At 49.2% G+C, this 57,671-nt stretch carries 42 protein-coding genes; 28 read left to right on the top strand and 14 right to left on the bottom strand.

The genetic code is table 11. From position 1 onward, the window contains the following. Nucleotides 1-5 precede the first annotated feature (5 nt). Nucleotides 6-560 carry a DUF366 domain-containing protein gene (locus tag COW20_14520; GenBank protein PIW46829.1) on the top strand — a complete coding sequence of 185 codons (555 nt, stop codon included), beginning with the start codon at nucleotides 6-8 and terminating at the stop codon, nucleotides 558-560. Here COW20_14520 and COW20_14515 read toward each other — a convergent pair. Beyond that, the gene (locus COW20_14515) at nucleotides 554-1,261 is read right to left on the bottom strand and encodes a lysozyme (protein PIW46828.1); all 708 of its coding nucleotides are present in this window, start codon (nucleotides 1,259-1,261) and stop codon (nucleotides 554-556) included. The two genes, COW20_14520 and COW20_14515, sit on opposite strands and share 7 nt — an antisense overlap. Before the next feature lie 199 nt (nucleotides 1,262-1,460). Between COW20_14515 and COW20_14510 the strand changes: the two genes are divergently transcribed. The 5 genes from COW20_14510 to COW20_14490 all read left to right on the top strand — a co-directional run bounded on the left by COW20_14510 (nucleotide 1,461) and on the right by COW20_14490 (nucleotide 7,689). Next, nucleotides 1,461-3,665, top strand: coding sequence for a hypothetical protein (locus COW20_14510; GenBank protein PIW46827.1), 2,205 nt, complete (start codon nucleotides 1,461-1,463; stop codon nucleotides 3,663-3,665). A 53-nt stretch (nucleotides 3,666-3,718) separates the two neighbouring features. Continuing rightward, nucleotides 3,719-5,053, top strand: coding sequence for a hypothetical protein (locus tag COW20_14505; GenBank protein PIW46826.1), 1,335 nt, complete (start codon nucleotides 3,719-3,721; stop codon nucleotides 5,051-5,053). Between the two features lie 104 nt (nucleotides 5,054-5,157). Next, complete coding sequence (locus COW20_14500) at nucleotides 5,158-5,574, top strand: hypothetical protein (protein PIW46825.1); 417 nt, start codon at nucleotides 5,158-5,160, stop codon at nucleotides 5,572-5,574. Nucleotide 5,575: 1 nt separating this feature from the next. Beyond that, entirely contained in the window at nucleotides 5,576-6,649 is a 1,074-nt protein-coding gene (locus COW20_14495; protein PIW46824.1) for a hypothetical protein, read from the top strand. Between the two features lie 65 nt (nucleotides 6,650-6,714). Next, nucleotides 6,715-7,689: a cytochrome oxidase assembly protein gene (locus tag COW20_14490; GenBank protein PIW46823.1), complete on the top strand. Its 975-nt coding sequence runs from the start codon at nucleotides 6,715-6,717 to the stop codon at nucleotides 7,687-7,689. Between the two features lie 21 nt (nucleotides 7,690-7,710). Here COW20_14490 and COW20_14485 read toward each other — a convergent pair whose 3' ends face one another. The 5 genes from COW20_14485 to COW20_14465 all read right to left on the bottom strand — a co-directional run bounded on the left by COW20_14485 (nucleotide 7,711) and on the right by COW20_14465 (nucleotide 14,846). Further along, nucleotides 7,711-7,902 carry a hypothetical protein gene (locus COW20_14485; protein PIW46822.1) on the bottom strand — a complete coding sequence of 64 codons (192 nt, stop codon included), beginning with the start codon at nucleotides 7,900-7,902 and terminating at the stop codon, nucleotides 7,711-7,713. 133 nt (nucleotides 7,903-8,035) lie between these two features. Beyond that, entirely contained in the window at nucleotides 8,036-8,638 is a 603-nt protein-coding gene (locus tag COW20_14480; protein PIW46882.1) for a YdcF family protein, read from the bottom strand. Nucleotides 8,639-8,658: 20 nt separating this feature from the next. Continuing rightward, entirely contained in the window at nucleotides 8,659-9,657 is a 999-nt protein-coding gene (locus tag COW20_14475) for a 2-nitropropane dioxygenase (protein PIW46821.1), read from the bottom strand. A gap of 35 nt (nucleotides 9,658-9,692) precedes the next feature. Continuing rightward, nucleotides 9,693-11,924, bottom strand: coding sequence for a hypothetical protein (locus COW20_14470; GenBank protein ID PIW46820.1), 2,232 nt, complete (start codon nucleotides 11,922-11,924; stop codon nucleotides 9,693-9,695). A gap of 42 nt (nucleotides 11,925-11,966) precedes the next feature. After that, on the bottom strand, nucleotides 11,967-14,846 hold the full coding sequence (locus COW20_14465; protein ID PIW46819.1) for an excinuclease ABC subunit UvrA: 2,880 nt from the start codon (nucleotides 14,844-14,846) through the stop codon (nucleotides 11,967-11,969). Between the two features lie 261 nt (nucleotides 14,847-15,107). On the opposite strand from COW20_14465, the gene COW20_14460 reads away from it, so the two are divergent. The 9 genes from COW20_14460 to COW20_14420 all read left to right on the top strand — a co-directional run bounded on the left by COW20_14460 (nucleotide 15,108) and on the right by COW20_14420 (nucleotide 29,093). Beyond that, nucleotides 15,108-15,593, top strand: coding sequence for a hypothetical protein (locus COW20_14460; protein PIW46818.1), 486 nt, complete (start codon nucleotides 15,108-15,110; stop codon nucleotides 15,591-15,593). Between the two features lie 21 nt (nucleotides 15,594-15,614). Next, the gene (locus tag COW20_14455) at nucleotides 15,615-16,250 is read left to right on the top strand and encodes a hypothetical protein (GenBank protein PIW46817.1); all 636 of its coding nucleotides are present in this window, start codon (nucleotides 15,615-15,617) and stop codon (nucleotides 16,248-16,250) included. Between the two features lie 46 nt (nucleotides 16,251-16,296). Next, entirely contained in the window at nucleotides 16,297-17,277 is a 981-nt protein-coding gene (locus COW20_14450) for a hypothetical protein (protein PIW46816.1), read from the top strand. A 32-nt stretch (nucleotides 17,278-17,309) separates the two neighbouring features. Continuing rightward, nucleotides 17,310-18,497, top strand: coding sequence for a hypothetical protein (locus tag COW20_14445; protein ID PIW46815.1), 1,188 nt, complete (start codon nucleotides 17,310-17,312; stop codon nucleotides 18,495-18,497). Nucleotides 18,498-18,529: 32 nt separating this feature from the next. Beyond that, nucleotides 18,530-23,221, top strand: a complete 4,692-nt coding sequence (locus tag COW20_14440; GenBank protein PIW46814.1) for a hypothetical protein — start codon at nucleotides 18,530-18,532, stop codon at nucleotides 23,219-23,221. Between the two features lie 100 nt (nucleotides 23,222-23,321). Next, complete coding sequence (gene trpS, locus COW20_14435; protein ID PIW46813.1) at nucleotides 23,322-24,368, top strand: tryptophan--tRNA ligase; 1,047 nt, start codon at nucleotides 23,322-23,324, stop codon at nucleotides 24,366-24,368. A gap of 210 nt (nucleotides 24,369-24,578) precedes the next feature. Continuing rightward, entirely contained in the window at nucleotides 24,579-27,656 is a 3,078-nt protein-coding gene (locus COW20_14430) for a hypothetical protein (GenBank protein PIW46812.1), read from the top strand. A gap of 10 nt (nucleotides 27,657-27,666) precedes the next feature. Beyond that, nucleotides 27,667-28,182 (top strand): hypothetical protein, encoded by a 516-nt coding sequence (locus COW20_14425; protein ID PIW46811.1) that lies wholly within the window; start codon nucleotides 27,667-27,669, stop codon nucleotides 28,180-28,182. Between the two features lie 11 nt (nucleotides 28,183-28,193). Continuing rightward, complete coding sequence (locus COW20_14420) at nucleotides 28,194-29,093, top strand: hypothetical protein (GenBank protein ID PIW46810.1); 900 nt, start codon at nucleotides 28,194-28,196, stop codon at nucleotides 29,091-29,093. 7 nt (nucleotides 29,094-29,100) lie between these two features. Here the strand turns inward: COW20_14420 and COW20_14415 are convergent, their stop codons facing one another. Both COW20_14415 and COW20_14410 read right to left on the bottom strand, forming a co-directional pair. Then, on the bottom strand, nucleotides 29,101-29,529 hold the full coding sequence (locus COW20_14415) for a hypothetical protein (protein PIW46809.1): 429 nt from the start codon (nucleotides 29,527-29,529) through the stop codon (nucleotides 29,101-29,103). A 60-nt stretch (nucleotides 29,530-29,589) separates the two neighbouring features. After that, the gene (locus COW20_14410; GenBank protein ID PIW46881.1) at nucleotides 29,590-30,465 is read right to left on the bottom strand and encodes a succinate--CoA ligase subunit alpha; all 876 of its coding nucleotides are present in this window, start codon (nucleotides 30,463-30,465) and stop codon (nucleotides 29,590-29,592) included. 122 nt (nucleotides 30,466-30,587) lie between these two features. Between COW20_14410 and COW20_14405 the strand changes: the two genes are divergently transcribed. The 10 genes from COW20_14405 (at nucleotide 30,588) to COW20_14360 (ending at nucleotide 41,470) form a co-directional block, all read left to right on the top strand. Beyond that, nucleotides 30,588-31,889, top strand: a complete 1,302-nt coding sequence (locus COW20_14405) for a methyltransferase (protein PIW46808.1) — start codon at nucleotides 30,588-30,590, stop codon at nucleotides 31,887-31,889. A gap of 119 nt (nucleotides 31,890-32,008) precedes the next feature. Next, nucleotides 32,009-32,983 carry a hypothetical protein gene (locus tag COW20_14400; GenBank protein PIW46807.1) on the top strand — a complete coding sequence of 325 codons (975 nt, stop codon included), beginning with the start codon at nucleotides 32,009-32,011 and terminating at the stop codon, nucleotides 32,981-32,983. A 34-nt stretch (nucleotides 32,984-33,017) separates the two neighbouring features. Continuing rightward, nucleotides 33,018-34,172, top strand: a complete 1,155-nt coding sequence (locus COW20_14395) for a hypothetical protein (GenBank protein ID PIW46806.1) — start codon at nucleotides 33,018-33,020, stop codon at nucleotides 34,170-34,172. Continuing rightward, a complete protein-coding gene (locus tag COW20_14390) occupies nucleotides 34,169-34,717 on the top strand; it encodes a hypothetical protein (protein ID PIW46805.1) in 549 nt (182 codons plus the stop codon). The genes COW20_14395 and COW20_14390 overlap by 4 nt, the downstream gene beginning before the upstream one ends. Nucleotides 34,718-34,720: 3 nt before the next feature. Then, on the top strand, nucleotides 34,721-35,371 hold the full coding sequence (locus COW20_14385; protein ID PIW46804.1) for a hypothetical protein: 651 nt from the start codon (nucleotides 34,721-34,723) through the stop codon (nucleotides 35,369-35,371). A 3-nt stretch (nucleotides 35,372-35,374) separates the two neighbouring features. Further along, nucleotides 35,375-36,109 carry a hypothetical protein gene (locus COW20_14380; GenBank protein PIW46803.1) on the top strand — a complete coding sequence of 245 codons (735 nt, stop codon included), beginning with the start codon at nucleotides 35,375-35,377 and terminating at the stop codon, nucleotides 36,107-36,109. A 10-nt stretch (nucleotides 36,110-36,119) separates the two neighbouring features. Then, the gene (locus COW20_14375; GenBank protein ID PIW46802.1) at nucleotides 36,120-37,691 is read left to right on the top strand and encodes a hypothetical protein; all 1,572 of its coding nucleotides are present in this window, start codon (nucleotides 36,120-36,122) and stop codon (nucleotides 37,689-37,691) included. A 26-nt stretch (nucleotides 37,692-37,717) separates the two neighbouring features. Next, complete coding sequence (locus COW20_14370; protein ID PIW46801.1) at nucleotides 37,718-38,389, top strand: hypothetical protein; 672 nt, start codon at nucleotides 37,718-37,720, stop codon at nucleotides 38,387-38,389. Continuing rightward, entirely contained in the window at nucleotides 38,389-39,147 is a 759-nt protein-coding gene (locus COW20_14365; GenBank protein ID PIW46800.1) for an ABC transporter permease, read from the top strand. Before COW20_14370 ends, COW20_14365 begins: the two co-directional genes overlap by 1 nt. A 4-nt stretch (nucleotides 39,148-39,151) precedes the next feature. Next, nucleotides 39,152-41,470, top strand: coding sequence for a hypothetical protein (locus COW20_14360; GenBank protein PIW46799.1), 2,319 nt, complete (start codon nucleotides 39,152-39,154; stop codon nucleotides 41,468-41,470). On the opposite strand, the gene COW20_14355 is transcribed toward COW20_14360, so the two are convergent. Then, nucleotides 41,464-43,011, bottom strand: a complete 1,548-nt coding sequence (locus COW20_14355) for a Na+/H+ antiporter (protein PIW46798.1) — start codon at nucleotides 43,009-43,011, stop codon at nucleotides 41,464-41,466. The genes COW20_14360 and COW20_14355 overlap by 7 nt on opposite strands. Nucleotides 43,012-43,179: 168 nt before the next feature. On the opposite strand from COW20_14355, the gene COW20_14350 reads away from it, so the two are divergent. From COW20_14350 to COW20_14340, 3 genes are read left to right on the top strand one after another with little or no spacing between them, the layout of a single operon-like run. Continuing rightward, nucleotides 43,180-44,145: a hypothetical protein gene (locus COW20_14350; GenBank protein ID PIW46797.1), complete on the top strand. Its 966-nt coding sequence runs from the start codon at nucleotides 43,180-43,182 to the stop codon at nucleotides 44,143-44,145. Next, complete coding sequence (locus COW20_14345) at nucleotides 44,142-46,088, top strand: hypothetical protein (protein PIW46796.1); 1,947 nt, start codon at nucleotides 44,142-44,144, stop codon at nucleotides 46,086-46,088. Before COW20_14350 ends, COW20_14345 begins: the two co-directional genes overlap by 4 nt. Before the next feature lie 9 nt (nucleotides 46,089-46,097). After that, complete coding sequence (locus COW20_14340; protein ID PIW46795.1) at nucleotides 46,098-46,688, top strand: hypothetical protein; 591 nt, start codon at nucleotides 46,098-46,100, stop codon at nucleotides 46,686-46,688. A 9-nt stretch (nucleotides 46,689-46,697) separates the two neighbouring features. Here the strand turns inward: COW20_14340 and COW20_14335 are convergent, their stop codons facing one another. From COW20_14335 to COW20_14315, 5 genes are all read right to left on the bottom strand, one after another. Next, nucleotides 46,698-48,131 carry a serine/threonine protein kinase gene (locus tag COW20_14335; protein PIW46794.1) on the bottom strand — a complete coding sequence of 478 codons (1,434 nt, stop codon included), beginning with the start codon at nucleotides 48,129-48,131 and terminating at the stop codon, nucleotides 46,698-46,700. A 74-nt stretch (nucleotides 48,132-48,205) separates the two neighbouring features. After that, nucleotides 48,206-50,296, bottom strand: coding sequence for a hypothetical protein (locus COW20_14330; protein PIW46793.1), 2,091 nt, complete (start codon nucleotides 50,294-50,296; stop codon nucleotides 48,206-48,208). Continuing rightward, nucleotides 50,293-52,851, bottom strand: coding sequence for a polynucleotide kinase-phosphatase (locus COW20_14325; GenBank protein PIW46792.1), 2,559 nt, complete (start codon nucleotides 52,849-52,851; stop codon nucleotides 50,293-50,295). The genes COW20_14330 and COW20_14325 overlap by 4 nt, the downstream gene beginning before the upstream one ends. Further along, nucleotides 52,844-53,401: an RNA 2'-phosphotransferase gene (locus COW20_14320; GenBank protein ID PIW46791.1), complete on the bottom strand. Its 558-nt coding sequence runs from the start codon at nucleotides 53,399-53,401 to the stop codon at nucleotides 52,844-52,846. Before COW20_14320 ends, COW20_14325 begins: the two co-directional genes overlap by 8 nt. Then, nucleotides 53,398-57,468 (bottom strand): hypothetical protein, encoded by a 4,071-nt coding sequence (locus COW20_14315; GenBank protein PIW46790.1) that lies wholly within the window; start codon nucleotides 57,466-57,468, stop codon nucleotides 53,398-53,400. The genes COW20_14320 and COW20_14315 overlap by 4 nt, the downstream gene beginning before the upstream one ends. Nucleotides 57,469-57,671 lie beyond the last annotated feature (203 nt).

The raw sequence follows: 57,671 nt of genomic DNA, 5'->3' as shown, positions 1-57,671 counted from the left end.
CCCGCATGCATATCCACCTCCACACCGATCCCTTGCCCTATTATGGCCCAGAATTGACCTCTCATTTCATTTACAACCACTTTGGCCTGCGTGGCGACGCCATGGTCGCCTTTGCTGGCCCCTGCCGTGTACAACTTAATGACATGGTAGACCTCGAAGATGTTCACGCCGATGCCCCTATTTTCAGTGAACTGATGTTACATTTTCTGATTGAACATTTCCAAACACCCCTCGAAACCATGGTCTTGCGCCAACGTCTGCTTACTGCTCAGATTCAAAATTTACTTCACGCCCACGGTCAAAACCAGATTCGGCGTTCAGGGGATGATCTCTATGACGCCAAAAACAAACTTTCGGTTTCAATTGCCACCGTTAGCCCTGTTTCTGGCTTGATTCACTTTGGCATCAATATTTCAAGTGCCAATACCCCCGTCTCAACCCGCGGCTTAGCCGATTATGAAATTGACTGGCAAACCTTTGCCCAGGAAACCCTCAATGCCTATGCCAAAGAAGATGCTTCTATCCGCTTGGCCTTGACCAAGGTACGCTGGGTTCACTGAGATTGGGGTCTATACCAACGCCTGAATTCGGCTGGACTGCCGGCAAAAACATTTTGATCGACAAACCCCTGAATACCGGCTACGCGTCCCCGATTGCTGAACTGCCAAAAAAGCCAAACCCGCTGATTGAATAGAACAGGTTCGCGCAGAATATCTCGCACCCAGAGGGAATAATCAGAAAAAGCGTTTTGTTTCAGATAGGTTTTGGCAAAGGTATCCGTGACATAGAGAAGTGGTTTTTGATGGGTATGTTTTTCAACTTGGTCTAAAAAGATCTGCACTTCCTTCACCAAGGCTTGTTGGCTGGGACGTTTTTTGCAATTGCCCCCAAATTCCAGATCAACGACGGGCGGAAGTAAATCGGGTTCAGAAGGCAAAAGTGAAATAAAATTTTGCGCTTGTTCTGACCCACTGCGGCAAAAAGTAAAAAAATGATAAGCTCCGCGCAAAAGCCCCACCTCACGACTCCCCTGCCAATTCAGAGCAAAACGCGGGTCACGAAAATCGCCTCCCTCGCTGGCCTTGATATAGACGAAACTCCAAGGTCCTTTTGCAACTTGAGGCCAGTCAATTTCTCCCTGATGCGCAGAAACATCAAGCCCTTGAATCGGATAGCGTCTCAAAGAGGGCCTATTCAACCAGAGATCTCCTTTTAAGATCAAAGCCACGCCGCCTAAAGCGATGAAAAATAAAAAAATCATCAGGATACCGATTCCTTTCAAGAAGGGACGGAATCTTATATGGCGAGAGGAGATCGTCGGATCTAAAAGTGGCAAGGGAAGCCCTCAAAATAATAAATTAGATCTTTTCTTAACAAAAACTTAGGCAAAAATTAGAAAGAAATCTGGATCAGTTGCCTATAGTATAATGGAGATTAGCTATAGCGCAAGGAAGGTTATCATGTTCAACGGCAATGTGAACTACAACAACCCGCAAATACCGATGGCAACAACGGTACCGGTTCAAGGCAGTCCGCCGCCGGTCTACCCGCAACAATATGTTCAGCCGCAGGCTCCCTATCCCCAGCCTGCCTATGGGGCTGATCAGGCCCGCTTCTCACCTCAGATGCCCATGCCCTCACCCGCTCCTGCCGTTGAAGTGGGTCTGTTTGATAAGATGAAATCCTATTTCAACGATGTTTACCGTTCCGATGACAATCTGCGCGCCTATAAAGTCTTTCAAAATGATGTAGACAATAACCCCGCCACTCTCAAACCCGGAAGTGGCGATAAAACCCGTGTCAGCGACCTGCAGCAGAAACTGAATATTGCCGGTATCAAAGCCAATGTCAATGGCATTTATGGTTATGCCACCGGTGAAGCTGTCAAAGAATTCAAGGTTCAAATGGGCCTAAATGACGGCTATCTTGATGCCAATGGCAAACCTGCAGTCTCTGATATTGCCACGCCCCAAATGCAGTCTGTACTGCAGTCCGTGGTCAGTCGCAAACTCTCAGGTCAGCCCGGCCCCACCAATCCCCTGCCTGTTTCTCAGGAAGACTTGCTCTGGGCTCAGAATCTGATGACCCGCGTGCAAAATTTTGGCTATAAACCCAGCCAGCAGGAATATGACCGTTACCAGGATATTCAGGCCCGCCAGCAAATGAATGGGGCTCCGCAAATGCCGGTTCCTCAACAGCCGGTCGCACCGCCCGTCATGGTACAGCCCCCCCAACAACCTGTTTATGCTCCCAGCCCCACAGCTCCGGTTCAGGGTGCAGTTACGCAACAGGAACTGGACTGGGCCACCCAAATGCAGGATCGGATTGTTCAAGGCTATCGCCCCAGCCCTCAAGAGGCTGCAGCCTACGACAATATTCAGAAACGCTATGCAGCGCAACAACCTGCTCCCAGCCCCAGCATGCCTCAACCCTCTGGGCAATTGCGTCCTGTCACCCAGGAAGAACTGGACTGGGCTTCGCAAATGCAGGATCGGATTGTTCAAGGCTATCGCCCCAGCCAGGCCGAAGCCGATCGCTACAATGACATCTACACCCGTTATCAGAGCCAACCGGCCAATCCTGGAACAGCACCTTCGCAACCAGCCAAACCAGAAAAACCGGCCTATGATCCCGGTGTCAGCGCACCCGTGGTAGAAGACAAAACCGTCAGTCAGGAAGAACTGCAATGGGCCATGGATCTGCAAAAGCGGATCGATACCCAGGGCTATCGCCCCACCCAGCATGAAATTGCCCGTTACACGGATATCTATACCCGTTATCAGGCCCAGCAGCAACAGCCTGCGGCGCCCGCCCAGCCCACACAACCGCAACCGCCTGTGCAGACAATTCCGGGTCAACCTCAGCAACCCCAACAGCCTGTGGCTCCCCAGCGAGGTGCCACCATGGATGAAATCCATTGGGCCAATCAACTTGAGGACAAAATGGCCAAAGGCATTCGTGCCACAGCTCAGGAACTGCAACAATACAATGAAATTCAAATGAAGCTCGCCAATTTTGGGGTCGCCTCAACAATACCGGCTGCCCCCACGGCCCCCGTCAGCGCACCGTCTGGCGATATCACCCAGTCTGAAATTGACTGGGCCTTGCAACTGCAACACAAGGTTCAGTTTGAAGGCTATCAGCCCACCCAACAGGAAGTGGATGCCTATACCCAAATTTATGCGCGTTATCAACAGTTGCTGGCGCAACAACAGGCTCAAGCCCAGCAGCCTGCTGTTCAGCCCCAACAGCCCGTAGGGCCTGCCGCCCCCACTGCTCCTGCCGCTCCCGCGGGCGTACAAGCCCCCAGCCAACAGGAAATTCAGTGGGCCATGCAGCTGCAGCAGATGGTACAACAGGGGTATCAGGCCAACGAACAGGAAATCGCAGCTTATACCGATATCTATAACCGCATGCAGCAAAGTGGAGCCACGGCTCCAGCAGCCCCGACAGCACCTACAGCTCCTGCACAGCCCCAGGTGGGTCAGCCCGCCCCTGTGACCCCAGGCAGCGTCATGGTCAATATCGGAGCCGCCGATCCTGAACTGCAATGGGCACTTGAATTGCTCAACCGTTTCCGCCAAGGCTATCAGCCCACAGCACCGGAAATGACCATGTATGAGCAAATCATCAGTCGCAAGGCCGTGCCTGGCGCCACCCCTTAAGAAAGTAGCGAACCAAAGACCGGGGCATCCCGGTCTTTGGTCTTGAAAAGAACATGAATTTTCGCATTTCAGCTCTTCTTCCCCCGCTTCTGACGGGCGTTCGAGGCCTGCAAAGCCCCCAGTCAAAACCCACCCTTTCAGGCATTCCAGCAACCCTGGCCCCGCAAGACCGTCTCCAGATTGACACAAGCGCCCTTCAAGGGCCAGGCGCAGATCTCTTCGCCAGCCACGAAGCCTGGCTTCAGGAAATGCAAAAGATTAACCATGTTTCTCCGACAATGGAAAGCCTGCCTGATTTTTCAGTCACCCCTTTGCGGATTGGCGTCTCCCTGGCCCAAAAACAAGCAAGTTTTTCAGTTGAAAAAGGCAATTTATGCGTGGATACTCCCCAAGGCACGGTCCGCTTGGGATATTTCGAAAATACACGCTTTCAAATTCAGGCCCAAGCCGGCGGTTTTCAGATTAAAACTGCTGAAGGTCAGGATTTGGGAAGTTTTGAAGGGGTTTTACGTTTCGAAAATGAATCAGATCGGGTCTCCATCAATGGCAGTCGCTACCGGGGCAGTTTAGAAATTCGCCCCCACCCTGAAAACCCAGCAAGTTTCAATCTGATCAATACCGTGATGCTTGAAGACTATCTGCTCAGCGTCGTGCCCTCTGAAAGCCCTGCTTCCTGGCCCTTGGAAAGCCTCAAAGCCCAAGCCATGGCCGCTCGCACCTATGCGGTTTCAAACTGGCGCAAACGTGAAGCCCTGGGCTTTGATATGAATGCCGATACTTCAGACCAAATGTATACCGGCATTCAAGGCGAGCAACCCAGTTCCAGTCAGGCCGTCAAAGCCACCCAGAACCAAATCATTACCTATCAGGGCAAACCCATTACCGCCTTGTTTTTTTCATGTTCTGGGGGCATGACCGACTCCGCACAGGAAGTTTGGGGCACAGACCTGCCCTATATCCAACCCGTCAAAGATTTTGATCAGGAAGCTCCCCGCTATCGCTGGAGCAAGACCATGAACCAGGCTCAACTGCAGGGAGCCCTCAAAAAATTGGGCCTCAACGTAGGCCGTCTGCGTGAAATTGAAATTCTTGAAAAAACACCCCAAGGCCGGGCCAAACGTATTCTGTTTAAAGGCAGCCAAGGACAGGCCGAAGCAGATGCAAATAAATTCCGTTTTGCTGCAGGTCTTTCCAGTACACTCTGGACCCCGCAAAGCAATGGAACCCCCCCTCAGGAATTTGTTTTTTCAGGGGGCGGTTGGGGGCATGGCCTGGGCATGTCTCAATGGGGTGCCCGGCAAATGGCTGCTGATGGAAAAAGCGCAACTGAGATTATTCAACATTATTATCAGAATATTGAAGTTTCAGCCCTTCAGCCAGAAACATAGTGCAAGGCCAAACAGCAAGCCCTGGGGCGGGCCTGAGTTTGCGAAAGATTTAATTTTATGCTAAGATTTTATTAAATTATGATCATATTTCAGGAGAAATGACCATGTTGAAAAAAGCTTCTGGTTTTCTTATTCTCGGCATGAGTCTGGTGGCCTGTAATAATAATGTACAAGCACTTCGCACCCCAAACACTCCCCAACTGCTCAATGCAGCATCAGCCCCCAGCACACGTGCGATTACAGACGCACGTTACAGCTATTCTGCCGATCGTACAGAGTTGCTGATTACCCTGACCCACGACAATGGTGAAACGGCTGAGCATTCCCTCGTGCGTCGTCCGCTTGATGGGTTTGCTGTCGTTGCCCAAACCACGATTAAACGCAATGGCAGTGTGGTCAGCAGCGCCCGAACCACCCCTTCAGAAGCACAACTCGTGATCAAAACCGCAGCCAATAATGGCTGGCAGGATATTTACCGGGATCTGAAAGACCGTTACCGTCTGGCGGGCTTGGTAAACTAAAATGAAACGCTTGGCTCTGCTGGCTTTAAGCATCACCTCACTTCTCAGCGCCTGTCAAACACCTGTACCCAACGCGCAAAGCACCGCAATACTTCAGGCTGCAGCGGCACGCCCCCGCAGTACACCGGATCGCTTTCTCTGCGCCATGGAACCTGGCAGTGGGGGATTCACCATGCTCAAAGTCATGGATCTCAGCAGCCATACGGTACGCTCTGTTTTTGTGCCAGGCCAGGTGCTTTCTGTGGATGGAGTTCAGCAGGAGCGCAAGCTCTATCTCAGCAGCCGCGAAGGCGATACCCAGCCTCTTTTCAGTCTTTTTGAAGTAGATATTGAAAAACTGCTGATCCGCCGGGTGGCCTCTTTTTCTCAGGCCGGGCTTTGGCCCAGTGACTTTCTCGTGCGTGACGGTCAACTCTATGCTGCAGGCACGCGCCAGGGGCAGGGTCAGTTAATGAGCCTCAACCTGGTTCAGGGCGGCTGGCAGAATATTGTACAAAACTTTGCCACAGGCAATTTGGAATGGGGCAGAAGCCCCAATCTGGTTCAATCTGTGGCATTTGATGAAGATAAAATCACCCGCACCACGATCGATATCCTTCAAAAACGGGTGGTCAATGTGCAATCCTTCGACCACGGCATTCCCTTTGGCAACAATGTTGGCCTCAGTTCACCCGATGCAAGCTATTTCTATGCTCTGCACCAGCTCAAAGGTGAAGTTGAAATTTATTCCTATGATATCGCCTCGGGGGCCAGCAATAACTTAATCAGCTCTGAAAAGGCCGTGGGGATCCTCTACAACAGCGTGATCAGTCGTGATGGTCGCTTTCTCTATGCCACAATCGACAATAAAATTCACCGCTACGAACTCCAGGGCACCCAAATGAAACGCCTGCCACCAATTGAACTGCGCACTTCAGAAGCCCGTTATTTGACCTTATCTCCCAATGCTTCCGTACTCTATGTTTCTCATGATCGTCAAAACGCGATCAGCCAAATCAACCTCAGTCCTGATGGCGGTTATACCATTCAGGAACTGGCTTATCCTGGTCAAAACAACGAAGTCTTTGTTTTCTAAATCCAGACGATCTTCTGCCTGAGACAAAAGTGAATCTGCTATAGTATGGGCAGGAGCAAACAGCTATGAAACAACCCTCACCAGCCTTTACACGTTACGCCTGGGGCCTGCTTGCTTTTTTGGTGGGTGTCATTCTCTGGGGCGCCTGGGTACGCATCAGTGGGGCTGGCGCTGGCTGCGGCAATCATTGGCCCACCTGCAATGGCGTTGTTTTGCCAATTGCACCCAATACCAAAACCCTGATTGAATTTACCCACCGACTGACCAGTGGCCTCTGTCTGCCTCTGGTTCTGGGGATGATGATCTGGGCCTGGAAACTTTTTCCCAAACAGCATGCTGTTCGCAAAGCTGCAGCCCTGACCCTTTTCTTTCTGCTCAGTGAGGCGGCCTTGGGAGCCGGTCTGGTGAAATTTGAACTGGTCGCCCAGAATACCTCCGTAGCCCGCGCTATTACAGCGGCTTTGCACCTGATCAATACCTTTACCCTGGCAGCAACCTCAGCACTCGTAGCCTGGTGGTCGGCTCACCCTGCCCCCTTGGCCTGGAACCAAAACAGACAGGCAAAATGGCCCCTTCTACTGGCCATGGCTGCCCTGATCGTCACAGGCATGAGTGGCGCTGTGACCGCCTTGGGGGACACACTCTTTCCCACGACTATTTTTGTAGAGGGAGGTATTTTTGCCCGTTTACAGGAAGATCTCTCTGGCAGCACGCATTTTCTGGTACAATTGCGCCTGATACATCCGATTCTGGCAGTAGGTCTGGCTTTTTATTTGCTTTTTCTGAGTTCTTCGTTGCGTGCAGATCATGAAGAAGGGCCCCGGATGCGCTTGGGCAGCTTGCTGACCACGCTTACGATTTGCCAATTCTTGGTGGGTTTCAGCAATATTCTTTTGGCTGCCCCGGGTCTGATTCAGATTGTGCACTTACTTCTGGCGGTCTCTATCTGGCTGACCCTGATTTTACTGCTCGTCAGCGTTCTGGCTGAAGAAGCTGAAAACGCAGGCATTGAAAAACCGCTGGCCGTAACCAGCGGTTAAACATCAAATTGAGAGTTTTGTTTAATCTTCTGTTTCATCGTTCACCGTGCTCAAAATTTCAAAAACTTCTTTGCCATAACGGGTGACAATACGTTTTCGAATCGTGGCAGCACGTGCTTCGTGACCAATGCGAATCATTTCAAGATACTCCTGCATCATTTGTTCACAATTTGCGTTTATTTTCTTATGTTGACGCATGGCTGAAAATTTCATAATACACTCCTTTCTACTTTTAATTAGACGATTTTTGCTGAGATCTGTTCCAGAGGATAGCGTATGAAATGAATTGAAATGACAAACAGCACTCATGATACATGCTTCGGGGTACAAACGGATATGGGATTGCTCAATCGAGTGGAGCAGGGGCCATAAGGGCTGGCCCCGTGGGACAAGGGCGCAGTAAATAGCCATAATAGCCAAGAATCTCGCGGGGCAAAGACCAATACAAATCACGCCATTCAAAGATCCGGGCATACGTCCCCCAAACCGGGCTAACCCCACATTTTGCCAAAGCCAGTTGTGTGCGCAGAATATGAAAATAACTGGATACCACAATCACAGAGCGCAAATGCTGCTGCTCCAGCATTTGAAAGGTATTCTTGGCGGTTTGAAACGTATCATAGCCTTCGGTATCAACCAGCAGATCTTCACGGGGAACCCCTTTGCGCACCAGATAACGTCCCATCACCACACCTTCTTCATGGCCCTCTTTGCCCAAGCCTCCACTGACCAGAATAAAAGCCACCTGTTTTTTCTGATAGAGTTCCAACGCCCGATCGAGACGGGCTTTGAGCCGGGGAGAAACCTGACCATTGGGCAAAACCTGAGATCCCATCACCAAAGCAACATTGGCACGATCTTTGCTGTCGTGCAGGCCGACCCACAAAATCCAGCCCGTCTGCACCAATCCCCCCAATAGGAGTACTCCCAAGCAAACCAGTCCAATCATCAGGGGCAGACGCAGACGATTCAAGTTTCGCTGACCGAGACTTCAGACTCAAGCGCTGCAGCAAAGCTTTTCACGATCTCGGCAGCAGGTAAAACCTCATGAATGGTTTCAACGCTTTTACCAGCCTGCCAAAAATCCTTATAGCCATTGCCTTTTAAGGCCGCCTGCTTTAATTTCCAAACCGATTGCAAGGCATAAAGCGTACGCATCAGGTATTTGGTGCGGCGGTTTTTAAGCAACTTTTTCTCAAGCCAGGAGGCATTGATGCCCATCCGTTCAACAGCTGGGGTTTTGATAATCGCGCAGGGCGTGCCAGAAAGACGATCGGTCAGAACAATATCCTCAGCATGGGCCTTGAGAATGGCCTGTTTATAATCTTCATGGGCTTTACACTCTTGGGTCGCAATAAAACGCGTTCCCATCTGCACGCCCGCATAGCCCATCTCCAGGGCTTCCCGAAACGCCTGGGGGTCGCCAATCCCCCCCGCACAGATCAAGGGCTTGCCCAAATCCTTGAGATCGGCCAGTAAACGCTCTGCACTGCGTTGCCCAGCGTGCCCACCGGCCCGCTCATTCACACAAATCAGGCCATCGACGTCTGCCTCCAGCGCTTTAAGGGCCCATTTGCGTTCGGTAACGTCGTGATAGACAATACCGCCTAACGGACGCACCTTTTCAACCACCCAGCGGGGGTTGCCCAAAGAAGTCAGAAAGAAGCGCACACCTTCTTCAAGTGCGATTTCTACCCAGGTCTGCATGCGCTCTTCATAGGCCTTTGCCGATTTTTCAATCAGCACATTCATGCCAATGGGTCGATCTGTCTGGCTGCGAATCCAACGCAAACCCTCACGAAAATCATCGCCATAGACAAAGACCATTGAAAGGGGCTGAACCACACCCAACCCTCCGGCAGCAGAGACGGCAGCCACCAATTCTTTATTGCTGCAAGGATACATCGGGCCACAGATCAGCGGAACCTCAAGGCCCAGCTGTTCGCTAAAAGGGGTTTGATATGTCATGGTTGAATACCTCAATACTCACGATACCACAGTGCTTAGGTACTGCCGCGCTCCGGATCCAATAAACAGCTGTTGATTTCTTCAAGCGAAGTGTCTCCTGAAATCACCTTGGCCTGGGCATCCTGAAACAAAGGAATCATCTGGCAATGTTTCAAAGCCAGATTGCGTACACTTTCAGTGGTGCACTGCCCTTGACTGATTGACTCACGCAGTATTTCAGTAGGCAATAAAATCTCATGAATACCAATTCGGCCACGGTACCCACTCTGACTGCACTTGGAGCAGCCTTTGCTGCGATAGAGGATCAAAGATTCCTTAATATCTGCTTTGAGCTGCTGCTTCTGTAAACTGCTCGCTTCAAAGGGTTCCTTACAATCTGGGCAAAGGCGTCGAATCAGTCTTTGCGCACAGATCATGGCAATCGAAGCGCTTACCATAAAAGGGGGAATATCCATCTCCATAAATCGCGTAATCGTAGAGGGTGCATCATTGGTATGCATAGTTGAGAGCACAAGATGCCCCGTTAAAGAAGCCTCAATGGCGATCTTGGCCGTTTCGCGATCGCGAATTTCACCCAATAAAATAATATCAGGATCATGACGTAAAAACGCTTTCAAGGCCCGTTGAAAGCTCAGTCCGATTTCAGTATGTGCTTCTACCTGAACAATGCCCGGAATACTGTATTCAATCGGATCTTCTATCGTCAGGATCTTGCGATCAGGCGTATTCAGCTCATTCAGAGCCGCATAGAGTGTTGTGGTCTTGCCTGAGCCTGTGGGCCCAACATTGAGAACAATCCCATAGGGATGGCGCAAACCCTCACGGTAAAGCGCCAGAGAACGGGAGGTAAAACCAAAATTCGTAAGCGCCACCTGACTGCGCTGTTTATAGATAATACGCATGACAATGCTTTCGCCAAACTGGCTGGGTATGGTCGAGAGACGTAGATCAACATCCAGCTTTTTTGATGAGTAGTGTTTAAATGCAATTCGCCCGTCCTGGGGCATGCGACGTTCTGCAATATCCAGATTACTCATGATTTTTAGGCGAGAACTCAGAGGAAGAATCAATTTCCGTGGCGTCAGACGGTGCATTTCACGTAATTGCCCATCAATACGATAACGAACAAGCACCTCATATTCCTGAGGCTCAATATGAATATCTGAAGCATCCATCTGGCAGGCGTTTTCAATCAGACGGTTCACCAAGCGGGTAATAAAGGGACTGTTCTCTTTGTCACTTTCCTCCTCTATCTCTTCCGGCGCAGCCGGTTCAGTCGTATCCGCAAAAAGTGAAACCAGCTCCTGTTCCAAATCCTGAAAACGTGTCACGGGCTCCATCAAGTTTTGCTGAAAATTGACCTCTGTTGGAACAGATACAAGCCCCAGAACTGGCGCATCAGGTACGGGTTCCGATTCATTTGAAGCAAGCAAACTTTGTTCCAAAACAAAAGGAGAAACCAGGGCCCGACCACTGCCTGGATAACGGCTCAAAAGATCAATTAAAGCCAATTCAAAGGGATTACTTAAAGCAAAAGTCAAAGGCTCGCCTGGAACAGGCTGCAGAGGGAGAACCCCATTGCTGCGAATAAAATTGAGAGGAAACACCCCCAACTGCAAATGGGACGGATTAATCTTTTCCAGTACAGACCAATCCAAATACTCACCCAACTGTCTCAGCGTCTCTTGCTGAGTCATCCCTCGGGCTTCAAGAAAAAGAAAAGTCTCAGAAAGATTCAAAAACTCCATTTGCCCAAGTGATTCAAAACTAAAATTCAAACGTTCCCCCAGCCAGACTTTAAAGGCAGATAAACTGTGCGCACTTTTTTTGAGTTGAGACGAAAGCACGGGCTTCGTAAGCTTATTTTCCCAAATCTGACCCGTAGAAAGATAATGGCGAACTTTGGCCAAAAGCTCGTCACTGTCAAAGGGTTTTTGAATAAAGTCTACGCCACCGGCCTGAAACGCCTTCAGCTGATCCGCTTCGGTATTCAGTTGGCCAGAGACAAATACAATTGGGATTTTTGCCAAAACAGGGTAATTTTGAAGTTTTCGACAAAGTGTATAGCCATCCAGATCGGGCATGAGCACATCCAGTAGAATCAATTGCGGACGTTCTTTGGCCAAAATCTCAATTGCTGCCTGAGCACCTTTAGCAGTTAAAACCCTGTATCCCGAACGTTTCAGAATCGTTTTTGCCAATAACAGAATATCCGGAGAATCGTCAATACACAGAATGGTGGTATCAAGTGGCGCATCTTCACTCATGACAGCTCTCCAGCAGATATAATGCCCTATTTGAATCTATGGCTATACTGATTCTAGCACCGTTTTTTTAACCTTCACAGGAAGCTTCAGCAAAGGACGTAAAAAACGCCCCGTATGCGAAGCGGGGTTTTGGGCGACCTCTTCAGGCGTGCCTTGCGCGACAATTCGGCCGCCCTTATCCCCCCCTTCTGGGCCCAAATCGATCAGATGATCTGCCACTTTAATGACATCCAAATTGTGCTCAATCACCAACACAGTATTGCCCTTATTCACCAAACGCTGAATCACGTCTAGAAGTTTGGCTACATCAGCAAAATGCAGACCCGTGGTAGGCTCATCTAATAGATACATCGTTTTTCCTGTACTGCGCTTGCTCAGTTCAGTCGCCAATTTCACGCGTTGGGCCTCTCCGCCTGAAAGTGTATTGGCAGGTTGCCCCAACTGAATATAGTCGAGCCCCACGTCAGAAAGCGTCTGAAGCTTGCGCTCAAGCGCAGGAATATTGGCAAAATGTTCAAGCGCTTCTTCAACGGTCATATTCAACACATCGGCAATCGAAGCGTCTTTCCATTTGACGGCCAGGGTTTCACGGTTATAGCGCTGACTTTTACAGACTTCACAGGGCACGTATACATCGGGCAAAAAGTGCATTTCGATCTTGTTCATGCCATCTCCCTGACAGGATTCGCAGCGCCCCCCTTTGACATTGAAGCTGAAACGTCCGGGCTGAAAACCGCGTACTTTGGCTTCTACACTTTGGGCAAAAAGTTCACGGATCGGGGTAAACAAACCCGTATAGGTCGCTGGGTTTGAACGGGGAGTGCGCCCAATCGGAGACTGATCAATAATGATCAGCTTATCGAGTTGGGCGATCCCTTCAACCGAGAGCACGCCTTGAGGGCGCGGCGTATTGTGATGCAATTCATGCCAGATCCAGGGAGCCAGAATCTCATTGATCAGGGTGGATTTGCCAGAACCCGAAACCCCGGTGACACAAATCAACTGCCCCAAAGGAATCTCAAGATCGAGGTTTTGCAGATTATTGCGGCTGGCCTGGCGAATGCTCAAAGTATGGCCATTGCCTTTTTTGCGCTTTTTCGGAACCTCAATCTGACTCTTGCCACTGAGATATTGTCCGGTTAAGGATTCCTTACTGCCCATGATCTCTTTCAGGCTGCCCTGAGCGACCACCTCTCCCCCATGTCGCCCAGCGCGAGGCCCAATATCGACCAGGTGATCGGCGGCCCGAATCGTATCCTCGTCATGCTCAACCACAATCAGGGTATTGCCCAAATCACGCAGGCGTTCAAGGGTTTTAAGCAAGCGCTCATTGTCCCGCTGGTGCAAGCCAATGCTGGGCTCGTCAAGAATATACAAAACACCCACCAGACCAGAGCCTATCTGGGTCGCCAAACGAATCCGCTGCGCCTCGCCTCCGGAAAGGGTATTGGCGCTGCGATCCAGGGTCAGATAATCCAGCCCGACATTCAGCAAAAATCCTGAGCGTTCTTTCAGTTCACGCATAATCAAAGCTGCAATCATGGCCTCACGAGGATTTAAATGACAGTTTTCAAGCCAGGCATGAAAATTTTCAATCGAAAGCCCTGTAATGTCTGCAATCGAGTGCTCACCAATCCTGACAGCCAAAGCCACAGGTTGCAGACGGCGCCCCTCACAGACCGGGCAGAGCATTTTTTCCATATACTGCTCCACTTCCTGGCGGGTGGAATCGGAAGTGCTTTCAGAATACAAACGCTGCAAACGCGGAATCACGCCTTCAAAGCGGGTAAAAAAGCTGTATTGCATTTGGCCTGCGCTTTTGCTGCGATATTCAACCTGCATGCGCTGCTCAGAGCCGTGTAAAAGGGTATGCTGGATTTCCTCTGGAAGCTTTTCAAAGGGCGTATCTAAGTCAAAAGTCATTTCCCGCTGCAGGGCTTCTAAAAGGGTACGCAGATAGCTGCCACCCGATTGATCTAAACTTTTACTCCACGGCCTGACTGCGCCTTGAGCAATACTCAGACTGGGCACGGGAATAATTTTTTCAGGCACGATTTCCTGACGGGCTCCCAAACCATGACATTCTTTACAAGCGCCAAAGGGGCTATTAAATGAAAACAAGCGCGGCTCAACCTCGGGAAAGCTAAAGCCGCAGTCAGGACAAGACAGATTTTGGTTGAACAAACGGGTTTGGGCTGGCTCTTCCAGATTTTCAATCTCGACCAAGCCCTCGGCTTTTTTGAGGGCCAGTTGAATTGACTCGGTTAAACGGGAAATCGCTTCTTCTTTGAGTTTCAGACGATCAATCACCAGCGAAATATCGTGTTTTTTCTGCTTGGCCAAGGGGATTTCATCACCCAGTTCATGAAAAACGCCATCGACTTTAACCCGTGAAAAACCTTCGCGCAAGAGACCATCAAGCAAAGACTTGTACTCCCCTTTGCGTCCACGAATCAAAGGCGCCAAAATCCCAATCTTGGTTCCCTCTGGCCACTGTCGGATCTGATCCACGATCTGATCCAGGCTCTGGGCCTGAATTTTTTGCCCACAATCCGGGCAATGGGGAATGCCAATCCGGGCATACAAAAGGCGCAGATAGTCGTAGATTTCGGTTACAGTACCGACTGTGGAGCGGGGATTATGACTGGCAGATTTCTGATCAATCGAGATTGCAGGTGAAAGTCCTTCAATATGTTCCACATCGGGCTTGCGCATCTGCCCCAAAAACTGACGGGCATAGGCCGAAAGGGATTCTACATAGCGGCGTTGCCCCTCCGCAAAAATCGTATCAAAAGCGAGGCTGGATTTCCCCGAACCACTGACCCCCGTAAAAACAATCAATTGATTTCGCGGCAGACGCAGACTGACCTGTTTTAAATTGTGTTCTGAAGCGTTTTTAATCAGTATTTCTGAGTGCGTCATGGTCCTATTTCACCTGCATCATCAAGATTATATTTCAAAAATCGGGGGTGTATACTTACAATTCACTCCTGTATACCAGGATACCGCATGACTCAAAAAAAAGGAAAGAATTGGATCCAAGATATTTAAATCAGATTAAATTTCTTTTTTTTGTTATCAGAAATCTGTTAAATATAAATTAAGTATGGACAGACACAAGCACCGAATTCAGATAAAAGATTCGGTGAACTATATCTCAAGCGCAAAGGAAGGAATCTCCTCATGAATGTATGGTCTAGCGCTGGAGCAGAATCCCGCTCCAAATCCGAACTGGGTCTGACCTCTGTAGAACAGCAGCGCATGCTGCGCAACAACAACGGCATTACCTCCACTTATATGAGTGAAAAAGATGCCCGCAGTGGTGAAGCCGAAAATGAAGATCAAAAAATTGCCGATAAAGAGCTGAAAAAAATCGCTTCTGATCATTTGCGTCAAGCGGCTCAGTTGCGCTTTATCGGTTCTGTTTTGAACGCAATTGGAACTATTGCCAATATCGGCATGAGTTCAGGCAGTCAGCAAGGTGTGAATTGGGCAACCGCCATTCCAGGTCTTTTAAATGCTTTGGGTGACGTCGTCAATAAATACATGGATCTTCAGAAACAGGAAGCTGAAGTGGATGCGGTAAATGAAGAACTGGGCAAACTAAAGGGCGACCGTATGCAAACAGCGGCTCACGTTCGTGCCCTGGATGCAAATCCTTACGCTTAGTTTTTAAAGGAGACAGTTATCATGCCATCAATTCAGGCAATGCGTTCGGATGCCCTGGCCCTCCGTGCCAAGGAGGATATCCAGGAAAAAATTCCGAGCTTTTACAATTCAGTCAATCAGGCTCTGGGCACCAGCATCGTGCAAGGCCAGGACGCTGCAGAACAACTGATCAACAGCCGTTTTGAAGCAGCCAATAAAATTGCAGCTGAGTTGCGCCAAAAGGTTGATGGCAAAGGTGGCTTGACTGAGCTAGGGGTCAGTATGACCATGAAACTGATCAGTCAAACGCTGACAATTGCACTCTCAGCCCTCAGCAAAACAACCACGACGAAAATCTCAGAATTGGCTTCGGCCCTGGCGAATTTTCTCTTGGAACAGGCAGCTCTCCGTGAACAGTGGGATGCGGGTGTTGCAACCTATGCCCAATGGACCGTTCAAGCCGGTTACACGGGACATGATACGGTCGGTTTGGATATGAGAAACACCATGCGCTCAATGGGGGGACGCGGGGCGATTAAATACCGCGATGCGCTTACGCCCCGTTGGACAGACCGACGGGGCTATGCTGGCAGTGCAACGGTACCTGGTCCCAATGGATATGATACGCTTTATAGTTGGGGATCTGTCGGATCGATTACCCGCATAGGCCAAACCTAGACGGTCTTTATACTTCAGCGCAGAGAACGAAAGGAAATTTAAACACATGGTCGGCATTGGAAACAGCCAACTTTCTGTGAATCTCACCTCACGTGATATTCACAATACCCGTCTCAATCAAACAGCAACCAGCATGAGTGCAGCAACCGCAGGGTTCGTCTGGAACCCTACCTCTAAGCTGATTATCCGCAAAGAAGAAACAGATAAACAGAACGATGACAATTTAACCTTTTTGTTTGAATATCGCGCGCTGCTCAACTCTCGCCTGCAAACCCTGATTACCCAACTCAGCAATGCTTTGTCTGCCGACCTTGAAGTGGCCATGAGTTCAAGTAACTCACGCTGGAATAACGACCGTTCCGCCATGAACGGGAACTCAACCTCTACTGTGCAGGACGCAGGGGCAGGCCGTACAGCCTTTAACTTTATGATGGGCTGGATGACCACACGTACGGAAACCCAGGCCGCAGCTCTGGGGGCAGCCCCCACTGGGCCGGATCAGCTTTTTGATGTAACCTTTAATTCTGCTGGCAGCAATGGAATCAACGCCGCCCCGATCAATGGTCCCACTATTGCCAATCGCAGTATCCGTGTCGCCGGTTCAGCCACGCTTACCCAGGCAGATCCTGGTCTGGCAGATGTCCTCTATGTCAGTGGGATCAACGGAATTGGTACACCTACTTTCAAATATTCAAACGATGACTCTGACGATCAAGCAGGAGCCGGTACCAACCCGAACCCTGAAAATGTACTCAACAATAGCTTTTCTGGCCCACTCGGCATAGAAGCTGATTTACAGGATGCCAAAAATCTATTTCAGAAAGTGCTCTTCGATGCAGTCTCAAGCATTGAATACCGCTCAGTACTGAGCTCTGGCCTATTTAAAAATATTATCGTATCTGCAAGTGCAAGTCTCGCCAGCGGCTCTCAGGCCCAAGGCAGTATCAGCATGACCTATAACGGTACACAGGATGGGGGAAGACTCGATATCAGTCTCGATAAACTCACCTGTTTCTATCACTCTTAAAAACGTTTCAGGCGTAGGAAAGGAATCAATACATGGGTTTTAGTTTTGGCTTAGGCTCTGATGTTATGGCCAATCAACTTCAAAAGGATGCCACCCTTTTCAAGCTGAACGATATCTCTACCAATATTCAGAAGCGTGATGTCACCTTGGGAAACGCAGCAGCCTATGTTGACTATTCCTTTTCACACCTCAGCCGCTTCATGCTCTTGGATGAAGCGAATGACAGCGCCTCTGTTTTTCTGAATGAATATCAGGCCCTGCTCAGAACCCGTATCCAACAGCTGATTACGGATTTGACAGCGGCGATGACCCGCGATATTGACAAGGCCTTGACGGATACCCGCACAGATTGGGAACAATCAGGCCCCAGACGTGGCGCACAAGGTTATACTTCTGCCAATGGAGATGATGCAGGGGCCTCCCGTGTTTCCTATAACTATTTTACTGGTTTTGCTCAAAATGCAACGCCCTCTGGCGGGGGCACCAATACCGCTCCCTCCACTGCCCCTTACAAAGGTCAGCCCATGTGGGATGGCATAGAACGCGTTTCTCCTGATACACAGTCTGACGCGGTTTTTGATCAACTCAGAGTGTTTGGCACTGCCGCTCTCCAACAGGGGGCTCCTGATGATGGGTTTACAGAGGCAATCCTAGACACGCTCAACGTTGTACATCAAAACAATGCTGTACTCTATGGTGAAACAGGGGGCGGTTTTGTCACCCATCTCAATAAATATAGCTTTACCGATGTGGCAGCAAATCGCTTTGACACGCAGAATATTGTCTACACCAATACCACCAATTCTCGCAATCTGAACGATGAGAAATGGGATGGCGTGGGCGCTGATTTTGTCAGCGGTGGAGGCAATACCGCAGATATTCAACAGTTTGATCGGAACGGCCGTGCCAAAAATGAATTTGAGCGCATTCTCTGGGATGCCATTGCTGAATTTGATCGCAAAAACTATTTGCGGGATATGTTCCGGCTCTCAGATCAGAACGGTTTTTTCAATGATGTTCAAATCGCCTCTACCTCAAGCTTAAACTCTGGTTCACAAGCTCAGAACAGCGTGTTCTTGGAGTTTGTTCCCAGTTTCGGAGGAACAGGTACCGATGCCAATAGCGATGGTACTTTAAGCAATACAGAAAGATTCCGCCCAGATCTGGGCGGGCAAATTCGTATTGTATTTGATCGTTGGAGTGCCTTTTTCCACTCATAAAATGAAATTCAGGGAGTTTTCAGGAGTAAACCATGTCCATAGGATCATTAGGTTCATCAGGCGAACAATTTAGAGATTTCCTGGGTGGAAGTCAACGGGATATTAGTCGAGGATTACAGGATGTTCTCTCAACCTATAGTAATCCTGCGGGTAATTTTAACCGCCTGAACGACCGCTCCCGTGGTCTTTTTCAACTGAACACCTCTGAATATGGCAGTGTGTTTGATAAAGACTCTCAAAACAGCTTTTCTGAAGCCTGGTATCAGGAATACCGGGCCGTCTTGAACCTGCGTGCTGAAGCCCTGAAAAAAAAGCTAAACCGTCAATACACCAAGGTTTTGGAGCGCAGTATGTATGCGCCTGTACGCCCAAACGATAAATGGACTCCCGAAGGCAACCGTGATATCAATGATATTAGCGCTTCCGACCCACTTCAGTTGCCTGGCACGGTGATTGGCGATCCCGTGATCCCCCCCAATGCCATTATTGATGATACCCTTTATGCTCACCCGGATTGGTTCTCTGGTTCTTCCGCAAAAAGTACAGGCGAACCCTTTCAGGATATTCGCCGTTATCTCAATGATAAATACCCCCTTTCAGACATGGATGGTGACGGCAATGGCTGGACTTTCAATGATGCCTCGCGTACCTATACCACAGCAGATACAGGTTCAAGTGGCGCCTACGATTTGTGGGGGGCCCACCCTGGTGGCCCCTTTAGCGCTCCAGCCGCAATCGGAAACTACGATATCAACAATTCAGCCTATTGGAGCAGCACGTGGGGAGGCGATATCGCTCAAAAGAACAATGTTCCCCCTTCAACCACCACTCAAAATTTCGTTTTAAATGATCCAGGCAATGGATACTACGCCGAGATTCCAGAAGGGATGGAGGCCTCCAGTCTGGTAAGCCTGCTTCCAGCAAGCCTGGTGGGTGCAGCAGCAGATGGTTATGCAATTAAGGCTTCAGCCGTTCCAGGCGGAAGTCAGGTAAGAACCCGCATCTATGGCTGGAAAAACAACTCAAGTGGGGTTATGGATACAGGGAATACAACCGGCGTTCCGCCAGCTGGAGCTGGTGGTTGGACACAATATGTCATGGTCACCTCCGGCACCCAAATCTATGACCCCCGTGTGATTGGAAATGAAGGCCTGTTCTCTGGAGGTCCCTCTTTTCCCGGACCCGCCAACAGTGTAAATTCAGGCATTACCCTGAACCCTTTACTGGCAGTACCGCCTCCTCCTGCCCCACTTGATAGTGTAGGACCCGGCTGGGCCAGTGTAACAGGGGTAAGCTATGATGCAGGGGATCACGCGGGTGAATCTGACTTGGTAGACACCACCACCATCCCTGTTTACCAAAAAGACTTTGTCGACAGTTGGCTTGAAGCACGTGCGATTCAAAAACGTGAGGCCCAAGTAGAAGCGGGTGTATCAGCCTATGCTGACGGCAGTGCGGCCTTGGCAGCAAGCGGGAATCCGCAGGCCAACTCCATGCAGTATGCCGAAATCATGGACAATGTTTTCAGTGCACTGGATACCTTGGGTGGAGCAACCAGTGGAATCAGCGGCGGGGGAACAGGCACAGTGGGGCCTCCTGGCTCTCCTGGCGGTTCTGTATCTTTCCCCCCTCAAATTCCCAGTGGCGGCGGTGGGCTGGATCTTTCCAGCACCATGCCCTATGGCCACAATATTATTCCTACACCCACAGGCTTTACAATTTCTGGCACAGCCAATACGGTCTACCAGCATGGACGTGAATACACAGGCGCAGGCACAGGTGACAGCGGTTCAATCTACGGCCTTATCTACCAACGCTTGGCCTTTGCAGCTACAGACCCCTTCAGTGGCCCCACTGCCAACTCAGGCGCGGCCGGTCTTTCAGGCGCGACCTCAACCAGCTATCCTCCCTCTCCTCCTGCTGGCGGAACGGGACAACAGGGTTCGGTTGGCGGAACCAATAATCTCTATACCCCCATTCCTGTCGGGGCAGCAGAAAATGCCAACGATGCTCAACCCGATATAGGTGTCAACACTGGGGTTGATAATTTGAATGACACCATGTTTGAAATTCCCTCTCAGGCCACGACCATTGATAAGATCAGCAATCTTTTTGTCGGTCGCCAATGGGACTATGTACCCGGTTTTGATGGGGTGGGTGCGGGTGCCGTAAAATATGCAGCTGACACTATTTCCGCGCATATGATGACCCTTCCGGGTTGGTATGGAGGCTCAACAGACAATCCAGCAGGCTCTCCTTTGCTCACCATGTCTCCCCCGATTGAAGATTATGCATTGCAGACTGCAGCCGGTGTCGCCAACTGGGGTAAGATTGATGATGCTATCAATATGGCATTGGGAGGTTCCTTTCTAAGAGTCGGAGGGGGCTCTGACTCTTCCGGTTTCCCTGATATTGACGGTTCAGACAGCAATTACAATATTGCAGTAGGCTTTGGTATGGGCACTCTGGGTCTTTTCTGGGGACATACCTCAGCAATTGGACGTATTGGAGATATTGAGTATCTCATGACCGATCCTGGCCCGCTCTTCAGTCTCGTGAAAGGTACCTTGGGTATCTTGGGGGCTGTAGGTGGCGCCTCAATGGATGATGTCAGCGTTTTCCCCAATGTTGGCCTCTTTGGCACCAATATGGACTTCAATATTCCGATTCCCATCCCGATTCCCTTTGTCGGGCTTTACTGGTTGAATATCCCCATGACGATCTATGGCGGGATGTCCTGGGACGTCATGACCGACTATATGCACCAGTTTCTTGAGTCACTCAAACACGAAATTCTCGACAGCGTATCGGTTTATTCCTATGCCACCAGCGGCGGAACCGCAATGGATTCCTACGGCATGCGTGGGGAATACCACTTTATTGAAAAAGGCGCTTTCGCCACCCTGGATGGAATGCCCAGTATTGGCCCGATTGACTTCGGCAGCGCAGCTCAATCGGTTGTATCCAGTGTTTTGGGTGTTCAGGGCGAAATCAACAATGCGCAGGTAAAAGAGCGTCTACTTGAAAAGAAACACAGTTACCAAGCAGGCGAAGCCCGTGAATTGGAAACCGGCGGTTTCTTTACCACAGCGGCCTTCCTTTCTCAGTTCAACCTCAATAAAATGGACTATTCTTACTGGACAGCCAGCAGCCAGAATGAGGAAATGGCCAATATGGACATGATGCGTATGCTGCTGGTTTCAGGCAAAGAAATCATGTCTTTCCTGAACATGGCAGTTTTCGGCGCAGCAGGTAATCTTGAGACAACAGATATTGTTTCGACTGTCACCTTGACCATTATCAATATGATGCTGCAAAATCTGCAACAAAGCGTCAACGAAGCCCTGATGTGGGATATTTTGCTGCACGATCAGAACCAGGATGGCTTTGTCACCTCTTCAAAAATCATGAGCAGCCACCTCCAATCAGAAGGCTATGATTTTATTGAAGATGAACGCAAGATTTTCCAAAATGATTACCAAACCACCGCCAATAAGGGCGTAATTGGCAGCGTTTTGGACAATTTGGTAGGCTCATTTGAAGTCCCCAATACGGTTTTGGAGGGTACGGCCAATACCCGCCGTTACAAACCCTACTTAACAGGGGTCGATGTCCGTGCGGGCCGCCAGGGCTGGGCTCAAGCCCATGGAGGAGATGCCGATTTAAATGGCGATGGTTATATGGATTCCCCAGGTTCTGGGGCATTGGTAAATCCACTCTTGCGAGACCCCAACCGCTATGACGAGAACTGGAATATCCACGATGGTTTTTGGCAAGACACCGGCTTGGGGGATATCAACGAGGTTTATGTGCGGCGGAACCAGGTGTCTTGGGGAACCGATCTCAACGGGGAGATTGCAGGTGGCTTGGGCAACGCCACAGCCAATACCGTAACAGTCGATACCTTGATCGATCGCTATGTTGGCTCCAATAACCGCATTGTCGGACGAGCCTACGATGGAGCCAAACCTTTGAATCTACAGGAATTCCGCTACGGTTATTTCGCAGATAAGTATTTCGGCTCCTATATTCAGGATACGCAAGCAGCCAATGCTGCCAATCTTGAGATTCGTACCATGACCGGAGTTGACAGTGATACCGATGGTACCGCGACCGTCTATATGCACGGTGGCAAAGGTTATTTTGACCGCACCAAGCTCTACGATATGAACTTCAAATTTTCTTCCAGTGGTTCGAATATTTCACTCTCCGGCAAACAGGCCCTGACACCCACCCTGGGGGGCAATATCAAAATGGCCACAGTGGATAAAAACATCGATTATCAGGGTCGTATGGGCTATGACATCCTGGGGCAGGACAACCCGCTCAACGAAGTCTTGACCAAATATATGCGCGTCAGTGAAGATGGCAAAAATGCCAAACTGGTGCGCGATTACCGCGATGTCTTTAACCTCGACTTACTGGATGATATTTATATTACCGCTTCGGCCAATGCACCTACAGGCGGCGGCGTAACTTCATCTATCCGCATTAAGTACCATGGTTATGAGCCCGAGACACTCGACCCTGGCGCAGTTGCAAATTTAGGCACCGGCATCAGCTATGAAAACCAGCGAAACAACCAAGTGGGGGGTACAGGCTCACTGGTGGTAGATCCTGGGTATCTGGGAAGAAAAACCTATTTCAAGAATTCCAGCCGTGGCAAGGTGGATATATTCCTGAACAGTTTCTTTGCCTTTAAACGCCCACCCAAAACAAAATAAAACGTAAGGCTCTGGTGATTAAACCAGAGCCTTTTTTAATAGATACTCTCTTGGGGCTGTACCTTCGCACCCACTCCATTTTTGGGTTACAATAGGCTCTATGAAAACGCATGAACCCCCCCCAAAAAAACGCATTCTGACGGGAGACCGCCCTACCGGCCGCCTGCATTTAGGCCATTATGCTGGCAGCCTGGTCAACCGCATCAAATTACAGTCTGACTATGAAACCTATATCCTGATCGCCGATGTACAGGCCCTGACCGATAATTATGAACATCCTGAAATCCTGCAAAAACATATACGTGAAGTTGTTCTCGATTATTTGGCTGTCGGCTTAGACCCCAAACAAGCAGCCTTTGTGGTGCAGTCTTTGGTTCCGGAAATAGCCGAACTCACCATCTATTACCTCAATTTAGTCACCTTGGCCCGCGTGGAGCGCAACCCCACGGTTAAAACAGAAATCAAACAAAAATTTGGCCACGAAGTGCCGATGGGTTTTGTTTGTTATCCTGTTTCACAGTGTGCAGATATTACCGCTTTTGGGGCACATCTGGTACCCGTCGGCGAAGATCAGAAGCCCATGATTGAACTGACCCGCGATATCGTCGCTCGTTTTAATCAATATTACGGTGAAACCTTGATCATGCCTGAAGGTATGTATTCTCAAGTTTCACGCTTGCCTGGCACCGATGGGCAAACCAAAATGAGCAAAAGTTTGGGCAATGCGATCTATCTCAGCGATGATCCCGCCACGCTGCAGAAAAAAATCATGTCAATGTTTACGGATCCGCAACGGATTCGAGGCACCGAACCTGGCAATGTCGAAGGCAATCCTGTCTTTACCTATCTTGATGCCTTTCACCCTGATCCAGCCTTTGTTGAAGACCTGAAAGAGCGCTACCGCAAGGGCGGCGCAGATGAAAAAGGCAAACCCTTGCTCGGAGACGTGGTCGTCAAACGCGCATTAATCAATGCATTGAATGAACTGCTCGATCCCATTCGTACTCGGCGTCAAGAATTTGAGAAAGACGATACCTATGTTTGGGATGTTATCGCTGAGGGAACCCGCCGGGGTCGGGCCAGAGCAGCTGAAGTTATGGACGGCGTTCGCTCGGCCATGAAACTGAATTACCCCCTTTCACTTTAAATTTATCGAGCCACCAGGAAAAGAGCTTCAGGCCTTAAAAGCCAATACCTGAAGCTCTTTTTCAACTTGGATACGAGATTTTTATTTTAAGCAAATATTTTAAGTTTATTAAATATTCTTTGCCTGACACCAGAAGACAGCTGAATTGTCTGATAAAGAACGAGTATAAATCTGTTCTCGCAGTATCTACGGCATCAAGGAGATTTTCAAATGACTTTTTCTGCATTCAATATTGGCAGTCAGATGGTCACGCTGACCGGAAATAAAATTCCGCAACTGCGCCTGGCAACCAAACCTGTCGCAGGGGGCACCTTTACCCCCAGCACCTTGGAAGCTGCTTTTGTGATGCGCTCATCTCTTGATTACCAATTCGAAAATGCTTTTCTGACCAAATACAAAGCCCTGATGCAGAACAGATTGAATTTTTTGACCGAAAAAATGCGCGATGCCTATACCAATATTCTCAATACTTCAATGGCCCAACAAGTAGGTCAGGATGCTGCCGTAGACACTCGCGCAGACGTACGCCTCGATGGTTTTGATGCTTCTGCGAATGCCAAATTAATCGGCGGGGTACGGGGTGCGAATGGTTTTGAAGATATCGGTGTCGCGGCTGACAGTGATGCAACCTTTGAAACCTCTGCCAGCAATGATGTTTGGCGAACTCCGGGAAAACTCAGCGATAGCATGATTACCGGAGGGGCACTGCCTGAAGATCAGGTCGCCGGTTGGGGCCGTTCTTTGGGGGGAGGCACTACCCCAGTACAGTTCCGCTCCCTATTGGAATACACCACAGGTGCCGGCAATGTTTCCGGAGATATCAATATCACCATGCGTGCAGAAGATGATCCACCTGTGCCTGAACCCGTCAATATTCTGATGAGTGCCTTGGCCAGTATCACCACCGCTGTCACAGGCCCTCCTCCAGCGCCCACCTATTTCAACCAAAAATTGGAAGAACACCAAACCCAATACAAAACCGGTGGTTTTTGGTCTGCAATTAACTATCTCTATAATTTTGCACCCCGTGAACTTCAATACTCTTATGCGGTCGGTTATACCGTCAACAGCGATGAAGCAGGGAATGATGCCTATCTGGCTTCAGGCAATCTGGTTGATTCCCGCGACAATGTCGGCATCGCCGGTGACCCTCCCGCCTTTTTACAAGAGCCTCAGCGTGTAAAATGGGCGAGTTTTGAGCCGACAGAAGGATATCAGCACGAAATTTCTGGTACCAGCTCACGTTATGCCACTGTTATCAACCGTGAAAATGCCTGGCTTCAGGGCAGCAACGAATACGGAGCTGACGTCTGGTACGATCCCGCCAATTTCTCAACCAGCAACGCGGGCGCTCAAGCCCAAATTGTGGATGGCGTTCTGTTTCAGAGTGGCACCTATACCTATAATAATGGCGTCATGATTAACAGCAACAGCAGTATTGCCGCAGTTGCTTTAGCAGGAGGCAAACTGGTTGAAACAGCCGGAACCAATGGCGTGCTCTACGCCAACTCTAATATTCAGGCCGGCAGCACCTTCAAAAACACAGTTGAATGGAATGGACTGAATGATGATGTGTATAATGGTGACAATGAAGCGACCTCACGTGGACGTATCAACAGCTCTCTCTTTTTCAATCATTACGAAGTAGAAACCCGCTCAGTGGCCTTTAATGATGCCACCCGTACCGACGCCACCTCTTCTCCGAACAATACCGATAATACAGGTCAACTTTTTGTGGCCGGTGGGCTGGATCGCTCTTTCAGCGTCGATGCCAGTAAAGATTATCAACGCCTGAAAGATCCCACCAGCAGCGGCAATGATCTGAGCCGTGGTGCAGGCAATGTTTCGCGCACTTTTAATGGCGAATTCATTCAAGGCCTGCATAAAATTGAAAGCGTGAATGGTCAAAATCTAGCTGGCAATGAGCAGAAACAAGCCTCTCCCATTCTGGGCAACTTCCAGATTGGTGCCTATGAAGGCATTCTGCGTTCCTATAATATGTCCCGCAATATTGTCACCTATACCAAACCCACCAAAATGGAAATCAACGCTGCCGATACGGTACCAACAGACTGGCACCAGGCTGAAATGCTAGTACCTTCTACAACAGCCGCTTTGGCCACGGATTTGGCCACAGGTAAGATCTGGATGCCCTGGTTGGCAGACACGATTTACAGTGGTTCAAGCGGAGGCTATGGCAAACCCACATCCAAGGATATGGTGGTAGAAGCCAGAAATACCTTTGATTTAAAAAAGGAAGACTTTCTCTTACCCAGTGGTTTAGTGCAGGATGTAACCGGTTACTATCAACCCACCTATACAAAACAGGACTATATTCTGGATATCAATCTAACGGGCATTCACAATGACTCGAATATTGCAGCAAACTATATCAAACAAACGGATGACACCAGCCAAGTGCCCACCCGTCGGGATTTTGGCATCAATCTGGAAGACGCAAAAATCTTCGTCAATGGGGAATTGCTAAAGCCCCCTTCAGAACAGCCTCCAGGAACAGCCATTCCAGGCCAACCCAACCCCCAGATTTCAGTCACGGGGATTACTCAAAACTTCAGTGGAAATTACGATCTGGGATTGCGTGTCAATATTAAGGACTATCTGCGTGAAGGCTTGAACACCATTGTAATTCAAACCCGTGATGCCACCTATAACGTGACGCCGGGGGTCGACAATTTCAATGAAAGTATCTCCGTGGTGGCTGGGCCAGGCAATACCGCAGCCGTGAATAAGGTTCTGAACAATAAAGTCATTTCAGGCTACAATACCGTTGGCGAAGCCAATTATAATCCTGATTTTGACCGCCAAGGCCTACTCAAGGTTCAAAGCCGTTGGCAAACCCGGGCGGTGCCCCATACCGTCAGCCCCAATTTCACCGTCGATCCCATCGATGATTTTCTCGGAATTGGCGGGGTTGCTCTGGGTGATTCAGCAGCGACGATCAAAACAAAAATGAACGCGCTGCCCGTCACCGATACCAATTTCAAGCTCTATACGCGTTTGAGCGAATTGGCAAGTGCTCCAGAGACAACAGGATCGGCGTTTAAAGTCGCCAATTCTTTTGTTGAACAGATCCTGAATTTCATCAACCAACAAAAATACCGTGATATTTTCCGGATGGGCATGATGAGCAATCTGAACAAAATTGCCATTCAAGGCTCAGCAAACCTTCCTTCAGGCTCCAGCCTGCAAGGCAATGTTTCTATCTATTATGATCAAAAAACACAAATGATTATCGTCAACCAGGACAAACTGGTTGGTAAATCCTAAGGAGGCTATGATGATTGATTTAAGCAAGGTAACGGATCTGCTCAAAGCAACCCAGGGGTTGGCCCAGTTGCAGCAACAGGCCAATGTATCACAACAAAACCAGGCCAATGCGGCGAGTGGTCAGGCCCAGGCGGCAGATCCTGCAACAAGCAAATTATTTGCTCAGCTGGGGGCGGTCATTGCCAACGCCAATACCCAAAGTCCGGCTACACAAGATCCAAACCGCACAGCTCTTCTGCGTCAAGCGGCTGTAATCTCTTCAAAGACCAAGGCATTGATGGCAAAAGCCGATGCGCTTGAAGCCATGCTGAATCTCGCTCCCACCCCAGAGAGCGTTGATGTCGGTGAACTCTTTGAAGATTTCAAAAAAATCATGGAAGACCTGAGCAAAGATATGGATGCACTGAATAAAAAAGCTCAGGAAAGAAAAGATCAGAACTCCATGACCCTGGAACAAAAGCCCACAGCGATGAAAGCGGGTGAGCATGTTGGGGATTTGTCGTTCAATAAAACCCTGACTGTTTAATTAGACAGATCATGACTACTGAAGTTGAATCCGTGCTTCAAGCAGGCGTGGGAGCTCTTAAAGAGAACAATCTTGAAGTTGCTGAAGCACGGTTTTTACAAGTTTTGGAAATGGATCCTGAATCTGCCGCAGCAGCCTGTAATTTGGGCATGCTTGAACTCATGCGGCAAAGCCCTCAGAAAGCCATTCCCTATCTGGTACAAGCGATTAAATATGATGATCGCTTGTTTCATGCCTATTTAAATTTGGGCAGTGCCCATTTTTTGTTGGGTGAATTGGCCCAGGCCGAGCAAAACTATACCAAAGCAGCTCAAGTAGACCCCAAAAATACAGATGTGCATCTCAATCTGGGAGTTCTCTATGGCCAAGCCAACCAACTGGACAAAGCGCGTCAATCTTTCGAGCGCGTCTTGAAGCTGAACAGTCGCTCTTTTCAGGCTCTGTTTTTACTTAGTTCCGTCTATATGGAAATGCAGGAGTATTATCCTGCTTTGGCCAATACACTTTATGCTTTGCGCATGGAACCAAACCATCTCGAGTCCTGTATCCTGCTGGCAGAGATCTTTCGACGCATGGGGCGCTACGACGCTGCAGAATTTGAACTGAAAGCGCTGATTGAAAAAGCCCCTGAATTGGTTACGCCCTATGTTCGTCTGGGTATCGTCTATATAGAAACAGCCCGACATGCAGAAGCCCTACCGGTTTTGGAACAAGCTCTTGAGAAAGGTGTCGATACCCCTCAAGTGCTTGAACTTTGTGGCATTCTCTATGAAGAAAAGGGTGAAATTGAAAAAGCCCAAGAAACCTATCAGCAAATACTCCTGATTGATCCTGAAAATGAAAATGCAAGCGAAGGTCTGAAACGGATTGAGCGCCTGCCAGGTTTAGGAGCTTTCCTTTTAGGAAAATAACACTGAGCTAATTTGATTCGATCACCCCTTCAACAGTTGCGTACAATCGTTCTGTTGCAAGGGGTGTTTCAAATTTCTCCGCGATATTCAGTCCCTGCTTCAGTTTTTGCCAAAACGTAAGCGGTTCTGTATAAACCGCAAAAACAGGCAAACGCTTAAAAGAGGGGTTATTTCGAATCAATTGGATAAAAGCTTGCGTTTCCTGATTGGTTTCACAAAAAACAATCACCAAGGCTGGTTTAAACATAAAAATATGCGCCAGTGCCTCAATCCGATTTTGCACATGAGAAAGTTCCAACCTTGGCATGCGTAAAAGAACTCTTTCAATCAAACGAAAAGAGGCCTCATTGGGGGCCATGACCATTACATGTTTTTTTCGAAAAGGATTCTCCAATTGAAAGAGATCATCTGGAGAGATATCTGCGGCCAAGCTCAAGCTTCTCCTCTTTCTATCAAAAAGAAGGCCGATATGAAAATACCAGCCTTCTTTTGGGTTTTAAACGGCGGCTAGGCGCGCGCTCAAGAGTTCTACGACCTGAGGAGGCGTGTCGGCCACAGGAACACCAGCAGCATTCAAAGCCTCGATTTTGGCTTCAGCAGTGCCACTGCTTCCAGAAATAATCGCGCCAGCATGGCCCATCCGTTTGCCAGGAGGTGCTGTACGCCCAGAGATAAAGCTCACAACAGGTTTTTTCATATTCTTGGCGATATAGGCAGCAGCTGTTTCTTCATCATTGCCTCCAATTTCGCCCAGCAAAACCACGGCATCCGTATCAGAGTCTGCTTCAAACAGTTCCAAGAGGTCAATAAATTTGGTTCCGATAATCGGATCTCCGCCAATACCCACACAGGTAGATTGTCCCATACCCGCGCGTGTGAGTTGGTAAACCAATTCGTAAGTCAGGGTACCACTGCGGGAAATCACACCAATTTTGCCTGGGGTATGGATATGTCCTGGCATAATACCGACCTTGGCTGCACCGGGAGAAATCAAGCCGGGACAGTTAGGTCCAATCAGACGACAGCCTTGTTTACGCACATAGTCATAAACAGGAATCATGTCCTGCACAGGCACGCCTTCAGTGATACAGATAATCAAAGGAATACGGGCATCAGCAGCTTCCAAAACTGCATCAGCAGCAAAACGAGGAGGAACGAAAATAATGGAGCAATTGGCCCGGGTTTCATCAACAGCTTCTTGAACGGTATTAAAGACGGGGACGCCTTCTAATTCCTGTCCTTTTTTGCCAGGAGTGACCCCAGCAACAACAGATGTTCCGTAGTCCAGCATCTGCCGTGTGTGAAAAGAGCCATCACGCCCTGTTATTCCCTGAACAAGAACCCGTGTATGTTTATCAATCAGAATTGCCATGGTTGTTTTCAAATTAGACAAAAAGACCCGAAGAGCTTTGTCCTTTTCCTTTCAGATCATTTAGTTTGAATTGTTCAGACTGCCGCACATCTCATCGCGATTAGAGTGACAGAAGCCCGATAATGCTATACAATTATGACACATTATTAAGCCGCTTGCCCCTGATCCTGCGAGCCAGAACAGCAATGACCAAGCATAATTTTTCACTTTCTCCAAATCATGTTCATCACAGTACCTGCCCGGCCTGTGGTTTTCACTTGGCTCTTGACTTTTACCCAGGCGGAAAGCAACCCTTGGCAACCCTGGGTTGGCCAGCATCAGAGGACGAAGCGAAAAAAATGCCCCGTCTGCCGCTTGAGTTTGTCCGTTGCCTGCAATGCGGACATATCTACAACCGTCTTTTCGATTATACGCAAGTGCCTTACGTCAATAATCCCAATCGCATGTATAACCGCAGTGCTCTTTGGAAAGAGCACCTAGAAAGCGTCTGTGACGCCATTCTTCCTTATTTATCTGAAAAATCCGTCGTGGTAGAAATTGGCTGTGGTGAAGCACAATTGCTTTCTCTGCTTGCCCAGAAACACCCCCAAGGCAGATATATTGGCTTTGATCCCCATGCAGCACTCGTATCACCCCATCCGGGAGTGGAAATTCGTGCCCAACTTTTTGAGCCCCACCTACACCTGGATGAACTGAAACCCGATCTTTTACTGAGCAGACATGTACTTGAACATCTCATGAATCCTTTGGCCTTTATACAGGAAACAGCCTTCTATTGCAGCTATTTTGAAATCTTTCCCCTGCTCTTTGTTGAAGTTCCCTGTATCGATCGGGCCATAGAGAGCAGCCGTCTTGAAGATTTTTATTATGAGCACAACTCTCATTTTTCAAAAGCTTCCTTTACCCGCTTTCTCAAGCAAATTAATCCAAATCCCCTTTTTATTCAAACAGGTTATGCCCAAGAAGTCATTTTCGGATTAAGCCGTTTCACTCCCCAGCCCACTTATCTGGAACATGCGGAAAGTACCCTGAATTTTCTCAAACAAAGCACGCACGTGCAAAAAAATATTCACACGCTCTTGAATGCTTTACAAACCCAAAACCTTCAAGTGGCACTTTGGGGAGGAACGGGCAAAGGAGCAGCCTTTATGAACAGCCTCAATCTGGATTCCACCCGATTTCCCCTGGTCATTGATTCAGACCCGGCAAAGACAGGCACCTATGTACCTGGAACCGGCCAAAAAATTCAAGCAAAAAACTATCTCCTGGAGCATCCTGTCGATATTATTCTAATCACGACCCAATGGCGGGCCCGTGATATCGTCAATGAACTTATCGAGGCAAAAATCCCCTTTCAGAAAATTTTGATTGAATACCAGGGCCAATTGCTCAATTATCTCGAGGACGAACATCCCTATCGTTGAGCAGTCAGATTGACATTTGTTTCGAAATATTATATTTTGTTAAGAGACTGATGCTGCATAGATAAGCTTAAGAAGCTGAATAATTCACAAGGGAACCGTTAATAAAGTCGTGAACCTGTATGCCTAAAGCCCTCAATTTTATTGCTCCTTTTTTTATTTTTCTTTTGGGCAGCATCGTGGGAAGCTTTCTCAATGTCGTGATCTACCGGCTTCCTGAGGCTCTTTTAAAAAACTACGATGAAACTGAGACCCAGGAAGAAACTTCAGAACAGATTCCTCAAAATATATTTTTTCGCATTTTTTGGGCGCTTAAATATATTGGCCTGGATATCTTTTGGATGCTTCAATACTTTATTCAAGATTTTCCCAAGGAATTCCTGCTCAGCCTCAAGGCTGTTTCATTTCCTGCCTCTCGCTGCCCCAAGTGCCTGAAAGATATCGCTTGGTACGATAATATACCCATCCTCAGCTGGTTTATTTTACGTGGAAAATGCAGAAATTGTTCAGCCCCCTTCAGTTTTCGCTATCCACTGAATGAGTTTATCTGTGGCCTACTCTTTTTATATGCCTTCAGCATCACGGGTTTTCAAGGAGATTTCCTGGCCTGGGCCTTCTTTTTGTCAGTTCTCTGGGTTATTTTCTGGATAGATCTGGATCATCAATTTATCTTCAATGTGACAACCTACCCAAGTATTTTCTTGGGGATCGTATATAATGTCTCTAAAGGATTAACAAGTCATACATTGTGGGGTGTCCTGATAGGACTGTCACTGTTTGAACTGATCGTTTTTCTCGCCATCGTTCTGCTTCGTAGAGAAGAAGGTATGGGGGGCGGTGACGTCAGATTGGTGATGGTACTGGGTGCATGGCTCGGTCCCATAAAATTAGGCTCTGCTCTGGCACTGGCATTTATCGTCGGTTCAATTGCAGGAATTATTTTATTGGTTCGGAAACGAGAAAGTATACCGTTTTCATTCGGCCCAGCGTTAGTCCTGGGTGGAGTGATCTCGATGCGTCTTGGTGAAAAACTTTGGGCGTGGTATATTTACTCAATCTACGGCAACTCAATGACATCACTGACAGGTTTGATATGAAGCATAAAAGCAACAGGGTAAAAGGTTCGTTCCAATGAAGTTTCGAGGCCGTGAAATTAATGCAGGCACCCTTAAAAGCCTCTTAAAAAATCCATTTGTAAAAGAAATTCCAGTGGGAATTGATATTACAAATGAATCCATCGTGGTTGTTGAACTCGCACCCATCAAAGGGCAACCTGGAAGCGCGGAATTGGTCAATTTAGCCATTACCAATACCCCTGAAAATGCAGTAAGAGACGGTGAAGTCATCGATCCTTCCCGTGTGGCTGACGCGATTCAACAAATCTGGCAAGAAAACGGTATTAAATCACGTCGCGTCATCACTGCAGTATCTGGTCAAGCGGCAATTATCCGCCCCAGAATCAAATTTCCCGTCATTCCTATTAAAGAATTAAAAGAAGTCGTTATGCACGATGCGGAACGTTATATTCCGTTTCCAATTCAAGATGTCTATATCGACTTTCAAGTCACAGGAACCGTAGAAGAAGATGGTGCCAGCAAATATGACGTTTTGCTTGTAACAGCTCAAAAACAACTCATCGATACCTATATGGAAACTTTCCGCCAAGCGGAAATGCAATTGGTATCCGTAGATGTTGCCTCTTTTTCTGTCATGCGTGCCATTGAAGAAAAAGATCAAGAAGAAAATCCTGAGATGTTGTCAGTACTTGTGCTGATTCGCGGAGAGACGACAGATCTCAATGTTACCCGCGCAGGTGTCCCGCTTTTCTTCCGCAGTATCCCTTTGGGAAGCAGTACCTTTATTGAAGTCATTGCCAGCAATATGGGGGTAGATCTTGAAGAAGCAGTCAAGCTTTTTGACAAGGTCGCCATTGATATTGCCGGTGACGAGATCTATGAAGATCCCATGATCGAACAGGCTTCTCAGGAAGTTCGCCCCCTGCTCAAAGATCTGAGCAATGAGATTCAGAAATCGATTGAATATTTTCACCAGTCTCAGCAAGAAAATGCACGCATTCAACAGATGGTCCTGTCTGATCGGGGAGCCAAAATGAAAAATTTGGACCTCTATCTTTCTCATGCACTGGGCATTGATGTTGAAATCTGCAATCCGATCAAGTCGCTTACTTTTGATGAAGATCGGTTTTCACTTCAATATCTGACAGAAAATGCCACCCTTTTCGCAACAGCTATCGGACTTGCCCGGAGAGGAATTGACGAACTTTGACACAGATAAGCATAAACCTTCTCGGTATAGAACAAAAAGAAGCACTCAGCCGTAAAGGCCTGCCTATTGATAAAGGTTGGCTTATTTCTGGCGCAACCGTCATTGCATCAGCCATCCTGTTGATCTTGGCGATCAATATTTTAAATGGAATGGTCGCAAAGGCAGAAGATACCAAAAGAGAAAACGAAGCCAAAATAGCGGCTCTCGATAAAAAAATTGAAGAAATTAAAACGCTTGAAAAACAGCGGGCCACCCAGCAAATGGAAGAAAAAGTTCTTCGCTATGTAACGGGTGAAACTTATAAATGGTCTTATTTCTTGCAAGAAATTCGTGCATTGATGCCCATCGATGTTTCTATCAACGATTTTAAAATTAATCCAGCGGGTGATTTTACATTGAACGGAACTGCCACAGACCACCGGACAGTTGCTCTGTATCTGGCCAGTCTGCAAAACTCAAAACTGCTGAAAGATGTTACTTTACAGTCCAGTGTAAAAACAGACAAAGCCACGACGTTTGTGATCACCTGTAAAAAGGCCAATTAAGCTATGGAGATAAAACTCACTAAAACCGTCACCCTGGACACAGATAATTTAACAACGGTCCATAAATTAGCCATTGGCGCAACCCTCTCCGTACTGATTCTCGGCTTGGGCATCTGGCAGTTGGTCTTGCCTCCCTATAACCAACTCCAGGAATTGAACGCCCAAATTGAACAACAGCAAGCCGATATTGAGGCCAAAGAACTCAAAGCCAAAGAATTGGTCAAACTGAAAAAGGAATTGAAAGAAATCGAAGAACGCTTGGTTGTTCTGAGACGTAAAATTCCACTCCAACCCAATGTCGCCCCTTTGATGATCGATATTGAAGAGATTACTGAGAATAAAGAACTCTTCGGCAATGGTGCTATCCTGAAAGAATTCAAACCCAGCGGAATTGTCAATTTTGATTTGCCCGCTGAGCTACAGGAAGCACAGGGTTCAGAGGTTTCAAAACAACTGAAACAACTTCCAATCAGTATTTCTTTAACGAATATCAGCTATCCTGATTTCATTAAATTGCTGACAGACTATGAAAGCTATGAACGGACCCTCAGTGTTGAAAATATTTCTTTGATACCTGTTGAAGATAAAGAAGCACTGTATACACCTGTCAATGTCACCTTCACGCTTAAAGCCTTTTTGCTGGGGGGCGAATAAACCATGAATAAACATCTTATTTTCTTACCCCTGCTTTTGGTCAGCGCAACAGCACTTTTGTTGTTTTCGCTTTCACTGCCAGAAGATACGCCACAAATTGCAGAGAGCCCTGTTCCTACAGCAAGCCCCGCACGATCTGCAATTCCGGCGAAAACACCTGCTCCAGGAAAAAGCACTGCGTCCAGCGCAAAACCTTCTGCAGTTCCTTCGACAGCCAGTTCTGCCAAACCTGCGGCAAGCCCCAGTCCTTCGCCTTCCCCCAGCCCTTCACCCAAGGCTTCAGCCCTTCCCTCCTTTGGAATTGCTGCAACAACGCCTGAAGCGGTTCTGCGTGAGGCACAGGCAAATACCGGTCGGATGGATCCCTTTAAATCTATCCTTCCCCCAGAATTGCCAGAATTTGAGCCCCAGATCGAACCTGAGCAATTGGCCTATATCCCCCCGCCTGCTTTAAAAACAGAGACAGAAACAGAAAATATACCTGTGAGAACAGCTTTACCTCAACAGAAAGCCCCAGCTCCAGAACCCAAACTGATTGAAGGTCTTGTTTTAAAAGGAATCGTCAATGGAGGACTGGACCCCGTTGCGATTGTTCAGGTGGACGGTAACAGTGAATTGGTAAGAGTGGGAGAACGGTTACCCGGAAATATTCTCGTAACCGCCATCCATTTCGAAGGAAAATATATTACCCTGTCCAGAGGCAATCAAAAAGCGCGTCTTGAACTTGAGGAGGAGTAAAAGTACTCTTATGCAGAAATTCAATCATCTTGTGGCCGCCACTCTGGCCGTCTGTGCGACCTTTGGCCCTATTTCAGGTGCCTGGGCCGTCAATACCGTGGTCAATGCACCGGTTGCTGGCTCCAGCGATCCCCTGACCATTCGCAAAGCTTTTCAATTGGAAAGTGATCCGCTGATCAGCCTGACCCTGCGTGATGCCTCTGCAGAAGCTGTTTTGAGAACTTTGGCACAAAGAGCCAACCTCAGTTTGGTGTTTATGTCGAGCAATGCCGGAAGTGGAAGTGCCGCGGCAGCCTCAACACCTGAGGCAAGTGCTCCCGCCAATGACCTGGAAGATGATCTTGACGCTCCACCTGCTGCTGCAAGCAGCAGTTCATCTCAATCTTCTGCAATGGGTCAACGGATTCCCTTTTTAGAGCTGCGCAGTATTCCCCTCAGTGAGGCCTTTGCCTTGGTCTTACAAATGACAGGACTGGTTGCCCGTCGGGTTTATAATACCTTGCTGATCAGCACGCCAGAAAAAATGGAGCAAATGGGTTTTTCCTCCCCCTTGATCAAGACCTATACCGTATATAACCAACTGACCAGCGCAGGCAGTGGTTCAGCAGGTGGCGGAGCCACAGCTGCAAGTCAACCCATCAATACACAATTGGAGACCATTTTCAAGAGCAGAGGTTTAAACCCCCTGCCCAAAATGATTGTGGATCCGCGTACCACGACCCTGATTTTAATTGGCACCCAAGAAGCAATCGATATTGCGGATCGCATGATCCCCATTCTGGATCAGGCCCTTCCTCAGGTCATGGTCGAGATCAAATTGATCGAACTGACCAAACGCGGCAGTGAAGAACTGGGGTTTGCCTATGGGTTTTCTCAGGGCAAATTTGGCTTCAGTTATAATCAAACCACTTCAACAGCAGCCGCAGCAGGTGGTGGTGCAGGTGGAATAACGCCCAACCCCATCAACCTCATTTCACAAAATGCTGCTTTCTTAGGCAATCCAGTAACAGGAACGGATCGCAGCGGTTTAAGTTTTAACTCTTTGGCAGATTTTACCCCCAATTTCAATGTCCGTCTGAATGCATTGATACAGAACAGCCAAGCCCGTTTGCTCACCAGCCCACGCATGGCAATTCAACACGGGGTCAAAGGGGTCTTTGATTCCACCACTGAAGTTCCTATTCTTTCAACCACAGTCACAGCCACGGCGGCAACAGAAACCGTACAAACTCTGCCCATCGGTGAGAAAATGGACATTACCCCCTATATTGACGTGGAAAATGGCATGATCACGATGAAAGTCAAACCTGATATCAGTACACGTGGACAAACCGTCACCGTCGGAGCTCAAAGTGTGCCCGAAAAAGGCAAGCGCATGGTCGAAACGACCCTGCGTGTCCGCGATGGAGAATCTGCCGTGATTGGGGGCCTGATGCGTACCATCACCAATGAATCCAAGAGCAAGGTACCCGTTTTGGGAGATATTCCCTTCTTGGGCGGACTTTTCACCAATACCAAAATTGAAAAAGAAGATGTGGAAGTGCTGATCATGATCACCCCCCGCATCATCAAAAACGAATAAGGTCATGACTGGAAAGGAGGAATAAGGTGCCTCTGTTTTTTATCGAAATCACTGGAGATGACCGCCTTTCCTTTGAGGTCCGAATCCTGAACAACCAATTGTCAGCCTTACGTATCAAACGGCAAATCTATCGGCGAACCGATCGCGTTGTAACGGATATTAAAGGCTTCGATCCCTTTAATGTGGGCGAATGGATGACCTTGGTCAAATACGAAAACTGGAAAGGCGAAGCTCTCAAAGACGCCTTGCGTCCGGCTCCTGCCAATTTCTCCCCCTTGGGAATCCATGTCAAAGAAAATTGGGGTTTTTTGGACGTTTATACGCTTTTGGATAAAACCTTTGAAGATCTTCAACAAAATTGGCAGAAAGATTATATCAATTATGGGGGATTACCGGCTCTGCCCTCCAATCGTGTTGAACACTTTCAGCGAGACTTGCCCTTTGTAGCAGAATTAGCCCGTTATATTGTTCATGATCGCAGTATTCTGGAAATGCTTGCTCATGAACAGACGATCATGCCGCTGCCGAAAGTCGGCCTGGACGATTGGCTGATCGAAGAAAATACCTTGGCCATGAATCGCACAGAAAAGGTTGCTCTGCGTGGGCGGCTCAGCATTGAACAGTTGGGTACCCATCAAATGATTACCCACCGCCCCAGAGCCGAAGGCGAAGATATTCTCTCAGTCAACAAATTCTAATGAATGCAGTGCTAAGGTTTTTTCAAACCATTGGGAGCATGGGTTTGTTTTGCGCTCAGGTGCTCACAGCGCTGTTCCGTCCTCCCTTCTTTTGGCGCGAAACGCTACGCTCCATGCATACGATTGGCTTTCAATGTTTATTGCCTGTACTGGCAATCGTTGTGCCAACAGGCATGGTCACCACCTTGCAGGGCTTGCATGTCTTTGAACTCTTTGGCGCCCAACGCTTACTGAGCAGTCTTTTGGCCGAAGCCGTTTTCAGAGAACTCTCTCCCACCCTTGTCAGTATCATGGTGGCAGCCCAAGCTGGAAGTTCAGTCTCGGGTGAGATTGGAACCATGCGCGTAAAGGAAGAGATCGATGCCATGGAAGTTATGGCTGTGGATCCCTTTCAATACGTGATAGTACCCCGCTTAATTGCTTTGGCCGTCATGGTTCCACTGATCAATGCGATTGCCTGTTTTGGTGGCATTGTGGGGGGCTATGCTGTTGCAATTGGATTAAAGGGTCTAAACTCAGGTGTGTTTCTTGCCAATCTCTTCAGCTTTGCCAAGCTCTCACATATTTGGGGAGGCATGCTCAAAGCCAGTATTTTTGGACTGATTGTAGGCATTATGAGTTGTTATAAAGGCTACCATGTTTCAGGCGGTGCACTGGGGGTCGGTTTAGCAGCCAACACAACAGTCGTTCATTCTATTCTTTTAATTGTCTGTATCAACTATTTTTTAACCTCAGCCCTGGTCACCCTGCTGGGTTGAACATATGAAGAGTCGTTTGAAGTTTCACCTATTGTCTGGCTTGCTGGCCTGCAGTTTGAGTGCTGCATTGCTTTCCTGTTCTCCCCCTTTGCGGCAGGCCGAAGAATTGATTGCAAAGAAAAAATATGCACAGGCTCAAATCATTCTTGAAAAACTTCAGAATGAAGACCCTGAAAATTTAACGGCCCAAGCCCTACTTGGCTACAGTCGTTTTTATACAGAAGGCCCCCTGCCTGCGCTTGAGGAACTTCAGCCTCTACAGCAAAAAAGCCCAAATTCCTTGCCCGTACGCCAAACCATCCAAAAACTGATTCAAGAACTTCAGAAATTTGATGCGTTGCTCAGGAACCCCCAAGCAGAAGCGCTCAAAATCTATATACCCCAAGCCCCCAATGCTTTTTTAAAATCAAGGGCCCAATGGGTTCTGTTTAAAAAATTGAAAGCCTCGGGCTTAAAAAAAGAGGCGGTCAAACTGGCTGAAATGCTCAAGCAGGAAACCCAAGACCCCTTTATTCAACAACTTCTGGATTGGGAAAGCCTGTCTCAAAAACCTGAAGAAAGGGAACGCATTCTGGATCGTCACCCCAAAAGCACCCTGAGACCCCTTTGGTATTGGCAAATTCTGGATTCACAGGACAAAACCCCCAAAGCCAATCAGTTGTTGATCCATTTTAAAGAAGAAACAGAAGACGATACCCTGCGCGCAGCGATTCTTCTGCGCCAGGGAGAATACAATCTCGAAAAAAATCCAGTCGTCGCACTCAATTATTTTCGTACGCTCTTACAAAATTACCCCAAGCACCCCAGGGGCCGTCAGTTGATTTACACAATCCGTGAAAAACTGGGGAAATATCTCAGCACGGCAGATCATCAGTTTTTAGCCCAAGCTGCCTTTGACCGCTATATGTATCAAACAGCTTCAGGAGAGCTCCAGGCAGCAGCACCACAAGACCGAGAAGGCCTTTACCAACTTGGAATTTATGCCCGAAAAGCAGAGTATTACAGCCTGGCAAGAGAAACTTTTGCAGGAATTTTACGCCGCTTTCCCCGAACCCGCGAAGCGGGTTTGGCCAGTGTCCAATTGGCGGGCATGCAGCGCAGCAATAAAGCCTATAACGCGGCTCTCTCTCAATTGCGACAAACCCGAAGCAGTTATGAGAGCTACCCGGAAGTCTATACCGAGGCCCTTTGGGAAGAAGGAATTGTTTACGATTTTCTCAACCAAGCTGAAAAACAGGCCCAGGTCTACAAATTACTTGTGGAAACAGATCCAAAATCTCTCCATGCTGCCGAAGCGCTCTGGATTGCAGTCTGGCAAACCTATCTTGAAGGCCAAACTTCTGAGGTCGTGCGCTTGATTGAAAAATACCGCAAGGTCTTTGAAGGGGACGAGCTGGAAAGCCGTTTCCTGTATTGGTTGGCCCGAGCCCAGGAAAGCCTTGAACAAAAAGAAGAGGCAAAAAAAACCTATGCCAGTCTGGCAGAGGGGCCCTTAATGGACTACTATACCCACCGCAGCCGTGAACGTTTGCGTGTCATGCTGCGGGGAGGGGAAGATCAATACGCCACCCGCAAATATCTGGGCTATAAACCCGAAAGTCGTCAGTTACCCGGATGGGCCGACGCATTCAAAGCTCGCCTGGAAAGCACAACGCTCTCAAAAGAAGACTGGCCTGAAGCCCTCCAGCTTTTTTATCTCGGACAATGGCACGAATTTCTGCAAATTGCAGAAAACAGCAGCAATGATCGCTGGCAATACCTGCGGGGTCTGCTCTTAAACCAAGCCGGTGATCATTACAATGCCATTACACACTACCGTTATAAGGCCAAAGAGAATGAAATCTTCCTGCCAGTAGCCTTTCCCCTGGCCTGGTTTGAAACCATGGAGCAGGAAGCCTTAAAATATCAGATGAACCCCTTTCTGGTCGCAGGCTTAAGTTGGCAGGAAAGCCAATACAAACCAGATATCCAATCCTGGGTCGGTGCAACCGGTTTGATGCAAATCATGCCCAGCACGGCTGAACAGATTGCTGCCCAAATGGGCATGAAGGACTACGATTTAAAAGACCCTGAAACCAATATCCGCATGGGCACCTGGTATTTAAACTCCACCCACAAAACCTTTGAAGGCAATTCCATGTTAGCAGTCGCCTCTTATAATGCTGGAGCAGGCCCTGTTTTGCGTTGGAAAAAGCAATTTGCACACCTGCCCTACGATGCCTTGGCAGAGTCGATTGCCTATCCAGAAACGCGCGATTATGTCAAAAAGGTATTTACTGCCTATTGGATCTATCAAGCCCTCTACGGCAAAGACGCTCAATGATCGGGGTCTGAAAGCTCAAGATCATAAATTTTGCGGTTAATGCCATGAATCAGGGCTTGAGACGAGCTTTCAGACAAAATACCATTGCGGAAGGCGTCGCGCACAGAGCTTTTCTGTGTAACCAATAAATGCCGTTCTGCACTTAAAGATTGCAAATGCACAAGCTTAGGCTCTTCCTGTTGAATCATGCCAATATCCCGCTCAACTTCTTCAAGGCGCAGGCTGTATTTGACCTTTTGCTCTTCATAGATCATTTTCGAAAACTTGCCTGCACCATGCATCAACTCCAACTCTGCCAAAGCAGAGCGCAAAGCAACCAGTTCCCCCTGAAGCAATTCAAATTGCTCTGCAAAACTCTCTTTTTTGGAGAGTTTCAGTATTTTGAGAAAAGGGTTCATACTTAAACCGGGGCCCAGAAGCGAAAAAAGAACCACACCAAAAATAGTCACCAATAATTCTTTGCGATAGGGAACATCGGCGGGCAAACTCATGACCAAAGCCATGGAGAGGGCCCCCTTGAGATTGCCCCAAACCAGAATATGCATCCATTTCATGGGCAAGCGAGCCTTCAAACCCAGATTCAAAATCCAGGCCAGGGGATAAATCGCCAAAATACGCCCCGCAAAAAGGGCAAGAATACCTGCTCCAATGATCGGTGCAAAATGCAGCAGTTCATTCAGATGAATTTGTAAGCCAATCAAGAGGAAAATCAAGGAATTGATTACAAAAGCCGCGTACTCCCAAAAAGTAAGCACAGCCACACGGGTGGTGGGGGTCATGGCCCGTTCCCAGCCCATATTTCCGACCATAATTCCAGCTGTTACCACAGCAATCACACCAGAAACATGCAGGCTTTCAGCCACCAGATAAGTCCCATAGGCCAAAACCGTGGTGATCATCAACTCCAACAAATGATCATCAATTTTTTCAAGCAGCACAATGGCACCATAGGCAATCACCAGCCCGACAGCCAACCCGCCCAAACAAACCAATAAAAACTTCTGCAAGCCCTCCATCGCGCTGAAATGTCCTGTCACTACCACAGCCAGAATAATTTGGAAAGCCACAATCGCAGTCCCATCATTGAAGAGACTTTCCCCTTCAACAATCGCGGTCAGGCGATGGGGAACCCCCAATTTTTTAAAAATCGAAAGCACAGACACAGGATCGGTGGCCACAATCATCGAACCAAACAACAAAGCGATCATCCAGGGCATGCCCCCCAGCCAGTGCATGACTCCTCCTGTTACAAAGAGGCTGATCACCACGCCAAAAACAGCCATGGTCAGAATCGACTTCATATCCGCCCTGAGATGGCTGTATTCAATATTGATCGAAGCCTCAAATAAAAGAATCGGCAAAAAAATGGTCATGACAATCTCAGGCGTCATTTCAACCTCAGGGAGATAATGCAAAACACCTAAAACCAAGCCCCCTAAAACCAGCATGACCGTATACGGCAATTGAATATAGCGCACCAGAATCGCCACTGAAGTAGCAATCAGGAGAAGTGTTAGCAGGGTTTCAACTTCGTGATGCATAGGACCTCCTGCAGAGTAATATTTCGATGATTATTTTCAGCTAAACACAGTTCAAAGCGAAGCGCAACCTCGATTGCAATCCACTCTCAGAGAAAGCCTTGATAATGCATCGCATCATCTTAATAGACCGGTCAGGAAAGACTTATAATAGGAGTGGGAATAAGTTCATTGCGCATTGAAACGAAAAAGGACATTTTAACAATGCAAATGCTAGAGATCTTATCCATACAAGCACAACAGGAACAGCTTTCAGCGCAACGCCATCTGAAATCTGCACAAGCCACAGAGCAGGGTTTTCACTGCCTCACCCAGGCTGAGAACACACATTATGCGCACCCCCAGGATCTTCAAACAGCCTGTGATTATTTTGCCGAAGCCATCGCGCAAAACCGTCTCAACCCCGAACCTTATCTGGGCATGGCCCTGATCCTTTTTCTCTTAAAAGATTACCCTATGGTTCAGTCTTATTTACAGGAAGTCAGGCAATTGGCTCCCGAGCATCCCGATCTTGTAAAACTCGAAAAAGCCATGCAGACGAAAGAAGCATTGCCTGAACCGAGTGCTGAAGAGGTAGACCACTGGAATGATGATGAACTGAATACCCGCATTCACCTCTATTACCACGACCTTGCGACCCGGCATCAGAACCCCAGCCAACTGATTCTCAACCCACAGGAGCTTGAGCATCTGAGACAGGATCTGAGCCATCAAAAAACCCAAATCCTACATTTTCAGAAAGCCTTGCAACATCTTGATCAGCACCATGAGACCCATGCTTTGCACCAACTCATGCTGCCCATTCAACAGCTCTTCCAGCGGTATGAAAAACAGTGGAAAAGTTCGCAGGAGGCTCTGTTCATTCAGAACCAACTGCAGGCATTTGCTCAGAAAATTGTCACGATTCATGAGCAATTGGAATCAGACCCGAATCTGGAAAGACGCAATGCCCTTGAAACAGAGCTTGAAGCCATGGTGGATCAATGCGATCACTGTGCCGATCAATTGGATGCCTTGAGTGGCCAAGGTTACCAGATCGGAGCCCTTGAATCACTTTACGAAAACCTGGTTCACGAGATCGAGTCCTGTTTTGAATGGATTGACGGAATTCATGAAACAGAAAGGCAAAGGGTATGAGCAGTATTCGAATCAATCCCCACCAACAGTATTTAAAACCCCTTGAAATGCAGGCACAAAGGCCAGCCCTGCGCCCTGGAGAAAGCGTACGTCGGGAAGAGATCAAAGTCAAATTCCGAGACAGCAGTAAAATGGAGGCATATAAACAGCAGGCCGAAGTCTCCCGAACCCAAGGCAAGCTCGGCAGCAAAGCCCAAATTGCCAATATCAAAGCCCTGGTTGAAGGCATTCCCGTCGAAAATGTGAGAATTCAAGCCAGTAAACTGGGCAAAATGGAGGTCGTCAAGAAATATGCAGGGCTGGCAGGGGCCTCACTCTTAAAAGGAATTCAAGCCCTGCCTGGCACCTTGCGCGAAAAAGTGGTCGGACTGGCCAAAAGTCTGCCGATCGTCTCACATATCATTGAACACCGCCAAGTCAAAGCCTTGCGCATGGAGGCCAGCCTGCATCAGCGCAAAGCCGACAGCCTGCGCGCCCTGGCCTTAAAAATATCGGCCCAAACCGTCGGCCGAGCGGCAGTGAACCCCGATGCGCTCAAAGACCCAGAAGTGCAACGCGGAGCAGAGGTCTACCATCAATTGATGGGGCAGGCCGACCAAGCTGAACGTACCGCCCGAGCCTTGGAGACAGAAGCCAAAGGCAAAACTCTGAAACAAAAGGTATTGGCCAAACTGGATACTGTACGCAGTGCAGTAGGCTATGGCTCGCTTCTGCTTTCCCCCACCTCGACCGGGCTCAAACAGGTGGCCGGCATTTTGGCTCCCAACGCCACCACGCTCAAAGCAACCGATACCCTGCAAATAGCAGGCAAACTGGGAATTGCAGCCCAAAGCGTCAGTATCGCTGGGGGAGCGATTACGATTGGAACAGAAAGCTATGATTTGGCAAAGACCGCTGCCAGCCTCAAAAGCTCTTTAAATCAGCGCAAATATGCCCGCCGGGTGTTGATGACCCCCGAACAGCGGGAAGCCAAAATCAAAGCCTATGAAGCTGCAGCCCAAAAAGCAGAAAAACCAGGCCGTTTTTTTGGTCCCCATCTTGCCAAAGCAGAAGCACTGCGCACCAAAGCCAAAGAACTTTCCGCCATCCATCAAATAGAGCAGGCAGGAAAACTCAGTGAAGCCGACAAGGCCATTGCAGAACAGGTCGTGCGCCGTACCGACTGGAAATTCAAAGCTGTCAAAATGCTGAAACATACGGTAGCGATTACCGGAGGGGCTTTGGCCGTCGCCAGTGCCGCGCTGGCCATCGCAGGAACGGTTGCACTCTTGGGTTCAAACCCTGTCGGCTGGGCAGCATTGGCCGTTGGCTTAACAGCCACCATTGCAATCGGGGGCGGGTTGGCTATTTATGCCGGTGTCAAAGCCTGGCGTCGTCAGAAAAAAATCGATGCAGCAGAAGGAACGCAACAGCAGATTGAATTCAAAACCGCTGCGATCAGCCAGGATCGGGAAGCACTGAAACAGAAACAGGCCCTGATGGCCGGTGAGATTCAAGGCTTTCAGGAAAAAGGCCAGTTGATCGCACGGATCTTGGATGGAGGCCATGCCCCCACACGGACGGAAATTGAAAAATACAAATTGCAGGATTATTTTGATTCCCACAACCAATTGACCCACCGACAGGCACTGGGTATGCAACAGAGCAATCTGCTCGAAGCGACAAGCTTCGCCAAGGCGGAATCGCAACGCCTGGAAAAAAGTATTCAAGAAAAAGACAGCCAATTGGAAGCATTGCAAACTTTGGCAACCCGCAACCTGGTTCAGTTGATGTCGGCCTCCCCCAAACGCGCAGGGGAACGCATCATGCAAGGGTATCGACAAGGCGATCCGACCATGACCTTTATAGCCGAACGTATTTTGCATGTTCCCCCCCACAGCAAAGATTTGCCCGCCAATCTTGCCCGTAAATATTTTATGACCCTGCCCTTGGGGCCGCAATAGGAGCAAACCATGTCAGACACACCTCAAACATTACGTTCCCTTTCCCGCCTGGCTGAGATTCTCGATCATGCAGGTTTTCCTGTCTATAAAATGGAGGCCACTGAAGAGATTCCCTTTGAACAGCTTTTGGTGGCATTGGACGAGGATGAGCAGGATGAAGTCAGCTATCCCATGCGCTTGTTTTACCAGGAAGATATTCTGCTGCTTTCAGAGCCTGAAGACAGTGCCATTGGGGCAGAACTTGAAGAATCTGCCACGCTCTTTTTTCTCTTGGAATGGCAACGCAATTTGCCCCAAGATAAGTGCTTGGATCTCTACCGCCTTTTGAATCTTTGGAATGGAATTTTGCCTGTCGGACACTTTATCGTTCAGGAAGCTTCCCCCCAAGCGATTCTCTTTCGCCATGCTTTGCTACATGATGAAGGCTATCAGGCCTTGCTGATTGCAGATTTACTTGAAATGATGGGCTTCTATCTCAACCGTCTGCTGCCACTCTTGGACGAATGGCTCAGCACAGATATGCCCCTGGAAGAAATCATGCAGCGTTCAGAACTGGAGTTGGCGACAGAGGTTCTGGCACTTCAGACCCCCAAAGCCTAAGTGGAACACTCAATGCGCTTGCCGCTGCAATAGTTTGACGAAACGCTTACGTTGACGGGAATCTAAGTGCGGCTCTAAATACTGAAGGATTTCAGATTGCACCCATTCTTGCTCATACTGGCTGAGCTGTTGTGCGAATTTGTATTTACGCGCCCCGGCCTCAAGGGCAAGCACAAAAACCGGCACGCCATTGCTGCGATAACTCAACTCACGCACAAGGCCATTCAATTCCCCCAGCAGGATCGTTTCTGACCATGAAAAGCGCAAGAGTTGGTGCGAAAGCAGCAGATGATGCGGGGAAAGCTCAAGCGTGGTAGAAAGCAAAACCTGGCGCAAAACCAAAGAGGCCATAAAAAAGCCGGCGATCCAAAAGGGAATCGAAAAAAGCGCAAAAAAGAAGCTGGCCTGCGAGGCTCCCCAAGTCCAGAAAGCAACAAAACACAGCCAAAAAGTGGCAAATCCCAGAATAGGCAAAACCGAGAGCGTAAAACCACCGGGGGGAATTTTCAGCACCAACTGATCCGCCTGATGCAAGATTTGAATTTTGGAGCCTGAAGGCTGAGGCAGCGCTTGAAAAGGCCCCAAAATCTCCTCTTGCTCTTGCAAGGCAGCACGTTGCGAGACGCGGGAAAGCCGTTGTCTCAGCGCAGCAGGGTCCAACAGGGCCTCACGCGCTTCTGCCGCACTTTGAAAGCGGTTTTCAGGTGCTGGAGAGAGCATCTGTTGCAGCCAGGTTTTGAATTCACCCGAAATCTGCACATAGTCTTCAAAAGCCAGGCGCAATTCTCGTTGTGGCATCTCAGCCGGTGGACGCCCTGATAAAATATGCACCAAGGTTGCCCCCAGCCCGTAGAGGTCACTGACAGGCACCGCCCGACCCGAAAACTGTTCGGGCGCCATATAGCCATAGGTGCCCACCACCGTGGAGCCCCCTTCGGGTTTGAGCAGGTCTTGTACTGCACCAAAATCAATCAGAAAAACACGCAAACCGTCCAAAATCAGATTGGAGGGTTTGATATCGCGGTGAATCACTGGAGGAGCGAGGCCATGCAAATACTGCAAAACATCCAAAAGATTGAGCGCCAGACTTTTGACTTCAGCTTCGCCGGGACGCCAACCCGCCTGAAGCTTTTGCAGGAGAGATTCTCCCGGCACCCTGGCCTGAACCAGATAGAGACAGGTTTCATTGTTCTGGGTAATTTCGAGCATTTCCAAAAAACGGGGAATGGCAGGGTGATCCAGGGATTGTAAAATCCGCACTTCACGCAGAAACAGATCATAGGCTTTCCAGCTTTCCAACTGACTAAAAACCAACTCCTTGACCACCACTGCAGACTGGTCGGCCAAGCAGGTCGCCGCAAAGGTTCGGGCCATCCCCCCTGCTCCCAAGCGCTCAGCTATCTGATATTTTTCTGCCAGAATCGCACCGGTCTGTATTCCCACCTTGAACTCCTCGTGCCTGATTAGCTTTATTTTAACAAAGCGGAGCCTGTCTGTTTTTCATTTTAAGCAGCGGCTCAAGCAGAACACATGAATTGTAAAGCCTTGAGAAAATCGGCGGGTGCCTGGGGCTGATAAAAAAGCGCAGCTCTTCGCTGCAAGAGCGTTTCGCGAAACGCGAGACAGTAAGCTGGGTCTTGTACCATCGCCTTGGCCTTTTCAAGATACTCCAGTTCAGAAAAAGCCACGCAATCAGAGATTCCCAGTACTTGGTAAATCGCCATCGGGATTCTGGATTTGAGGGTTTGCCCTGGGCAGGTCAGCAAGGGCAAGCCCAAGGCAATCGCCTCAAAGGCCAGTTTGCCTGCCCCGTAGGGCCAGGGATCGAGCGCAAAATCCCCCTGTTCCAGCAAAGCCAGAAAATCAGGGGGCTCTAAGCGCGGTAGAAACAGCAATTGCTCAGCGGAAATTTGCTTGAGCAGACGGGCCTGAACCTGCTGATTCCAGACCGGATTACGTGAATTCACAAAAACAAAACGCAAGGCAGGGCTGAATTGCGCAAGCTCAGCCAGCACCCGTTCAAAACGGGGATGCAGTTTGAGAAGATTGTGCGGAAAAAGTGCAAGAACGCCCGTTTCAGGCAAGCCCAAGGCACTGCGGCTTTTCCCGGAGGAAAGCAGTTGCTCGGGGCCATACCAAATCGGCAGTGCTTGACTCAAGACCAATTTTTCACTGTAACACTGCGCAGCCTGAGGCCCTTCCAAAGCGGGGGAACTGAGAAAATAATCCATTTCAGGAATCCCTGTGCTGCCGCCACTGCCCCAAGAGGTAAATTGAACCCTGCCCAGCCTGAAAAAGGGCATAAAATAATTGAGCGGATCGGTACCTGCCTCCCAGAAATAGACGGCATCCAGATTCAAAGCCTGAACGGCTTTGACTGAAAACGCCCAATCAGGACTGAGGTGAAAGCGTTGCAACTGGGGTAGTTCTTGGGCAAAAATAACCTCAGAGGCCGGCCAAATCAGCAGAATAACCTCGACCTGTTCAGGATCCAAGGCGGCCAGCAGACGCCCCGAAACAAAGAGAAACACCCCTTCATGCTGGGGAGTGACCAAAACCCCCAAACGCAAACGTCTGGAACGGCGATGAAAAAGCGGAGCTTCAGGGGCCTGAAAATGCCTTGCAAAGGCCTGCTTCAAAGCCAAAGGCTGCTCACTGAAATAATGCAGATCAAAGAGGGTATCCAGATTGGTCTGCCCCAAGCTGTTTTGCCAATCACTTAAACGAATGGGAATCTGAAAATCCTCAAGCGCTTGGCGAAGTTGAGCCAAGCTCTGCTCAAGCTGAAGTTCTGAAACGGGAAGCGGGGCGTAGCAAATTTTGGCCTGTAAGCGCCAAAGGGCCTGCCCAGGCTGCAAGGCCAAAGCACGCTGGTAACAGAGCTGCGCCTGCTCCAGATTTCCAAGAGATTGCTGCATACGCCCCAGGTGAAAATAGAGCGGGGCAAAATCAGGCTTTTGGGCCAAAACCTGCTGGTAATGAGCCAAAGCCTCCTGCAGCTGATAGGACTCTAAAAGCAGATGCCCCAAAAGCATCCGCGCCTGCCAATGTCCTGAATCCAAAGCCAAGGCCTCGCGACAGGCCGCCTCTGCCCCAGAACGCTCTCCCTGCGAAAAGCGCAATTGGGCCCGCACAAACCAGGTCTGTGCGCTGGGAGCCAATTCCAGCGAAAGCACACACCAACACTCTGAAAGCAGGGGTTCTGCCAGGGCATGGAAAAGCGAGGCCAAAATACAGGCCTGCTCGGCATGGGTTGCGGGATAGGCATTCAAAAGCAAGGCCAACTGACGGGCCTGTTCACGTTCGGGACCGGCCTGCCAGGCGGCAATGATCGCCAGAATAAAACTGAGGAGGAGTTGTTGAAATGCTGGGGGAAAATGCCCATAGGCCTGGGCATCGGCTAAAAAAGAGGCGGAGGGGTCCCATTCCAAAGCCTTTTTAAAAAAGGTCTCAGCCCGCCGGCCCTCACCACTTTGCCAGGCCAAGAGCGCAAGCCCCCACCAAAGTTCAGGCCGTGTGGGTTGATGGGGAATTTCGGTCTGGTAGAGTTCAAAGGCTTCAGCAGACTTACCTGCTTGCAGGGCCTGCCAAGCCCGCTCAAGGCTCACAGGCGCGGATCCACAGGCTCGCTCTCAAGGGCCAAAAGTCCCGCCACACAGCGGTGCACCTCACGCAAAGGCGCTTTCGCCACAAAGCGTTCAAGCGCTTCCATGCCCAGGGCAAACTCGCGCAGGGCCAAGGAACGTTTGGCCGCCAAGCCCCGTTTTTTCAAACGTTTTAAATGCTCTGGGCGGGTATATTCCGGGCTGTAAATCATGCGCAGGTACTCACGGCCCCGACATTTTACCCCTGGCTGAACATAGCCTTTGGAGCCTCGGGCAATGGCCTCAAGCGGCTTGACAACCATGCCCTCTCCGCCCGCTGCGGTCAGCTCAAGCCACCAATCCAGCGCAGCCTCAATGCTGCCTGCTGCTTCAAAATCCACTTCTTTCCAGGCAGTGGCTCGAAACAGGCCCGGATCCAACTGGGCCAATTCAGCCAGGGTTTCAATCTGCCAAAGATGGGTTTGGTCGTGGTAAACCCGACCTTCACTGGCCAAAATTTGAAAGGGCGCCAGTTTATAATCTTCAAGCTGATGTACCGGCCAGCAATAGGGCTGCCAGGCCTCCCGAAAAGCGCCAGCCAAGAGCGCGCGTTCTTGGATGCGGGCCTGCAGAGTCTCCAGTTCAGGCTTCTTGGCCTGCGCCAGGGTCTTTAAGGTTTCGCCCAAAGCAGCCCCAGCAGCTGAAGAAAGAGCGGCATACTGCTGCCGGATCAGCTCCTGGGCCTTGGCTGACCAGGGCAAAAGTTCAGCATCCAGACAAAACCAATCCGAATCAAAGCGTTGCCACCAGTCACCCTGGCTCAGGGTGGCGGCCACCCGCTCCAAAAAAGCAGCTTCTAAAGCTGGCTGACTGAAAAAAGCGCGTCCGGTGCGGGTATAGCATGTTCCCTGGGTGCCAACATTGACACCAAAGCGTCGCTTTGCCGTTTCGAGATCACGGCAGATCACCACCACGGCCCGCGAGCCCATGTGTTTTTCCTGACAGATGACCCGCTTCAGCCCCTGGGCCCGATAATAGCCCAAGGCCTCGCGGGGATGCTCTAAATAATCGGGTTCCGAACTGGTTTCGCTGGGCGACATCGTCGGGGGCAGATAAATCAGCCAGCGGGGATCGACAGAATAACGACTGAGCACTTCCAAGGCCGCCGCAGCATTTTCAGCCTGAATGATCACCTGGCGCTTGAGACGGGTTTCAAGGATTTGCTTGCCGGTAATTTCAGACAGTTCAAGTCGTCGGTCATCGTACTGCTGGGCTGAAACACCGGTTTGAATTTCACGCAGCGGGCGAAGAGGTTCGCAGTAGACCTGCGCAGCCGGCACCTGCACCAAGGTCTGCTCAGGATAGCGCAAAGCCGTCAGCTTGCCGCCAAAGACACAGCCCGTGTCTAAACAAATCGTCCCATTCAGCCACTCAGCCTCGGGCACGGGGGTATGCCCATAGACCACCTTGGCCGCTCCCCGGTATTCCGACGCCCAGGGATAGCGCACGGGCAAGCCAAACTCATCGGTTTCACCCGTGGTTTCGCCATAGAGGGCGAATTCACGCACCCGCCCAGAAGCCCGCCCCTGAAGCTCAGAGCGCATACCGGCATGGGCCACCACCAGCCGCCCCTGATCGAGTACAAAATGGCTGATCAGCCCATCTATAAAGCTTTCCGCCCGCCGTTTAAAATCGGCCTGTTCTGGCTCTGGCAAGGCCTGAACCTGATCGAGGGTCTCCTGAAAACCATGAATCGGTTTCACATTCTTGCCGCGCAGCCAGCGCAGAAACTTGCTTTCATGGTTGCCTGGCACACACAAGGCGGTTCCGGCTTGGGTCATGCGCATGGCCAGGTTCAGACAGTCCACAATCCGGGGGCCGCGATCCACCAAATCGCCTAAAAATACCACTTTTCGCCCCTCGGGGTGACGATAAGCCGCCTCGGCATCGGCCTGATAACCCAGCAGTCCCAAAAGGGCTTCCAACTCATCGCCACAGCCATGCACATCCCCGATGATATCAAAGGGGCCCTCTTCATCGCGGCGATCGGTCCAGAGGCGAACCCGTTCGATCTGAACCTGTTCTACCTGCTCTGGGCTTTCGAGCGTAAAAACAGAGCGAAAACCTTCCTGTTTAAGCAGTTTGAGTGTCCTGCGCAAGTCTTGGGTCTGGCGCGAGACCACGTGTGGGCCAAATTGCCGGTCGGGACGCTGGGCATTGCGATCCTGGCAAAGGCGTTCGGGCATTTTCAGCACAATCGCCACTGGCAGAACATGAAACTGTTTTGCCAATTGCAGCGCCCGCGTACGTGAACCGGCTTGCACATGGGTGGCATCAATCACGGTCAGACGCCCTGCCGCCAGCCGCTTGGCGGCAATTGCATAAACCAGATCAAAGGCATCGCCGGTTGCGCTTTGATCATTTTCATTATCGGCCACCAACCCACGGCAGAAATCTGAAGAAATCACCTCAGTGGGCAAGAAATGACGGCGGCCAAAGCTCGATTTGCCTGAGCCAGAGGCACCGATCAAGAGCACCAGTGAGAGTTCAGGAATTTTCAAAACCTGGGTTTCAGGCATCAGAGCTATCCATTTCGTGTATAAAAGCAGGGGGTACAGAGGCTGTCAGCCAGACCCCATTGGCAGAACAATAAAAAGTATACCCGGCTGCTGCCATTTCTGCCGCAGAAATTTTGAGCAGCACAGGCCGTTGATCATAGCGACGCCCCACCGCCAGCGCCGTTGAAATATCGAAAGAAAGGTGCACATGCTGACGCGCCTGTGGGCTTAGCCCCTGAGCAAAAATCGACTCCAAATGGCGGCGCGCGGTGCCATGGTAGAGAAAATCGGGAGGAGTCTGGGGTTGAAGGGCGAGGTCAACAGACAGGCTGTGGCCCTGATTGGCGCGAATATACTGACCCTCCGGGCTGAAGGCAAAGCGCTGTTTATCACTTTCACGCACGATTTTCTCCAGCAAAGCACGGGTTAGCCCCCGATCAGCCAGCTTACTCACAAGCTCCTCCACCGAGGCCCACCCCTGGGCATCCAGCGTCAGCCCGATTTCTTCAGGCTTGTGGCGCAGCACAAGGCTCAAGAGCTTGCTCAAATGTTTTAAAGGATCATGGCTCATAAATGCTTGGGCATTTCCCAATACCATTGCTGAATCGTTTTGAATTGAGCAGAAGTCAATGTGGACTCCAATTTCTCACGGAAAGGCGCATCCATATACCCAGCAAACTGTTTCCAAGAGCTGGCATCGATCAGCTCATAGGTCAATTTTTGCAAATCTCCTCCGCTGATATACCCCACTCCCTCCATCAACTTTTTGGCAATGGCCTGAATCGTGCTCGGCTTCAAGCTGCGGAAAAGCGCCTTATTGTCGGCTTGGGTATCGGAATCATTGAGAAAATTGCGAATCGCCTGGGAGCGCCCCGCACCGGCCAGGGTTACCAGATAGTCTTCAAGTTTCAAACCGATCGCTTTTTCCCCCGCCTTTTCATAGGAACGGGCAATCCAAACCGCAATTTTGCCAGCCTGGGCATCATTCTCGATCTCTGCGGCCAGCTGTTTGACATCAATCCGACTGATCAGATCGAGGAACTGGTTATTGGCGTAGGGGGTTTGATCGAGAATTTTGTAAATCACGTTTTCCTGCGCCGAAGTCGTCGGGTTCTGATCCATCAGGTATTTGATCATCTGGGCCTTGGTCGCATTGGATGCGTTTTTCATGACCTTGATCATCATCTCGTATTCTTCACTGCTGGTATTGCCCGTATCCAAATTCTTAAACAGGCGGATGCGGAAATCATCGGGCAGTTTTGTGAGGGCGTCTTCACTCAAATTTTTGAGGAAGGTATAGGCCACATCATCTGAGCTGGTATCCGGCCAGATATAGTTTTGTTGGGTCACACCCGTAAAAAAGGCCTGAAGTTTCTCATTCATAATCTCAGCGGGCAAATCCAGACTGGCAAGAATATTCATAACTTTGGCAGCATCTTCGGTTTTACCCAATTTGCTGCCCAAACGGCTGAGATCTAAGGACTGTGCAATTGCCTTGCGGTTCTCAGGACTGGCTTCGCTGATGATCTGCTTGATCGTATTTTGGGCATCTTCCATCACGGGCCAAGCCATCAACTGGTTGAGCATATAGATCTGGGTGGCGGCACTGGCCCCTTGAGCCAAACGGGCAATCGTGCCATACTCGCTGCTGCTGGTCCAGTATTCATCGAGGGCATCAAAAAGTTTGCGCTTCAGACTGTCATCCAGACCTTTGACGGCCTCATTGCTCAAACCCTTGAGAAATTTCATAGCCGTATCATCGTCACGGGTATTCACAAACAGCCCTTGGGCCCGCACCCCACTGAAAAAGGCATTCAATTTCGCACTCATCTCTTCCTTGGGCAGGCCCAAGGTATAGAGGAAATTCATCATCTTAGCGGCCCGGCCTGCACTTTCCAACTCTGTGCCCAGGTCTTTGAGGTCGAGGTTGCGTACAATCTGTTTGCGTTCTTCTGGCCCTGCTTTTTCAAGAATTTTGAGAATCGCTTTTTCAGCACGGGCATAGGTGGGACCACTCAAAAGCTGATTGATCATCGCCGTTTTCGTGCTGGCATCAGCGGCTTCTGCCAATTTTTCAATCATGCCGTATTCCTGCTCAGAGGTCCAACAGGATTCAAGATTGTCAAACAATTTTTTGATCAAATCCTGACTCAGCACCGAACGCAAACTGCCCACGCTGATATCCAGGGCACTCAATTCCTTCAAAAACTCGCGGGTGATATTGTCGTCTTCAAACCACTTGCCTGAAAGGCGCTCCACATAGGCTTTAAACTGATCATGGCCAGCTCCGGCCTGAATCATCCAGGCCAAAAGCTTGCCAGACTTCTCATTGCTCATGCGCTCAATAAAATCAGGCACCGCATTTTTGCCATTGAGCTGCACAGCGCTGAGAAATTCCTTGAACTGCGCTGGCCCCTGGGCCCGGGCTTCGGTCAGATTCTGCCAGATCAAATCCTTGAGACGATCAGAAGCGCCATGTACCGAGCGGGTAATAAAACTGTTCAACAGTTCTGCGGTCATTTGCCCTTTGAGTTTGGGTGATTTGGCCGAACGGTAGAGCATTTCAATCATGGCGGTTTCATCTACGACTTTCACGCCTTCATTGAGAATTTTCAGCATTTGCAGGCGATTGGCGTCACTCAATTTATCAAAGAGCCCTGTTAGAACCTTGCTTTTTTGCAAAGCAGCGACCATAGCCTTGCTATTATTACCACTCAAAAGGCTGAGCTCTTTTTGAACCTCAGGCTCAAGCGATTCCTTGAGAAACCCCATCACGGCATTGTCATCAGTAAACCAACGGGTATCGACACCTTTGAGAATGTCGCCAACGGCCTGATTCAGCAACTCAGGAGGAAGTTTGCCCCCAAATTGAAGAATTTTGCGCAGGACCACGCCCACCAAATCTTTGCCTTCACCGGTTTGCCCCATCACGTCCTGAATATTGGCAAGCGAACCATATTTTTTCTGCAGGATATCCAGTCCTTTGCGCAGACTTTCACCATCTTTGGCTTGCATGATATTGCGATGGATATCTGTGACGACGTCTTTGTCGAGAGCAATATTGTATTCGGCAAACATATCTGCGCCGATGCTGGCAAAGGTGAGCAATAAATTCAAGGGATTACCCGGCGGTTGCGAGGTCACAATACAAGAAGTACCAATCGCCCCAGCCAAAGCACAGGCTCCACTGGTACGTACGCTGGGACGAATTTTATAAATGGTACCGTCAATATTCTCGTCGATATAATTCAGCCCAATCGCGTTGGCAGTATAATAGCCTGCCGAATAACCCGCTAAAACATTCCCAAGACTCAGGCGCTTGAGAAAACCTTCAGCCCCCTTGGCTCCCAGTTTGCCGCCGATCTCACCAAAAATATGGACTGCCTGTTTGACCATTTTTTCGGAGGCTTCTTTGCCAAAAACCTTGAGGATCTCAGCATCCATGACCTTTTCAACGCCCTCAAGTAAAAACTTGGCAGCCCCGCCCCCACTCTTGACCAGGGTATTGATAAAAGCGATATGGTTTTTATTGAGCTGAATGCCTTTTTCAACTAAAAACTGGGCAAATTTAACCCCTGCGGGTTCAAGCAGCTTATACAAATCTGCGGCTATTTTCACAACTTTTTGCGCCTTGGCGGCTTTTGAAAGTTCCCCTACCACCACGGTAGATCCCACATAGCCATGCGTGGTTTGATCACCAATACCAGCACGCGATTTCCAAGCATTGAAGACATCTGCAACAAAACCAAGGGGAGCCCCAGCCTTTTCCCAGAGGGAGGAAGGCATCTCAGACTGCCATTTTTTCACGGCTTCAAATATTTTGCCTTTGGCACTTACCTTTTCCTGAATAGCCTGAGTCAAGGCATCCAACTGCTTGACAGCCCCCTCAGGTAAAGTCAGTTTTTGCCCCTTAAAAACCACCTCACTTTTGCCCGCCTGACGCGCGGTACGAATGGCCTCGCTCAAGGATTCGCGCTCCTGATGCAGGGTTTGAATCTCGCCATTGAAACGGGCAATTTCCTGATCAACCAGCCCTCCCTCTTTGAGCAAAGCGGTCAAAACCGTGCGCATTTCCTGTTTTCCCAAACCGGCCTGTTCTACAATTTTGGACAAGATCCCCGATTTGGCTTTTATTTCAGAGAGTTCCAGATCCTTTAACTGCACAAAGGTCTCACCCGCATCCAGCCGCTGTACAGGCATCACTTTGGTAGGCGTGCGCATCTGACTGAGCAAAGAAGCCGCACTGCTCTGAAGTTCTTTGGCAATCGCCGGATCGGCATTTTTAACAGCGTCATCCAAGGCTTTGCTGAGGGTTTCACGGCTGAGATTGGCCAAAGCCACCACCACCGAACGGCCATCGGGCAATTGCACGCTGAGGTGGGCCGTGCCCTTGCTCTGCAACTGATCGGCCTTCTGCATATATTCGTCTACCGTCAGGCGTTGCAAGCTGCCCTCAGGGGTTTCAAAAACAACGTCTGACTGTTTGCTGCTCAGTGAAGCCTGAAGCGCTTTCAGCTTTTCAGGCTTCAGGGAATGAATTTCATTGGGGTTGGCAAAAACCAGATTGCGATGAATATCTAAACTGCCCATGGCAAGGTACGCTCCTTGATTCAGATCTTGCAGCTTGAACAAACCCATGATTCTGTGTCTGTTCAACCTGGGTCTGTGCTCACGGAATTGCAGGGAGGATTAAAACTCCAGCAGATAATTCTATTCTAGGTCTTTTCTGATGTTTTTTCAAATACGGCCATTTGAGTCGCAGTGCTTCAGAATGAAAGACTGAATTTTTGAGTTCAGTTGAGAAAAGCAAGAACAGAGGCATAGAGCAGGGTCTGTACAGG

The sequence above is a fragment of the bacterium (Candidatus Blackallbacteria) CG13_big_fil_rev_8_21_14_2_50_49_14 genome (assembly GCA_002783405.1).
Classification (GTDB): Bacteria; Cyanobacteriota; Sericytochromatia; order UBA7694; family UBA7694.
This window is presented reverse-complemented; position numbering and strand designations above follow the sequence as displayed.

Bases quoted from the DNA above. Each gene is read 5' to 3' on its own strand.
- COW20_14520 (PIW46829.1), top strand. From the start codon at position 6: ATGCATATCCACCTCCACACCGATCCCTTGCCCTATTATGGCCCAGAA.
- COW20_14515 (PIW46828.1), bottom strand. From the start codon at position 1,261: ATGATTTTTTTATTTTTCATCGCTTTAGGCGGCGTGGCTTTGATCTTA.
- COW20_14510 (PIW46827.1), top strand. From the start codon at position 1,461: ATGTTCAACGGCAATGTGAACTACAACAACCCGCAAATACCGATGGCA.
- COW20_14505 (PIW46826.1), top strand. From the start codon at position 3,719: ATGAATTTTCGCATTTCAGCTCTTCTTCCCCCGCTTCTGACGGGCGTT.
- COW20_14500 (PIW46825.1), top strand. From the start codon at position 5,158: ATGTTGAAAAAAGCTTCTGGTTTTCTTATTCTCGGCATGAGTCTGGTG.
- COW20_14495 (PIW46824.1), top strand. From the start codon at position 5,576: ATGAAACGCTTGGCTCTGCTGGCTTTAAGCATCACCTCACTTCTCAGC.
- COW20_14490 (PIW46823.1), top strand. From the start codon at position 6,715: ATGAAACAACCCTCACCAGCCTTTACACGTTACGCCTGGGGCCTGCTT.
- COW20_14485 (PIW46822.1), bottom strand. From the start codon at position 7,902: ATGAAATTTTCAGCCATGCGTCAACATAAGAAAATAAACGCAAATTGT.
- COW20_14480 (PIW46882.1), bottom strand. From the start codon at position 8,638: ATGATTGGACTGGTTTGCTTGGGAGTACTCCTATTGGGGGGATTGGTG.
- COW20_14475 (PIW46821.1), bottom strand. From the start codon at position 9,657: ATGACATATCAAACCCCTTTTAGCGAACAGCTGGGCCTTGAGGTTCCG.
- COW20_14470 (PIW46820.1), bottom strand. From the start codon at position 11,924: ATGAGTGAAGATGCGCCACTTGATACCACCATTCTGTGTATTGACGAT.
- COW20_14465 (PIW46819.1), bottom strand. From the start codon at position 14,846: ATGACGCACTCAGAAATACTGATTAAAAACGCTTCAGAACACAATTTA.
- COW20_14460 (PIW46818.1), top strand. From the start codon at position 15,108: ATGAATGTATGGTCTAGCGCTGGAGCAGAATCCCGCTCCAAATCCGAA.
- COW20_14455 (PIW46817.1), top strand. From the start codon at position 15,615: ATGCCATCAATTCAGGCAATGCGTTCGGATGCCCTGGCCCTCCGTGCC.
- COW20_14450 (PIW46816.1), top strand. From the start codon at position 16,297: ATGGTCGGCATTGGAAACAGCCAACTTTCTGTGAATCTCACCTCACGT.
- COW20_14445 (PIW46815.1), top strand. From the start codon at position 17,310: ATGGGTTTTAGTTTTGGCTTAGGCTCTGATGTTATGGCCAATCAACTT.
- COW20_14440 (PIW46814.1), top strand. From the start codon at position 18,530: ATGTCCATAGGATCATTAGGTTCATCAGGCGAACAATTTAGAGATTTC.
- trpS (PIW46813.1), top strand. From the start codon at position 23,322: ATGAAAACGCATGAACCCCCCCCAAAAAAACGCATTCTGACGGGAGAC.
- COW20_14430 (PIW46812.1), top strand. From the start codon at position 24,579: ATGACTTTTTCTGCATTCAATATTGGCAGTCAGATGGTCACGCTGACC.
- COW20_14425 (PIW46811.1), top strand. From the start codon at position 27,667: ATGATTGATTTAAGCAAGGTAACGGATCTGCTCAAAGCAACCCAGGGG.
- COW20_14420 (PIW46810.1), top strand. From the start codon at position 28,194: ATGACTACTGAAGTTGAATCCGTGCTTCAAGCAGGCGTGGGAGCTCTT.
- COW20_14410 (PIW46881.1), bottom strand. From the start codon at position 30,465: ATGGCAATTCTGATTGATAAACATACACGGGTTCTTGTTCAGGGAATA.
- COW20_14405 (PIW46808.1), top strand. From the start codon at position 30,588: ATGCTATACAATTATGACACATTATTAAGCCGCTTGCCCCTGATCCTG.
- COW20_14400 (PIW46807.1), top strand. From the start codon at position 32,009: ATGCCTAAAGCCCTCAATTTTATTGCTCCTTTTTTTATTTTTCTTTTG.
- COW20_14395 (PIW46806.1), top strand. From the start codon at position 33,018: ATGAAGTTTCGAGGCCGTGAAATTAATGCAGGCACCCTTAAAAGCCTC.
- COW20_14385 (PIW46804.1), top strand. From the start codon at position 34,721: ATGGAGATAAAACTCACTAAAACCGTCACCCTGGACACAGATAATTTA.
- COW20_14380 (PIW46803.1), top strand. From the start codon at position 35,375: ATGAATAAACATCTTATTTTCTTACCCCTGCTTTTGGTCAGCGCAACA.
- COW20_14375 (PIW46802.1), top strand. From the start codon at position 36,120: ATGCAGAAATTCAATCATCTTGTGGCCGCCACTCTGGCCGTCTGTGCG.
- COW20_14365 (PIW46800.1), top strand. From the start codon at position 38,389: ATGAATGCAGTGCTAAGGTTTTTTCAAACCATTGGGAGCATGGGTTTG.
- COW20_14360 (PIW46799.1), top strand. From the start codon at position 39,152: ATGAAGAGTCGTTTGAAGTTTCACCTATTGTCTGGCTTGCTGGCCTGC.
- COW20_14355 (PIW46798.1), bottom strand. From the start codon at position 43,011: ATGCATCACGAAGTTGAAACCCTGCTAACACTTCTCCTGATTGCTACT.
- COW20_14345 (PIW46796.1), top strand. From the start codon at position 44,142: ATGAGCAGTATTCGAATCAATCCCCACCAACAGTATTTAAAACCCCTT.
- COW20_14340 (PIW46795.1), top strand. From the start codon at position 46,098: ATGTCAGACACACCTCAAACATTACGTTCCCTTTCCCGCCTGGCTGAG.
- COW20_14325 (PIW46792.1), bottom strand. From the start codon at position 52,851: ATGCCTGAAACCCAGGTTTTGAAAATTCCTGAACTCTCACTGGTGCTC.
- COW20_14320 (PIW46791.1), bottom strand. From the start codon at position 53,401: ATGAGCCATGATCCTTTAAAACATTTGAGCAAGCTCTTGAGCCTTGTG.
- COW20_14315 (PIW46790.1), bottom strand. From the start codon at position 57,468: ATGGGTTTGTTCAAGCTGCAAGATCTGAATCAAGGAGCGTACCTTGCC.